Here is a 57,671-nt window from a genome sequence, read left to right on the forward strand (position 1 = left end):
CCTGTGGCCACCGCCACCGGAATGCGGGCGAAGGAAGGCGACACCAAGCACGACCGCCAGTGCCCCGCCCGCCAGATAAAGGATGCGCCGCCCGCGCCGGGAGCTTCCCCCGGGGGGCGTGCTGGAGGCTGAAGTGGGAGAGGGGGAGGAAGCCATGAAGTGGGTATCTGCCTGACTGGGGTGAGGTCTGGCGCCACGATAGGAATCTCCATCATTCCGGGATAGTGACGGGTGTCATTATCCGGACATGACAAATGTCATATGCATGGCCGTCGCAGCCTGTTTCAGGTAAAAAACATCCGGAATATCTGGACAAACCTGCCGCAAAGAAAATGTCGAATATTTTTATATAAATTATCATATGAAACGAAAAAAGTATTACATGTAATTACGATTTCTAATGCCTTCGTTTCGTTCGTGTTTGGTCTTATTAAATGTATTCCAGGTGCGTATCATAAAAAAACAGCACCCGGACATGACCCTGTTCGCCGATCTGTCCGGGGAGGAAATGACTGGATTGCATATTTATTATTCATAGAAATGATTATTTTTTGTGCAATTTATATTTTTAATTTCGCGGTTTCCAAGGGGTTCAATTTCCCCTTGCAGAAAAAGCAACATCGTGTTGTCTGCATTCCTGATTGGAAACCGCGTACATGCATGGCATATCATTGAACCATCACAACATTCTGGAAAACCGGATACCCGATGTCTCTGTTTTCGTCACGTGGCTCCCGATATCGCTTCTGCGGCATGCTTATGGCTCTGGCCTGTAGCGTGCCCGTCTGTTCCGGGCTTGCGGCCGAAAACCGCAAGGTCATTATTGATGACGACGACAGCCTGTCGTTAGCGGAGGCAACCCTGCTGAAGGCGCCGGGGGTCGATGTCCTGGGGATTACCGTGGCAAGCGGCAACCGCTGGCGCGATGATGAAATCAACCGCATGCTGCGCGGGCTGGAAATCCTGCACCGGACTGACGTGCCCGTGGTGCCGGGGGCGATTTACCCGCTGATCAATTCGGAAAAGCTTACGGAAAAGTGGGAAAGCCTGTACGGCCGTCTGATCTGGAAAGGGGCGTGGATGAAACAGTGGGTGGAACCCACGAACCAGCCCGACCCGAATTACCATGCGCCCGATTTCGTGCCCACACCGGCGGACGGCAATGCGACGACAAAGCCGACCAAGGAAATCGCGGCCAACTTCCTGATCCGCATGGTCCATGCCTATCCGGGGCAGGTCACGATCCTGGCGGCGGGCGCCATGACCAATCTGGCGCTGGCTGAACGGCTGGATCCGGAATTCGCGTCACTGGCCAAGGAACTGGTGTATATGGGGGGCAGCCTGAACCCGCACCAGCAGCTGTCCACCGTGGCTGCAGGCCAATACGCGCGCGAGTTTGTCAATTCCCCGCGGCGTGAATTCAACCTGCGCTTCGACCCGGAAGCCGCCAGCATTGTCATGCATGCCCCGTGGCGCAAGATTACCATGGTGCCATCCGATCCCGCCACGGCAACGGAGCTCAGCGCCGACTTCCTGCATCGCATTGCATCGCGCAATGCCGACATCAGCAAGCTTGTCGCACACTGGCAACCCGGTTCCCCCATGTGGGACGAAATCGCGGCAACTGTCTGGCTCAACCCGCAGATCGTGACGAAGTCCACCCAGCTTTACGTGGATATCAACACGCAGTTTGGCGCGGGATATGGGGATACGCTGTCCTGGTCGCCCGGCTATCAGCCGGATCTGGATGAGCAGAAGGAAACTGTTGTGGAAACCATAAACCCGACAGCACTACTGGCGACGATGGAACAGATCCTTGCCCGTCCATAAGCCATAGCCGGGACGGGAAGCGTGCCAAAAAGATCACAGCATGCCTCCCGTTTCCTGATTTTCATCATTTGATACAAATTCCATTCATAACCAGAATATATATACAAAATATATTGTTGTGGATGTGTAATTACAGAAACGGTTCATCTGTTCGTACAACGAATAGAATACAGACCGACGGCTTATTATTCTTTCGCATATCGAAATCTTTGTGGTTGGCGTTACAAATTTACAACAATAAAGATTTTGCTAAAGATTTCCGGTTTTATTGTAATTTTTTTCTTTATTTCAAGAAAATCTGCATTTAATGATCATAAAAGATGATGAGAATCATTTTTTACTTTTCGTTTGTGCTTAACTTGATGGTCTGGACATCAAGGGATGTTTGCACGAAAATGCAACACAAGGTTCACGCGAACGGGCTGGGGGCGTGAATATCCGAATGCTTATGAAACCAGGGGATCTGGTTGGTTTTCCGGGGGGGGGAAGTTACTTAAATGCGACGTTATACTCATCGAAACAAGGCGCTGTTTACCATGTCGTGCTTGGTCACGACATTCCTGACGACTGTCGGGCCTGTTTCCAAATCCATGGCGGCCACGGAAAGCACCACGCAGCCCGTGAAGGGGCATGTTGCCACCCGCCATGCCGCCAGCCATACGACGGGCAAGGCTGCTGCTTCCACGCCGGCAAAGCCCCAGGCCGTTGCCGCCCGTGCGACGCCGGAAGTGATCCATGTTGGCGCCAGCCGCAGCGCGCGTGACGGCGGCGGCGGCATGATGCGCCTGGAAACCGCGCCGCATACCGTGCAGAGCATTGGCAAGCAGTTCATTGACATGAAAAGCCCCACCAGCACGGCGCTTGACCTGATCAAGACCCTGCCCAGCGTCAGCGTTTCCACGCCCGACACGTCGGGCATGCAGGGCGGCAGCATCATCAGCCGAAGCCTGACCGACGCCGATATGGGCCTGCTGGTTGACGGCGCACCTGCCGCCAGCGCCAGCTATATGGCCGAAGACGTGGATTCCGAAGATCTGGAGGCCGTGAACGTCACGCCCGGCAGCTCTGCAATCGATATTCCCACCACATCCGCCGCTGCGGGCGTGATGGATGAACGCACCCATACGCCGGGCCACAAATTCGGCGGCCTGATGGATTTCTCATACGGCACGAACAACATGTCGCGTGAGTTCATCCGTCTGGAATCCGGTGACATTGGAAAGACCGGCATCCGTTCATATTTCTCGTTCTCCAACACGCATGCGCGTTCGTGGATGGGTGCCGGCATCAACAGCCGCAAGCACATCGACTTCGGGCTGCAGAAAGACTGGCAGAACGGGTCTTTCGCGAAGTTCTTCATCTCCTGGAACTATGAAGATTTCACGATCGACAATTATTCCAATGCTGCCGAATTCTATCAGTACAAGCACACGGGGCAGGGCTTTGGTCGTAGCGCTGATCCATCCAGCAACAACTACTGGGGCAATAATATTGACCACTGGAACCAGATCTTCCTGACGGCTCCGGTCCATATTGTCCTGCCTGCCAAGTTCAAGTTCGATATTACCCCGTACTTCAACTTCGGTCAGGGCTGGGATGGCGAACCCGGCGGGACGGCCACTGATGGCAAGTACACATATGCCAACGGAACAGCCGTTCCTGGCGGCACGAACCTGACCAGCTACTTTCTCGAAGATTACGCCATGCAGGTTGGTGTCACCACCAAGCTTGGCTACGATATCGACCGTCATAACCATGCTTACATCGGATACTGGTATCAGAACGAAGATTATCTGACGCACTTCCCTGTCAGCGCACAGATGGCAAACGGCTTTAATCCAAGCCCGAACAATGCTGCCTATCAGCTGTACGCCAATGGTTCACGCTCATTCTCCGGTAATGACGCCGGGTTTGAAGTGCATTCCATCTTTATCGGCGATAGTGCGAAGTACCTGCATGACAAGCTGACGATCGACGCTGGCTTCAAGTATGTCATGACCAATTACTGGTATAAGTCCTTCAGCTCCAACGGTTCACTCAGCGGTCGTTATGGTGAAAACAACACAACGCCGCTGCCGCACCTGTCCATTGGCTATACCTTTAACGATCATCACCAGATCTATGTAAACGCCGAAGGGGATTTCCGTCAGCCTTCACCCAGCGCCATTGCCAACAGTGGTGCGGCCGGCGGTCTGCCCAAGAACCAGTATTCCATCAAGGAAGAACTGGGTTACCGTTACCATGACAAGTATGTCATGGTTGACCTGTCACTGTTTAACTACAACATCACCAACCGCCTGCTGAGCACCTATATCGGTGGTGGCCAGTCCGGCGTGGTAAATGCAGGTAACCAGACGGCGCGCGGTTTTGATGCCATGATCTCAACCCGTCCGTTCCACGGCTTCAGCCCTTATGCATCGTTTGAATATCTGAATGCCCGCATGGACTCCAACATCCGCGCCGCAGACGTGTATGGCAATACGTCCTACTTCGCTACGGCGGGTCATCAGGCACCGCAGGCACCGCATGTCATGGCCAACTTTGGCCTGACCTATCAGAAGTATGGCTTCTTTGGTAACGCAACCCTGCATTATACCGGCCCGCAGTCCGTTACCCTGGCGGGTGATGAGCGGATCCCCGGGTATGTGACGGATACGCTGTCGCTGGGCTATCACTTCAAGCCGTTCATGTATGCGAAGACCCCGACCATCCGCCTGAACTTCACCAACCTTACAGGCGCCATTGTCCGGACGGGTGTCCGCGGTATCGGGACCAGCAATGGTTCGGTCCGTCTGATGAACGGGAACATGTCTGCAGCAGGTAGCGGCGCAAGCTTCTATGTCGAACCCCGCTTCAGCATGACGGGAACGGTTTCCACGTCGTTCTGATCAACAGAATATAGCATTGAATATGAATACGACCCTCTGTTCAGGAGGGTCGTATTTTTTTGTGAAATACAATCTGGCTTCTACTGTGCCAATATTCCTGATGGCTGGAGATTGAAAAACATGGCAAGATTATCAGTAGCATCCTCTTTTCTGGTGGCATCCTCACTATTTGTCGCATGCCATCCGGCTGTTGCGTCTTCTTCCGAGGACAGGACAGCGCGTATTTTTGCACAGTTGCAGCACAATCATTCCATGCTTGAAGTCTTCATGCATGACTTCCCGAAGGGGGCCGACCTTCATAATCATCTGGTCGGTGCGATCTACGCTGAAAATACCATGCGCTGGGCAGCACAGGATGGTCTGTGCGTGGATGTGGAGCATAAGGCCATAAAGCCCGACCACTGTGCGCAGGACAGGGGCAAGATGCGCAATGCCGCCACGGTAGAAGCAGACAGTTCTTCGGAAAACAGCATGGTTGACTCCCTGTCCATGCGCAATTTCCATCCGTCCCAGAACGTCACGTCGGGCCATGACCAGTTCTTCAGCACCTTTCCCCGGTTCATTGCGGGCATGGGGGTGACGCATGAGGGCGCGATGCTGGCTGAAGCGGTCACACGGGCCGCGGATGACCATACGACCTATCTGGAACTCATGATTGCACCCGACATTGAGGCGCTGATCCGCCGTGGCCTGAAACACCCCCTGCAGGGTGAGGACTTCGCGGCGGTGCAGGCGTCCTATTCGCCCGCGGAAACACAGGACTTCATCACGCTGGCCCGGCAGGACACCGACCGCATGGAGGCCGACATGCGCACCCTGCTGCGCTGCGATACGCCGCAGGCGGCACCGGGCTGCCGGGTGCGGGTGCGTTACCTGTACGCGACATTACGCACATTTACCCCGGCTGCCGTCTTCTCCCAGATTTCGGGTGCCTATGCACTGGTCAAGGCTGATCCGCGCTTTGTCGGGGTCAATATCGTCGCGCCGGAAGACGATCGGGTCGCCATGCGCGATTATGACCTGCATATGCGCATGTTCCATTACATGTCGGGGCTTGATCCGCAGGTCAACCTGAGCCTTCACGCGGGCGAACTGGCTGAGGGGCTGGTGCCGCCGGAAGGGCTGTGGAACCACATCACGAACGCGGTGACCGTTGCCGGCGCGCGCCGTATCGGTCACGGCGTGGACATGGCTTATGAACAGAACGCCAGTGCGACACTGGCCGAAATGGCACGGCGACATGTCATGGTCGAAATCAACCAGACCAGTAATGACCAGATCCTTGGCGTGCGGGGCAATGCTCACCCGTTCCAGCTTTATCGGGCAGCGGGCGTTCCTGTCGCATTTTCCACCGATGACGAAGGGGTGGAACGGATCAACCTGACGCATGAATACGTGCGCGCGGCGGAGACGTGGCCGCTGACCTATGGTGAATTCAAGGATCTTTCACGTACCGGTCTGGAATATTCCTTCCTGCCCGGTAACAGCCTGTGGGCGCAGACCGCGCCATTCCGTCCGGTTCACGCCTGTAGCCATACCGACATGAAGTCGGAGCAGCTCGCGGCATCCTGCGCGACCTTCCTGCAGAACAGTGAAAAGGCGCAGGCGCAGTGGGCGCTGGAAAAGAATTTTGTGACATTTGAAGAAAATGTAAATAAAAATACCCTGTTCAGAAAGAAATGATCCACCCATACTTTCTGAGTGGATACTGATCCATTCCCACATGGCACCCTGGCCCGTATGGACACGTATCGGGACGGGGTGTCCCCTTATTTCTACATCAATACGGGTGGCAGGGCAGGGTGGTCGTCACCTTGTTTGCCACTCAAAAGATTACTGTCAGGCAGGATGACATCATGACGGATCTGTTTTCGCGGCGTCATTTCCTGGCGGCGACAGGCGGGATGCTGGCGGCCGGCGCCGCCCGGTCAGCGCCCCTTCTGGCGGCGTCTGCGTCCGCCCCGCGCAAGGTCATTGTGGATGCAGATATTGGTGTGGATGACACCATGGCCCTGCTGCTGCTGCATTTTGCCCCGGAAGTGGACATTGTTGGCATCACGACGGTCAACGGGAATGGCACGCTGGACAATACAACGCGCAATGCCCTGTTCCTGTCGGAAAAGTTCGGGATACAGGCACCTGTCGCAAAGGGTGCTGGCGTTTCACTCGACAACCGCACCGATACGGCGCCGACCTTCATCCATGGCGATAACGCCATGGGCAACATCGTACTGCCCAGCCGCATCAACCGCACGGTGGATGCACGCCCTGCGTGGCAGATGATCGTGGACATGGTTCACGCCCATCCGCATGAAATCACGATCCTTGGACTGGGCAGGCTGACCAACCTTGCGCTGGCCCTGCGGCATGATCCGACCATCGCCACCCTGACCAGGGAGGTGATCGTGATGGGCGGTGGCTTTGGCCTGCATGGTGATCTGGGAAATGTCACGCCTGCGGCGGAAGCCAACTTCAAGGGCGATCCCATGGCTGCGGACATGGTGTGCGGCGCATCGTGGCCCATGACGATCGTGGGGGTAGATGTCACGTTTCAAACCACCATGACGGATGCCTATCTGCAGGATATCCGCGATCAGGGTGGTCCGGCCAGCAGGCTGATATGGGATGTCACGCGTTTCTACATGGCGTTCCACAGGCAGCGGCTTGGACTGGATGCCATGTATGTCAACGATGCCTCGGCCAGTGCCTATCTACTCAGGCCGGACCTGTTCAAAACCCGCAGGGGGGCGGTCCGCGTCGTATGTGGCGGGGTGGCGGATGGAGAGTCCATCCAGAAACCCGCAGGCAAGCGCTTCCCACCCGGCGCGTGGGACAACCGCCCGGAACAGGCCGTCTGCACCGATGTGGATCCAGATGGTGTACGCAACCTGTTTGCCCGGGTCATGCGCGGGCATTAGGACAAAGTTCCTGGGTGTCGCCTTTTTAGAAGGCGACGTTTCATCAAGCTTTTTGAAAAGGACTTCGCCAAAACCGCATTGTCTGCCGGTAATGATACTGCAATCGGAACAGAACAGACCTGAAACCTGTTTTTCTCCATATTGCATAATCGTTACGATATGCGATGCTGGTCATTCCGGCACCGTCCGGCCGGTAATGGCTGGCAAGCTGTCTGAACCCATAATTCCATGCATGGCGGGGGAATAGAACACACATGACCGGCATTGATGGCGAACGCCTGTCCAAGACTGTCATGGTTGCGGCCTTTGGCTGCTTTGGCCTGATCGTGATGTTCAACAACATCACCGATTATGATTCCAACTACCAGTTCGTGCGTCATGTCCTCAGCATGGACACGACATTTCCACACAATCGACTTATGTGGCGCGCCATTACCATACCTGTCATCTGGCACCTTGGTTATGACATTATCATTGCGTGCGAAGGGATAACAGGCATGCTGTTCATGCTGGCGGCCGCCAGCATGGCACGCGCGCTGCGCAGCGATCCAGCCACCTTCCGTGTTGCCACGCGCCTGGTACCGTGGGGGACGATGGTAGGCTTTCTGGTCTGGTTTTTCGGGTTTACCGTCGTAGGGGGGGAGTGGTTTGCCATGTGGCAATCCCATTCATGGAATGGACAGCAGCCCGCCTTCCAGTTCATCAGCATGATGGTTCTTATGTGCATCTACGTGCGCAAAAAAGAAGATGTGCCGAACTGACTGCCCTGATAACAATCCATGATACCGGGAAGATACCCTATCCCCAGACAGGCCGAATCAAGGAAGCCCCCCCTAAGAAACCATTTCAAAACAATCTGGTAAAAACTAAAAGTTTTTAGGTGTCGCCTTTTCCCAAAAAGGCGACGTCTTCCAAAACTGTCTGAATGATTGCTGGATATTTTCCAGATAGGCTTTTCAAATGGCCTCTAAAAAAAAGATCTCGACCTGACCCTGTTGCGTAAGACATCGCAGTCCAGCAGCGCCCAAGCAGATTCCGCTATTGAATACCCGATTACCGTCAGTCATCACGCCGCAATCAGCGTTGGTCAACCTGACGCCAAGGGTAACATGCTGATCACACAACACAGGCAGGTCCTGTGGAAGAGCAACAGTAACATCGCCCTACAAAAAAGATCGGCAGATCACTGAATGACCTGCCGATCCTGTATATCCGGCCCGCTTGCGAACCATATGACTGGTCCGCACGGGACGAGACAGCCGGTCAGAAACCGCTGCTCATCGAGAAAATGGCCGAGAAGGGGGATGCAATGGTGTAAGTCGGCGCATAGCCCTTGACGCTCTGCCCATTCATTGCGGTTGCATAATTTGCATTGCTTTCCACACCCGAGGCATAGTTCAGGTAATGGTTATTCGTAATATTTGACAGGTTGAGCTTGATGGTCGGGCTTTTGAACAGGCCCCAGCTTTTAAATCGGTAACCAACCCCGATATTCATACGGACGTAGGCCGGTATGTTCTGGTCATCCATGAATGTGGAGTACTGCTTGGCAACGTATTTCAGGCTGAAATTACCGAATATACCACCGTTGTCATAATCAAGGCCAAACCCGAACTGATAACGGGGGGTCTGGGGCGCGAACTTGCCCTTTGTCGGCAGAAGCGCATCGACACCACTGGCCGATGCGGCAAGGTTACTGTCGGTCCGTGCATCGATATATTCCGCCGAGAAATACGGACGGATGTTATAGATCGGTCGCGTTCCGATTTCGAAATCAACACCGTTGGTCGTCTCACCACCGCCGTTGATGCTGGTCGAATAATAGTCGCTCGGGTTATTGGGATCGGTAATGGTCTGTGAAAACAGTCTGTTGGTGAAGTTATAATGGAAATACGTCACCGACGTATTGATCAGCTTGCCCTGATAACGCCAGCCGAATTCTTCTGAAATGGATATTTCCGGATTAAGACCCGTCGCTGCATGGTTGCTGTAGCCGCTGCCAGCATAATACGCACCGGAATCATAAAGTGACGAGTTCATGGGCACACGGTAATTGGTCGCCACCGAGAAGAAAAGCTGGTTCTTGTTATCGACCTTATAACGGAATGCCATTGTGGGCAGTGCTTCACGATATGTCTGGTCAATAACCCGCCCAGTTGAGGTATCAGGCAGGTAGTTACGGCCATCACGTGTAATGATGGAATATTTCAATCCCGCATCAATGGTCAGGCGGTTATGGAACAGGGAAATACTGTCACCAATAAAGGGCGTATTGATAATCGTGCGTGTCAGCGTATCGCGGTACTGCGCGACCTGCCCGTTTGCAAGGATCAGGTTATCTCCTGTGCCCCATTCGCTTTCGGGCGAGCCATCGGCGGAAATCAGGCTGTATGGTGCTGTCTGGCGCTGATAGGAATATTCAAACCAGTAGCCGATCATCAGGCGGTTGATGCCCGATGTCCAGGTCCATTTCGTAACCGCGCCGGGACGGTATGTACGGGTAATGGAAGGGTTATACAGCAGCGTATTGCCATAATTCTTGCCGCCGATCGTGCCCGACATGGTCTGGGAACCATACGACATGGAGTTCATGTTTTCCCAGTATGCACCACCGCCATTGCCGAAACCGTACCAGAAATATGGGGTTTCGGTCAGTGTCATGTTATGCCCGAGATTGAACCGGGACGGAGCACTGATATAAATATTGGTAAAGGGATTGGGATGTAGTTTGTAATAGTTTGTATTGGCGCTTGTATTACCTGTATAAATTGAATTATACACCGTATTGGGAGGGCTACCGGAAACCGGCCCACCCATCACGCCGATACCGTATTTGTTCCATGATGCCATGGTGGTGGTTGGGGTGCCATAGTTGTCCAGCTGGTTGCCAACAACCACGAACGAAACACGGTTGTCCTTGCCCCATTCCTTGACGACCTTCATTTCGCCATGGATCTTGCTTTCATTCCCCGGGCCACGCCATTCGTCTTCATGCGTATCCGAGAACGAGAAATAGGCACGCGTTCCCGAATTCCCCATAAGTCCCGTGTCAAACCGCGCAAACCCGCGGACCGTATTGAATGACCCGTAGGTGAAATCCGCACGACCGCCCATTTTTTCTTTCGGGTCGATCATGTACATGTTGACCACGCCACCTGACGCGCTGACGGTCGGACTGTCGAGGTCAGCCGAACCCTGCGCCACCTGGATGGAAGACAGATTTTCGGAATCAACGATTTCCTGCGGATAGACGGCATAGCTGCCGATATCGTTCAGCGGGAACCCTTCGAGGGTGTATCCCATCGAACTTTCATTCATGCCGCGAACCGATGTATGGCCACCCGTCAGGCCCATCGGGTCAGAATCCGTGGCGTTGACACCCGGCAGCAGCGCGATCAGCTGCATGGGGTTGAGGCCCGGCGTCTGTTTTTCAATATAATCGCGCGTGACAGTCGATTTGGACTTGGGCGCATCTTCCTTGACCATCAGACCGCCGCCAATGGCCCTGCGGGTGACGCCATCCGTATAGTGATGTCCCAGCACCACCATTTTTTCGTCGGTTGGTGCGGTCTGTCCAATCATGGAGGGGCGATTGCCAACGTTCACATCAGCATTATTACTGCTGTCTGTGTTTACTGCTGTTTTCTGTGTACCATTTTTTTGGGAAACCTTGGATGAGGACACGACATCACTCTGGGCGAAGGCACTTGATATCCACAATGTGGAACAGACCAGTGCCAGCTTGATATTGCATTTCGCCAGAGATGGCCGATGCGTCCTGTTACGTAGAAAAAGTTTCGACATTATTCCACACCAGCATTTTGTGTTTACCGCAAAATTCAATCGCCAACGTTGTGTATTACGAAAGCCAGAAAAGTTTTGTGAATGTATCTTTAAGATTCGTTCCGAAATCGATACATTCAGCGCACAAAATCAGCAGGAACCGGCTTTCCTGAAGAATATCATGACAATGATTACGAACAGATCTGACAATCTGTACCCGTTCTCATGTTATGACATGGTATTGTAGTCCCGGTCCGATCTCAAGAAAAATGTGTCAGAATTTTAAGCTGGTCCGAAACATGCCTTAATGGGTATAGGAATTTTCAAAAGGATATACCGTAAAACACTCTATTCATTAACCTTAATCCAGTGCTTCACGACACATGAGATTAATGCAGCAACACGGAAAACGTTTATTTTCATTCTTTCTTTCCGTTTGACACAGAATTTTGACTATTATGATGAGCGTTTACTATTTCTGAACACCCCGTTTCCTAACCTGCACGACAGGTCTGAACTGGCTGTATTCATGACATGCCGGAACCGGAAAACCGACCGCCAGATCGTCCATCGCAATATGTTCTTTATAAGAAACAAATATGCATTAATTTGGTTATATCCTGATGGATATAATATTATGCTCCCATATTGCATGTAATAAACCGGACCGGCGCTACGGGCATCCGTTCGGAAATGACTGTCGATCATGTGCAGGAAGACATGGACATGTCCGGCGCGCCTGTGGCACGTAAGCGCCAGGTGCGGCAACAGTTCCCGCATCCTGCGCCACAGGATATCCGCCGGACCGGAACAGCATGCTACGGACACGGACATATCTGTCATGGAAGTGCAGGGGACAATCCCATCCTGCATTAGGTGCCCTACGTGCCTGGCCGGGCGCACGCCTGCCGTACTGCATGATCAGTCCGCAGGGCCTGATCGGGTCCGCTACATAATAATACGTACCGTCATGTCCGCCACGGCACGTCGTTTATCGCCGGACGGGCGTGGCCTGTTCAATGCTACCAGCTTTCCATATCCATGATGGCACAGGCATAAGCCCCGCGCAGGTCAGGCGGCCACCGGACAGGGCATGCGGCCCCCCGGTCACGGTCGGCGCGGACAGGGGAAGGCCGCGCAGGCTGCGCACGGCAAGGAAGGCGAAGCATTGTGCCTCCAGCGCATCCCCGTTCCAGCCAAGCTGGTCCACCGGTTCAACCGGCACACCCAGCGCCACCCGCAGCCCATGCATGAGAACAGGATTATGCCGCCCCCCACCGCAGACATACCAGCGCATTGGCCGGACGGGCAGGGGCGTGCGGCGGACGGCCTCAACGGTAAAGGCGGCCAGCGTGGCCGCCCCGTCCGCAGGCGTGCAGACGGATACGCGCTCAAGGGCCGTGGCGAATGTCTGGCGGTCGAGCGATTTCGGTGCAGGGCGCGCGAAGTAGGGATCAGCCAGCATCTGTTCCAGCAGCGCATGGTTGACCGTGCCCATGGCGGCCAGTTTTCCATCCACGTCGCACGCCGTACCCGTATGGCGCAGGGCCCAGTCATCGAGCAACGCATTGCCCGGCCCGGTATCGCAGGCATGGATCGTCCTGTCCGCATCAATCAGGGTGATATTCGCAACCCCCCCGATATTCAGCACCGCGACCGGCCCGGTTACATCATGCAGCAGGGCGGCGTGAAACCATGGCACCAGCGGCGCGCCCTCGCCACCGGCCGCTACGTCAGCGCTGCGGAAATCATGAATAACAGCCAGTCCGGTCGCACGCGACAGCAGGGCCGCATCGCCAATCTGCCACGTCCGGTGGCGGTCTGGCGCATGCAGGATCGTCTGGCCATGAAACCCGATCAGGTCAATATCTGGCGCAACCGCCTGCAACCGCCGCACCGCATCGACATGATGCAGGGTCAGTGCGTGTTCGACGGCCCCCAGTTCCAGATCATCCGGCGGCAGGTCAGGCGCACGGTCCAGTATCCGGCGCGCACGCTGGCGGAGCGGCGCAGGGTAGGGCAGGCTGATATCCGGCCCGAATGCGTCAATCCGTTCACCATCGGTGCGGATGACGGCGGCATCAACCCCATCAAGCGACGTGCCGCTCATCAGCCCGATGACATTCAGCATACGCGTCATTCCGGCCCGTTCACAGCCTGACGCGGCGCACCGGCCTGCCCAAGGATCGAACGCAGGTTGCCATCATGCGCGACAAGCAACGCTTCGATCTGATCCATGGGAATGCCCGAACGGATCATGACCGCGCGTTTGACATTGAACCCCGTGGCCTCCAGCGCATCGAACGCCTGCCGTTCGGTGCATCCGCTCAGGTTCTGGACCATCCGGCATGCGCGCTGCCGCAGCTTGGCATTAACCACGCGCATGTCCACCATCTGCCCACGATAGGCATGGCCCATGCGGATCATGAGGGTGGTGGATATCAGGTTCAGGGCGGCCTTCTGCGCCGTACCGGCCTTCAGCCGGGTGGACCCGGAAATGACCTCCGGCCCGGTCACCACCGCAATACCCTGTTCCGCCACATCCAGCAGCCTGCCATGACGGTTGCACGCAATGCCAATGGTCAGGCTGCCCGCAGCGCGCGCCGCGCCAACCGCCGCACAGGTATAGGGCGTGGACCCGCTGGCGGCGATGCCCAGCACCACGTCGTCCGGGCCGGGATCGTGGGCCATGATGTCGGACCGGGCCACGTCCTCGCGGTCCTCGGCCCCTTCTGCCGCCTGATGGACGGCATTCCGCCCGCCCGCCAGCAGCAGCACGAGCCGTTCAGGCGCCCAGCCGAAGGTGGGCAGCAGTTCCACCCCGTCCTGCATCCCGATCCGCCCCGACGTGCCCGCGCCGACATAGAACAGCCGCCCCCCCGCCAGAAGGCGTGGCAGGGCACTGTTCACCGCGCATTCCAGCGCCGGCGTTGCTGCGCGCACGGCGGCTATGGCGCCCATCTGTGATTCCACCAGCGCATCGAGCACGGAGGCGACAGGCCAGATATCCACATCCGCGTAACGGGGGTCCTGCCCTTCCGTCGCAACGGGCGGGGTGGGCGTGGTGCTGTTCTGGGTCATGGACCGTAACTTCCGGGCAGGTGAATGGAAAATGTCTCAGCCCCGCGAAGGGGTCAGGGCAAGGGCAGCGGCCGTCGCCACGTCATGGCGCAGGCGCACGACATTGCCGTGCCCCGCAGGGTGCAGGCGGCTGGTCAGGATCAGGACATAACTGTCACTGTCGGGATCAAGCCACAGCGACGTGCCGGTAAAGCCGGTATGGCCAAAGGAGCCGACGGGAAACCTGTCCCCCCGGGCCGAGGAATAATGTGTGGCAATATCCCAACCCAGCCCGCGCAGGTCGGATTTTCCGCCCGGCTGCTGCGCGGTCGTCATCAGCAGAATGGTCCGGGACTGGAGCGGAAAGGCCGACGGCCTGCCCGCGCGCCGGTCCAGCAGGGCCTGCGCGTAAAGACACATGTCGTCCGCGGTGGAAAACAGCCCCGCATGGCCCGCAACCCCGCCCATGCGGCGCGATGACGGGTCATGCACCTGTCCACGCAGCATGTGGCCGTTTTCATCAGGTTGGGTGGGGGCGATATGCATGGCCCACGTGGCGGGCGGCAGGAAGCATGACTGCCGCATGCCCAGCGGCGTCAGGATGAAGCGCGTGGCATAGGCATCCAGCGTCATGCCGGACAGCTTTTCAACCAGAAACCCCAGCGTGATGAAATTGATGTCGCTGTAGATGAACCCCTGGCCCGGTGGCTGCACCGGCGTGGTGTCCATGGCCAGGCGGAAGGCGGCATCGCGCCCCTGCCACGGCCGGGTCAGGTCCAGATCGGGGCGCAGGCCGGAATAGTGGGTCAGCAGGTGCCGGATGGTAATGCCGGATTTACCGGCAGCCGCGAACTGCGGCAGGTAGCGCGAGACGGGATCATCCAGACCGAACCGGCCCTGTTCCCACAACTGCATGACACAGGGCGCGGTAATGACCGGCTTCGTCAGGGATGCCATGTCGAACACCGTATCCCACGTCATGGCCTCCCGCGCGGGGGATATGGCTCGCAGGCCATATACGGCGCGGTGCACGATCTGCCGGTCATGGCCAATGGCGCAGACAGCACCGGGTGCTTCCCCCTGCGTTACGGCCTGCCGCAGCCTGCGGTCCACATCGCGCATGTCATGAACCGGGCGCTGCGTGCCCCGTGCATGCGGCGCGCATGCCGTGAGTGTCGCGGCACCTGCCAGCATCAGGACATGACGGCGCTTCAGCCGGGTTGCGGCCGGAAAAACATGCATGTTGCAGCGGACCCGTTAAAAGACGGCATGACAGATGCCCCATGCGCAGGCAATACCATTCCTGCCCCGCACTGACAACGACCCGTTCCCGTACCGTGCGGGATCGCGGCACATGGGGCCGGGACGGCAATCCGTTCCGGTTCCGGGCTGTTTTCGGGCTTCATATGGTCTTCATCCGGTCATATGGTCTGCCCTGCCTGACATGATGGAACCGGTATGTCCGCAACCGATATCGCGATTATCTGCATCTATTGCCTGACCCTGCCATTCATTGCGTTCGCCCTGTCGGGGCGGCAGGACAGCGTTGCCACCTATGTGGGGGGCGGGCACGACCTGCCATGGTGGGTGATCTGCCTTTCGCTGGTCGCAACGGAAACCTCCACCCTGACCATCATCAGCATACCCGGCATCGCCTATGGCAGCGGCATGGTGTTCGTGGGGCTGGCGGTGGGCTATGTGATCGGCCGCGCGCTTGTCGCCTGGCTGTTCCTGCCACATTATTTTTCGGGCCATGGCGGCAGCGTCTACCAGTACCTGGGCCAACGGTTCGGGCATACGATGGAACGCACCGTGTCCGCCACGTTCCTGATCATGCGCGTACTGGCCGAAGGGATCAGGCTGTTTGCGGGCATGCTGCCGGTCGCGGCCATCCTGGCGTCCCTGCATGTTCCCCTGCCGCAATGGGGGATCATGGTGGGAATTGTCGGGCTGACGCTGTGCTATACGATGGCTGGCGGCCTGCGGGCCGTGGTCTGGTCGGATGCGATACAGCTTGCCATCTATATAGGCGGGACGGCGGCCTGCGTGGGGCTGTTGTACCATCATGCAACGGACATGCAGATCCATCTGCTGCGCCATTCCAACAGGTTCCACCTGTTCCATAAATCGCGGCAGTATTTCCTTGATCCCTATACACCCTGTGCCGCCATGATCGGCGGGGCGATCATGGCCATGGCGTCACATGGAACGGACCAGTTGATGGTCCAGCGCGTCCTGGCGGCGCGGAACCTGCGTGATGCCAGAAAGGCGCTGGTGGGCAGCGGCATCATGGTCGGATGCCTGTTTGCCCTGCTGTCGCTGGTCGGCATGCTGCTATGGGCGCGCAATGATGAACGATCACTGGCCGCGATGGGCCTGCGGACCTCGGACGCGCTGTTTCCCGATTTTATCGTGCATGACATGCCCATGGGGCTGGCGGGGCTGCTGATTGCGGGACTGCTGAGTGCGACCATGGGTTCACTGTCCGCCACGCTCAGTGCCATGACCAGTGCGACCCTGCTGGATTTTTCCACGCCCTGCCGGGCGCTGGCGCGGCGGACCGGCCTATCCGGGCTGGCGTTTGCGCGGCTGGTGACCGTGGTGTGGGCTGCCGTCCTTGGACTGGCGGCGCTGGCATTCGCGCGCAGCCATGGGCCGGCCGTGGTGTTTGGCCTGTCGGTGGCGTCATGCGCCTATGGGGCCATGCTGGGGGCGTTCCTGTATGCCATGTTCAGCAGACGGGCATGCACGCGCGAAGTCCTTCTGTCCTTCATCGCCACACTCGTCACGGTCTGTTGTGTCATGGTGTTCAGGCCGCCGTACGGGGCGACAATCGCCTTTACGTGGCTGGTTCCGCTGGGTGTCATCATGATGTTCGCCTGCGGCCTGATGTTAAGGATTGTGCTGAACGTGCGGCAATGACCACCATGTCGCCACGCCGTTCTGCCAATAGGTGCCGGTGAAGAAAACGAGGAGGGGCCATTGCCCGGATCACACCCCCACGGCCCTGCGGGAGAATATGGCTGGCGGCCTGTCATTATTCTTGCATGCCTGTTCTTTGTCATCGGCTTTGTCACATGGCTGAATGGTCCGCTGATCACGTTCGTGCAGGTTGCCTTTGACCTGAGCGCCGTCGGCGCCTTTCTGGTGCCCATGTGCTTCTACCTGTCGTACCTGTTCTTTCCGCTGCCTGCGACGCTGCTGACACGGCTGACCGGACTGATGGGGGGACTGGTCGCCGCACTGGTGGTCCTTTCCATCGGCATCGCCATTTTTGGCGAATGTGTCAGCATCCGCGTCTATCCCGGCGCACTGGCGGGGCTGTTTGTGATCGGGGCGGGACTGTCGTTGCTGCAGATCACGGTCAATCCGTATGTAACGCTGCTGGGGCCTGCTGAAAAAGCGGCCCAGCGCATCGCCATCATGGGTGTGGCCAACAAGCTTGCCGGCATTGCCGCCCCCATTGTCCTTGCGCTGCTGGTCATGCGCAATCTTGGCGATATTGCCGGACGGGTAAGGGCGGCCCCGGATCAGGCCACACGCAACCGGATCCTTGACCAGTTCGCCCACGCCATACAGATCCCGTATTTCATCATGGCCGCCGTCCTGCTGGCGCTGGCCATTGGCCTGGCCCGGTCCACCCTGCCGCAGATCGATATATCCGCAGCCCCGACCAGGGATGCCCCTGCGTGCGGGACATCCCGGCGGACGGGATCATGGCGTCTGGGGATCGGGGTGGCATGCATGTTCGTCTATGTCGGAACAGAGGTCATGGCGGGCGACGCCATTGGTGTCTATGCAGGCAGCCTAGGCATTCCACTTGATCAGGCCAAATTCTTCACATCCCTGACCCTGACGGCCATGATGGGGGGATACGTGCTGGGCATGCTGCTTGTACCACGTGTCTTCTCACAGGCGCGCTACCTTGGCCTGTCGGCGGCATGCGGGTTGATGCTGTGTCTGTCGGGCTGGTTGGCGCATGGTTATGTATCGGTCCTGTGCGTGGCGCTGTGCGGTTTTGCAAACGCCATGATCATGCCCACGCTGTTTCCCATCGTCATGTCCGATATGCGCGAACGCGGCGCGCAGGCAACCGCCCTGTTGGTCATGGCATTTTCAGGGGGCGCGGTCCTGCCGCAGATTTTCGTCGCGATTGCGCCGGGGATGGGGGTACGGGGGGCCTTTGTAATACTGGCAGCTCCATCTTACCTTCTGATCATATTATATAATATCGGTATGCAGAGGCGCGGCCGGACGGATACTGCACCCGTCATGATGGCCGACCCGTGATATGCTGCCGGTGGCATGCCGTAACCGGCCCGCCCATATGGCATGTCACACGACGCAGGCATCACCCGATGAACGCCGGAGGGAGAGCATCATGAAAATTGTCATTCGGTCCACTGCCGGGCAGGCAATGTCACTGACCGCCCGGATCATGGAGCATGCCCTGCGCCGGGACCCGGCCATGACGCTTGGCCTTGCGACCGGCCGGACAATGGACGGGGTCTATGCGGACCTGGTTCAGGCGCACAGGCAGCGGGGGCTGGACTTTTCACGGTGCCAGACCTTCAACCTGGACGAATATGTGGGCGTGCCTCCTTCATCTGGCCGGTCCTACCGCGCGTATATGGACACCCACCTGTTCTCGCAGGTCAATATCGCCCGGTCCGCGACACATGTCCCTGATGGAATGGCACCGGATCTGGCCGCGCACTGTGGGGAATATGAACATAGCCTGCACGCCAGCGGCGGGGTTGACCTCCAGCTTCTGGGGCTGGGCAGGAATGGCCATATCGGTTTCAACGAACCGTTTTCCGCGTTCACGTCCCGCACCCGCGTCGTGACACTGGACCCCGCTACACGGGACCAGAACCGGGACATGTTCGGCGGCGATCCCGATCATGTACCGTATCATGCCATTACGATGGGGGTGGGCACCATTCTGGATGCGCACCGCATCGTGGTGCTTGTGACGGGGGCAGCGAAGGCTGCGGCCCTTGCCGACATGATCGAGGGACCGCTGACGGCCAGCATCAGCGCCACTGCCCTGCAGATGCACGCAAACTGCCTTGTCATCGCGGATGAAACCGCTGCCGCCGCACTGTCCCGCCGCCCCTTCATTGACCACATGATGCGCCACGATGCAGAACTGAAGGCCCTTATGTCGTGAACGGGGACATCTCCCTCCGGGCAGCCATTTTCTTCAGGATGACGTGCGGACATGAATGATGCGGTTCTGGCGGTGGATGGTGGGGGGACGTACACGCGCGCCATGATTGTGGGGCCGGACGGGCACGTAATCGAACATCGCCTTGCCGATGGCTGTAACGCCTATGACAAAGCCGACTGGGCGGACACGCTGACCGGCCTGCTGCGGGGCCTGGGCTCATACCGCCTGCGCGCCGCGACGATCGGCCTGGCTGGCTACTGTGCGCAACGCCCGTCATCCCGCATGCAGGAAGATGCCGTCCGCAATGCCCTTGGCCCCGATGTCATGATCAGCATGCGTCCGGACGTGGACATTGCCTGCGCTGGCGCCTTCGTCGGCGCACCGGGCATCCTTGCGCTGGCGGGAACGGGGTCCGTCATCTGGGCAGATGACTGCCGCCATGCGCCCCTGCGCATTGGCGGATGGGGATACATGCTGGGTGACGAAGGCAGCGGGTACTGGATTGGCCGCATGGCGCTGCACAGGGTGGCCCGCTACCTTGATGCCCGTCATGCTGACGATGCGGATTTCGCCACCCGGCTGCTGCGGGCCATGGACCTGCCGTCCGACCCGGACCGGGCGGGCGAGGCGCTGCTGGAATGGCAGCGGGTGCAGCCCCACGCACGTTCGGCCATCGCGACGCTGGCGCGTGTCCTGGACAGGCTGGCCCATGATGGCAGCGCGGATGCCCGGTCAATCCTGCTGGATGCCGCACGGTGTCTTGCTGCACAGGTCACGGTGGCACGGACACGGCTGGGTCAGGCCCTGCCATGGAGTTATGCAGGCAGCGTATTTCACAGCCGGATTGTCATGGACCGGATGACGCACCTGCTTGGCGAAGGCCCGCAGGTTCCACGCCTGCCCCCCATTGGCGGCGCACTCATGCAGGCCGCCATGTGCGCGGACTGGCCTGTGGACGCGGCATGGCTGGATCGGCTTGGTACCGAGATCGCGTCCACACGCTGACCGTACCATGCGCGGGCGGATACGACGCATGGCCGCATGGAAACGCAATTGTGATGTGCTGCGGCATCCCCGGACGGGTCGTGCGTCCGGCAGCCTGCCGTAACAATCCGGGGAAGGGGGCGTTTCGCCGCATGATCGCGCCCGTGCTGACATCGATTTGCAGCACATGGGCTGTATGATGCAGAGGGTACGGATACCGGAGAAACTGGTTCATGGACTATTTTACCGCCCTGCGCGTTTTCCTGCGTGCAAGTCAGGTCAGGAGCTTTTCCGGCGTTGCGGCTGAACTGGGCATGGAAGTCTCCACGGTGTCCCGCCATATCAGCCGCCTTGAAGCCGATCTGGCCGTTGCCCTGTTCAACCGGACGACACGCGGGCTGCATCTGACCGAGGCCGGTGGCCTGCTACAGGCACGGGCCAGCCGGATCATGGCTGACCTTGATCACGCCCGGGAGGAAGTGACGCTGCATAATGCCTCCCCCCAAGGGCTGCTGCGCATCAATGTTCCCGGCTGCTTCGGACGTCGCCATGTCATACCCCACATGGCAGCGTTTCTGGCGGATTTTCCGGATATTCGCGCCGATGTGATGCTGACGGACACAACGGTCGACCTGATCGAAAGCGGCACGGATGTCGCCATCCGTATTGGCGCGCTGCCTGATTCCACCGTTGTCGCACGGCGTCTGGCCACGCAGTCGCGCATGGTCGTGGGCACACCGGCATATATCGCACGCGCGGGCCGCCCGGAAACGCCGGATGACCTGCGCGCGCATAGCTGCCTGCTGTTTACCCTTCATTGCGGCAACGCGTGGTATTACCGCCCCGACGGCGCGACAGATACGCCATTTGAAAAACTGCCTGTCACGGGCCTGCTGAAGGCCAATGAATCCGAAGCCCTGCTTGACGCGACGCTGCAGGACATCGGCCTTGCCCTTCTTCCCGACTGGCTGACCGGGCCGTATCTGCGGCAGGGACGACTGGTGCGCGTGCTGGCCGATTTCGAATGGGTCCTTGCCCCGGGGGCGGAGCGGGCAATATGGGCGGTCTATCCTCCCAAGAAAGTCGTGGCCCCGAAAGTGCGAAGCTTCATCCACTTCATGAGCCGCCGTTTCAGGGACCCGCTGTATTGGGACCCGTCGTGACGGAGCGGAGCGCGCATGGCAATTGCCGCAAAAGTCCTTTGCCGCCGTGCACGTAGCCCGATCATCAGCAGCCGGGCTATGGAAACGTCACATCACCCTGTTCGACTTTTCCAAAGACATGGAGAGCAAGATGGACACGCTGGTTATTGACCGGACCGAAAAGACCGATGATGTGGCCTCGGGACATTTCTATGAATACAGCAAGGCTGCCAATCCCATCCGTCCCAGCCTGACGCCGCGCATCCCATATCATTTCTTTCCGCCGTCACTTTATGCACAGGGCAGTAGCCGGGTCGTGCCGCTCGACCTCAGCGGGGAACTGAAATGCCCCGGCCCGGCCACCGGCCCCGGGCTGTGCGCCAGTTTTGTCCGCATCAATGCCGGCGACCGGATCACGATGGACCCGAACGCGACGTCAATCGTGTTCTACGCCATACGCGGTCACGGCAGCGCACGCTGTGGTTCGGTGACGTTCGACTGGGCACAGGGCGACTTTTTCGCCATTCCCGCACTGGACGGCATTACGCTCGATGCCTCGGCCGATGCTGCACTTTACGCCGTGCATGACGCACCGCTGCTGACCTATCTCGGGGTGCGCGTCGATACGGCGCGCTTCCGCCCCGTCGTGTTCCGGGCCAGGGATGCGGACCGTGAACTGGGTCAGGTCAGGCGTTCACCCGCCGCCGCTGAACGGAGCCGTGTCAGCATCCTGCTGGCCGCGGATGAATTTCCGCTGACGCGCACCGTCACCCACACGCTGTGGGCAATGTACGGGACCATTGGCGCGGGCACCCAGCAGAAACCGCACCGCCATCAGTCCATCGCCCTGGACTATATCGTGGAGTGCGAACCGGGCTGCTACTCACTTCTGGGCACGGATCTTGACGCGGATGGCCGGATCATCGATCCGGTTCGGGTCGATTGGGAAACGGGCTGCGCATTCGTGACACCGCCGGGTTACTGGCATGCACATTTCAATGAATCACAGGCCGAAGCACGTCTGATCCCGATACAGGATGCGGGTCTGCAGACCTATCTGCGGACGCTGGACATCCGCTTCGCCTGAAGTCCGGACGGCTCGGTGGCATACCCTGCCACCGCGCCATTTTCGCCTCCACCGGGCCGGGCAGGGTTCCCCCGCGATACCAGTGACATATCGGGCAAGACGGGACCGAGTGCACCGGGCGCCGCAAGACGGCCTATCCGCGCGGCATCCCGGCATGCAGGGGGCGTGCCGGATTGCCCGCCACCGTTTCACCCGCCGCCACGTCATGCGTGACAACGCTGCCCGCCCCGATAATGGCATGATCCCCGACCGTGATACCGGGCAGGATAATGGCTCCCCCGCCGATCCAGACATGTCTGCCTACGGTCACAGGACGGCCTGATTCCAGCATTTCCCGGCGCAATGCAGGATCACGCGGATGGTCGGCGGCAAGGATCTGGACACCGGGTCCGACCTGCGTGCCGTCCCCGATCCTGACCTGAACCACATCAAGCACGATGCAGCCAAAGTTCAGGAACACATTGTCCCCCAGAAAGATGTTATAGCCATAATCGCAGTAGAAGGGCGCCCGTATGGTTGCGTTCGTTCCGACCTGTCCAAGCCGTTCATGCAGCGTCCCGTCATGACGGTTGTACCGGGCAAGCCATTCGGCACACTGCGCCATGTCCCGCTGCAATTCGGGGTCGCTGGCGACATACAGGTCACCGGACAGCATTTTCTGCTTCTCGCTCCGTCGGGATATCATGTCAGGTCATGCAGCGCCTTGCCCAACGGCGCGCCCAGCGTCCAGTCCGAAAAACGCACCTTCAGCCCCTGACGTTCCGGCGTGCAGCACACCGGCCCGACCAGATAGGACTCCGCCAGGGGAAAAGGGGCCAGCCGCACAAGCGGCCAGATCTTTCCATCGGCCGAGACCTGAAGCCGCAATACCCCGTCCATAACGGTCGCCCGCATCCAGAAATCCTTCGGATCGCCCCCGTACGGGGCTGTTGCCCAGTCCGAACGGCCATCCGTCAGCACGCTGCTGAGCATGGGCCGCCCGTCGGACAGTTCAATACCGGCCTTGACCCAGCGGCTTTCGTCAATGCGGACCATGATGCCGGCCTGATCATACAGCTTTTCATAATCGGCACGGATGCGAAGCTGCGCGGTAAAGCGCGAGGGGGCATGCATGCCGTAAAAATGGCCGCTGTCGCGTGTGAAGCCGTAAAAGGTTTCACGCCAGAAATCCGATCCCCTGTCGGTGGTCATGTCCAGCATACCGGCGGCAATGGCGCTGTGGTGCGGCCTGTTCAGCCAGACGCCGCCATGCCACGGGCTGCTGGCGCGCGCACGGGCCTGCGCGCCAAACGCCATGCCGCCCGCCACCGCACCTGCGGCAAGAACGGTCCGCCTTGTCATGCCCGGATGCGTGTTTCTTTCGCCTGTATTGCTCACTGCCAGACTTTCCATATCCATTAGACTCCACTACTTATGTACATATGTACACATAGCGCAAGGCTAAACCCGTCCCCACATGGCCAGTGACCAGACTTCCTCCCGCCGTTTCGATCCTGATCGCAAGCAGCGCATCATTGACGCCGCACTGGATGTCATTGTGGCGCATGGCGTGCAGGGCACCACACACCGGCGCGTGGCCATGGCGGCGGGCGTGCCGCTCGGGTCGATGAGCTATCATTTCGCGGGCATGGATGACCTGCTGCACATGGCCTTCAGGCAGGTTGCGCAGGCAGCATCGGCCGCCTTCGTCGCGCGACTGTCCAAAGCCCGGAACCGGCGGGACGCCATTGAGGCCATCATCGACATCATCGCCGGAAACATATGGTCGACACCACGGACACTGCTGCTGAGCTATGAGTTATATGCCTTCGCCGCCCGCAAGCCGGAACTGGCCGCCGTCATGCGCGACTGGATGCAGGCCAGCAGGGACGCACTTGGCCGTTTTTTCGATCCCCTGACCTGTCGCGCACTGGATGCGCTGGTAGAAGGCATGGGGATCCATGATTCAGTGGATCACTCACCGCTGGGTCGCGGGGACATTGCCGATATCGTTCACCGGATATGCCGGCAGGACTGACGGTTGCGGCAGGAACGGCCATGACCCCTGACCACTGGATGCCGTCTTTCAGATATCGTGTCCGGACAGGACGTCGATCAGTTCAAATGCATTCCGCGTGGCGGCGCCATAAACGGTATTGTCGTAAACTGTCCAGACATCGATGCCATGCCTGGCAAGTGCGGCGACAACGCCCGCATGGGCGGCTATGGCGTCCTGCCCATAAGCTGATTCATACATACGGGGAGATCCGTGTAGCCGGAAATAGGCACACCCATGCCAGCCACCCGGCTGCGCCACAGGCGGCGGCCGCGCCGGATCGGCCGCAACACGGGCAACTTTCTGCCGTTCCAGCATATGATCGACGTCAGGCATGAACCAGCTGGCATGCCGTGGCTCCAGCACGATATTGTCCGTAACCGTGGTTTTCAGATCACTGAGGAACCGTTCGGCGCTGTCACCGGGATAGACGAAGCTGGGAGGAAGCTGGACCAGAACAGGTCCGCGTTTATTGCCCAGACCGTCCGTTTCCTCCGCAAAGCGGTCGAGCAGCGCCTGACAGTCCACAAAACGACGTTCATGCGTAATCGTCCTTGGCAGCTTGACGGAAAAGCGGAAACCCGGCGGCACACTGGCGGCCCAGCGTTCATAGGTCGTGCGCCGATGGGGCCGGTAGAAGCTGCTGTTGAGCTCGACAGCGGAGAAACGTGCGCCATAGCGTTCCAGATGCGTGCCGGATGCAGGAAACCGGTCAGCAAGCGCAGAAGGAATTGACCAGCCCGCGACGCCGATATGGATGGACATTACCTGTTTCTCCTCCATTCGGGACGGCTGGCGGTAAACCGCTCCCGGGACCAGCGGCATCATACTCCCGGAAGATACCGCTGCAGGGGATAAAAACGGATAATTCACCGTATACGCAGGATTGCCCGCATCAGGCATGGGTATCCAGCCAGTTGCAGATCGCATTGATCACCTGATCTTCAATGCCGAAATAGCCATGCGGGGTGAGGGAACCGCACTCTCTTTTCGACCGGGTGATGCCCCCCGCCACCATCAGCACCTGCACATCTCTGCTGGCCGTCATGGCGGCTGCGATCTGCCGGGCCGCCGTGGGTGGCGCCACGTTGCATCGATCATCGCGATTGGCGACCACAAGGACAGGCACGCCTATGTCCTGCGGGCTGGCACTGAAGACCGTCTCCCGGCTACCGCCCATGACAGACACGGATTCCGTCAGCACGACACCGGCAATGCTGCCAGCTGGCGCATGCGCCGCACCATTTACGGCAGCGATTGTTCCCTGACTTGTACCCAGCAGGAAAACAGGTCCTGATCCCTGCTGGCGCGCAAGGGCGACAAGTCCCCCCACAACGCGCGCATAGGCCGATGACGCGCGATGTCCCCTGAGGTTGGCATGATCGGACGTATCGGGAATGAGAACGGCATAACCCCGCCTGTTCCACAGTTCCCGCGTCCGTACGACAAAATTGTCACCGTGGCGGATGCGTCCATCGTGCCCAAGGCCGATATCACCCGCCCCACCGGGTAACATGACGATGGTCCCCCGAGGGCTGGCCGGGGTGGCAAAAAGCACACTCAGCCGTTCACCCTCATTCAGGGACAGGTTGAAAACCCGCTTGTCCCGGCCATGGTCCGTGGCAATGGCTGGCGTGCCCCGCCCATCATGGTCCTGCGCGAAAGCCACTGCGGGCTGGGCTGCAAGGCAGAACAGGATCGCAACCATGGTGCGCAGGCATGTCCGCATCGGGGCTCTCAGCAGTTCGGGGCAGGGGAATGACGGTCGTCGTGGAACAGTCCGGCACGCCAGTCGCGCACGACGCACCCATGACGACATCCGCGGGTTCACGGGGGAAACGGAGAGGGGTGCAAAAATCATACCGGGCGTCCCGCCTGCGTTCCCGTCCTGATACTGCACGTTACATGGTAGAGAGGTACCCGGGCAATGCCCAGCCCCGTCGGGAACACTCGAACCATGGTGCTGCGTCACGGCGGGAGTTGTGCAAAGACAGTCCGGTTGGTTTTATGGCTTGTGCTGAAAACGGACTGATCGGGGACTTGTCCGATATCGCAATAGCCGCCAGGTCTGTATGTGCCCCGTCCGGCAATCTTCCTGTGGCATTGTCTTTCCGCGAACAGCAGTGCACCGGTATGGAAATTGAGCCGCGTGCCTGTTGGATCATGGTTCGAGTGCCACAGCAGATCCTGCGCGTTGACCGCTACCCGTGCCCTGGCACCGACCAGAACATATGGACCGGCTGCCTGTCACGGCCTGCACGCTGCGGCCCGCGCATGCCCTTTCCTGCGCCAGCCGGGACCGCTCCGGCATTGGGTTGCGAACCTGCCCGGCCTCCACTCCCGACCGGCAGGGCGGGCGGCATGGGGCCTGAACGGCATATGACCGTTACATACCCGGCCAGATGGACGACATGGCAAAATGTTTTGACATCGCATTGTTCCGCATGCCAATAAAGGCGACAGGACAGCTTTCCCATCGGTTCGTTCATCAATGGCGGTGAGCGGCAGGAAAACTGCAGAATCGGTCACGACAATACCCGGACGGCCAACGATGGTCTCCGTGCCTGAAAAAGGCGTCTCCATCCATATCGCATGATGGGGACAGGATGCGATGACGTGGACAAAGGATTTCTAAAGGCCGGAAACCCGCGCACCCTGCTCGCGGCATTCCTTTATTTCGATGTCTCCTTCATGGTGTGGGTCCTGCTTGGCCCGCTGGGCATTTCCATCGCCCATGACCTGCATCTGAACGCAGGCCAGAAGGGACTGCTGGTGGCCACGCCCGTTCTGGCGGGTGCGCTGCTGCGTGTACTCGCGGGCGCGCTGGTCGATCACTTCGGGCCACGTCGGGTTGCGATTGGCGCCCAGATTCTTGTTATCGCCGGGCTGTTCCTGACATGGCTGATCGCGCCACACAGCTATGGCGCACTGTTCGGGGTTGCACTTGTGCTGGGCGTCGCCGGGGCGTCGTTCGCGATTGCGCTGCCGCTGGCCTCGGCATGGTATCCGCCACAATATCAGGGCACGGCGCTGGGTATTGCCGGGGCCGGCAATTCCGGCACGGCGCTTGCCTCGCTGTTTGCGCCTGGCCTGGCCGTGCTTTACGGCTGGGTCAATGTGCTGGGGCTGGCAACGCTGCCACTGACCGCCGTGCTGGTCGCCTTTATATTTCTGGCCAGTGAACCGCCGCAGCGTCGCTCCAGTGGCGGTCTGGTGACGTGGCTGCCCGTCCTGCGCAGCGGCGACTGCTGGCTGCTGATGTTCTTTTATGGCGTGACATTCGGCGGTTTTGTGGGGCTTGCCTCGTTCCTGACCATCTATTTCAACGACCAGTACGGCCTGCCGCCTGCCATTGCCGGAAGCTGTACGGCGCTGGTCGTGTTTGTCGGGTCCTTCGTGCGTCCGCTGGGGGGCGCCATGGCCGACCGGATCGGGGGCGAACGCGCCCTGAGCATCCTGTTCGCGCTTGCTGTCGCCATCTTTGCCGTGATCGGGTTCGGCCTGCCCACGATCTGGCTGGCTTTCCCGGCTTTTTTCCTGGGCATGCTCGTGCTGGGTCTGGGCAATGGCGCGGTCTTCCAGCTTGTGCCCACGCGTTTCCCCAGTCGTGTCGGTATCCTGACCGGGCTGGTGGGCATGAGCGGCGGGGTAGGCGGGTTCTATCTGGCCTCATCACTCGGGGCCGCGCGACAGGCCACGGGGTCCTACGGTCCCGGCTTCCTGGGCTTTGCCGCGGTTGCGCTGGTGGCGTTTGCCTGTGTTGGCGTGTGCCGTCGCCGCTGGGCGGCTGAACGGCCCCGGATGTCGGCTGAAGCCGATGCGACCGCCTCCTCATAATATCAGATCAGGAACGTATCCCGTGACCTGTATTTCCGACGTGCTCCGGCCCGCTTCGCTTACGGTCGGCTTCACCACCGTTCTTGCCAGCCTGTGTACCGGCCATGCAGCCCTTGCCGACACGGCACCCGCCGCGGGTGTCACGGCAACCAGTATCCGCCCGACCTCGTCCCGTCCACCTGAGAAGGCGGCCATCCACCACGTGACACTGCCACACAGCCCCGACTGGGGGGTATTCAATGCCGGAAAGGGGGCCGCAGCCGGTTTCGGGACCGTTGGTGGTTTCGGACAGGCGCGCTGGGCCGAGGACTGGAGCGACATTGTCAATACGCCACCCGAACAGCGCCGGAACGACTGGTTCAACCGCCTGAAATATATTCCCCTGACGGACAAGGGCGATATCTGGCTGTCCATCAATGGGGAGGAACGGCTGCGCTACGCCTTTGAAAACCAGCCGCAGATGGGAACCGCGGGCAAGACCAACGCCAGCCGCGTACTACTGCGCAGCCAGTATGGTGCCGACCTGCACCTGGGTGAACATGTCCGCGCCTATGCCGAGTTCCTGTGGGGCGAAGCCGGGGGATCGAACTATTATGGCTACCAGACCGGGGTGCAGCGCGAGCGGCTGGATCTCCAGCAGGGCATTCTGGAGGTAAAAGGCAGGATGCTGGGCGCACGGATGGGCGTGATCGGCGGTCGCCAGATCTTTCTCGATGCCCCTGTCACCATGCAGTCCGCACGCGACCTGACCAACGCACAGCAGTCATGGGATGGCTTCCGTGGCTATGCGGTGTGGAAATCCTTCCGGCTGGACCTGTTTGACTTCATGCAGACCAACAAGCTGCCGCGCAATGTTTTTGCCGACGGGACAAACTACAACGCCCGGATGTATGGGATCTATACATCCACGGCGCTGCCCAGGTTTTCGGTCATGGGGCAGAAAAGCCAGATTTTTACCGATGTGTTCTTCATTGGTTACCTGTTCAACGGCGCATCGGCGGCGCTGGCCACCACAACGGGCACGCAGGCCGGGTCGACCCGACGCGACAATATCGGCGCACGCGTGTGGGGGAATGTCGGTCCCTTCGATATCAGCCTGACCGGCGTGTTCCAGGGCGGCGAATTCCGTCCCGCCGGTGGCGGGGCGACACGCCCGGTACGGGCCTATGCCGTCAACGGGACGCTGGGTTGGACGGCGAAGGGCCTGAAGACAAAACCGTCCATCGCACTGCAGGGCGACCTGTTTTCAGGCGGGTCGTATCACAGCAGTGATGGCGCGGTCGGCACGTTTGCCACTCCCTATTTCCCGCTGCCGTATTATAATGACGTCACACTGGCCCTGACATCGCAGAACCTGGTCGGCATCGGGCCGGTCATTACGGCAGCGCCACTGGCGAACCTGCATCTCAAACTGCATGTCCCCGTTTTCTGGCGCGAAAGCACGCAGGATGCGGTGTATGGCACCGGCAAGATCTATGGCTGGCGCAACGGCCTGTCGGGCGGGTTCATCGGCACCACGCCCCAGACGCAGCTGGCATGGAATTTTGCGCCCCACTGGACATGGACGCACGATATCGCAGGCTTCGTCGCATCGCAGGGGATGCACCGCGCGGGGGCGAAGGACGGAGCCTTCTACATGCAGACCATGGAATTCAAATTCTGACAGCCGATCGTATGACAGGAGAAACGAGCATGACCGGAACGGGAAACATCGTCATCATCGGCAACGGCATGGTTGGCCATTACTGTGCCGAGCAGCTTGTGGCGCATGGCCTGCATGAAGACTGTGCCATTCACATTTTTGGCGACGAACCGCACCACGCCTATGACCGCGTGCACCTGACCGATTACATGAGCGGACGCGATGCGCTGGCGCTGCGCCTGCATGTGGATGATTTCCATACCCATCACGACCTGACCCTGCACCGTGGCGTCAGGGTGACACGCATCGACCGCGCAGCCCGGATGGTGGAAAGTGCCGAAGGGCTGCTGCCTTATGACACGCTGATCCTTGCCACCGGTTCCACGCCGTTCGTGCCGCCGGTTCCGGGCAACACCGGCACGGCGGGGCTGGTCTACCGCACGCTGGATGACCTTGACCTGATCCGGGCCGCAGCAGATGGCGCGTCGCACGGCGTGGTCATTGGCGGCGGACTGCTGGGGCTGGAAGCCGCCAACGCGCTGTCGGGGCTGGGGCTGTCCACGGCCGTTGTCGAATTCGCGCCGCGCCTCATGCCGGTGCAGCTTGATGACGATGGTGGCCTGGCCCTGAAGCAGCGGATCGAGGCACTGGGGATCGAGGTGCTGACATCCCATGCCACGCAACGGATCATCGCGGGAGAGACACACCGCCACCGCCTTGTCTTTGCCGATGGCACGTTCCTTGAAACCGATCTGGTGGTCTTTTCCGCCGGCATCCGCGCGCAGGACAGGCTGGCGCGTGACTGCGGGCTGGCCATCGGGCCACGCGGCGGCGTCGTGATCGACGGGCAGTGCCGCACGTCCGATGCGGCGATCTACGCAATCGGGGAATGCGCCTGCTGGAACGGGCAGGTGTTCGGGCTGGTGGCACCGGGCTACACCATGGCGCGCACGGTCGCATCCACCCTGGCGGGAGAAGAAGCTGCGTTTACCGGGGCGGACATGTCCACCAAGCTCAAGCTGCTGGGGGTGGACGTCGGCTCGATTGGCGATGCGCATGGCGCGACACCCGGCAGCCGGAGCTACCGCTTCATCGGGGAAGTGGACGGGTCGTACCGCCGCCTCGTTCTGTCGGGGGATGGCAGCCGTGTGCTCGGGGCCGTGCTGGTGGGGGACAACGCGTATTACGACACGATCGTGCAATATGTGCAAAACGGCATCAGCCCCCCGCCGGACCCGGCGGCCCTGATCCTGCCGCGCGGAGAAGGGGCGGACCTGCTGGGCGCTGACGCGCTGCCCGATACGGCCATGATCTGTTCGTGCCACAACGTGACGAAAGGTGCGATCTGCGCCTCTATCGAGGGGGGCTGCACGGATATTGCCGGCCTGAAGCAGTCCACGAAGGCCAGCACGGGCTGTGGCGGCTGTTCGACCCTGCTCAGGAACGTGTTCGAGACCGAACTCGAAGCGCGCGGCATTACGGTCGATCACAGCCTGTGCGAACATTTTTCCTATACGCGGCAGGAACTGTATTCGCTTGTCCGCGTGCATGGCATCCAGACGTTTGAAGACCTGATGGCGCGGTACGGCAATGGCGGCCTGGGCTGTGACACCTGCAAGCCCGCTGTCGGGTCGATCCTGGCATCGGCCTGGAACAAACCAATTACGGACCCGCTCTATATCCCGCTGCAGGACACGAACGACACGTTCATGGCCAACATGCAGAAAAACGGCACCTATTCGGTTGTGCCCCGCATCGCGGGCGGCGAGATCACGCCGGAGAAGCTGATCGTCCTCGGTCAGGTGGCGAAGAAATACGACCTGTATACCAAGATCACCGGCGGCCAGCGCATCGACCTGTTCGGCGCGCGGCTGGAACAGTTGCCCGATATCTGGGGTGAACTGCTGGAAGCAGGATTCGAGACCGGACAAGCATATGGAAAATCCACCCGGACCGTAAAATCCTGCGTGGGCAGCACATGGTGCCGCTATGGCGTGCAGGACAGCGTGGGCAAGGCGCTGGATCTGGAAAACCGCTACAAGGGCCTGCGTTCGCCGCACAAGCTTAAATTCGCCGTATCCGGCTGCACCCGCGAATGCGCCGAGGCACAGGGCAAGGATGTCGGCGTGATCGCCACCGAAAACGGCTGGAACCTGTATGTCTGCGGTAATGGCGGCATGCGCCCGCGCCATGCGGAACTGTTCGCGACCGACCTGGATGCCGAAACGCTGGTGAAATATATCGACCGTTTCCTGATGTTCTATATCCGGACGGCGGACAAGCTGCAGCGCACCTCTGTCTGGCGTGAGAATCTTGAAGGCGGTCTGGATTACCTCAAGGACGTCATCATCAACGACAGTCTTGGCATCTGTGCGGAACTGGAACGGCAGATGCAGATGGTGGTGGACCGTTACCACTGCGAATGGCGCGATGCACTGACGGACCGTGAAAAACTCAAGCGGTTCCGTACCTTCGTCAATGACAGCCGTCCCGATCCAAACATCCGTACCATACCCGAGCGCGATCAGGTCCGTCCGGCGGACAACCTGCCGGAAACCACGCAGTCGGCCGGCCCCGTGGAGTGGACCGAGCTGTGCGGACACGATGACCTGGTGGCCATGTCCGGGGTCGTGGCATGGCATGACGGTAACCAGATCGCCCTGTTCTACCTGCCCGCGACGGAGGGCGCGCCCGCCCGGGTCTATGCAATCGACAACCACGACCCGTTTTCGAACGCCAACGTGCTCGGACGCGGCATCATGGGCGACCTGAAGGGACAGGTGGTGGTGGCCTCGCCGCTGTACAAGCAGCATTTCCGCCTGGAGGACGGGCAGTGTCTGGAGGATCCCACCGTCCGGCTGCGGACATGGGAAGCCCGCCTGGAAAACGGCAGGGTTGCAATCCGGGCCAAAACGGTTGCAGCCCCGCCGGAACCCGTATCGGCCTGATCCCATGGCGCGGAAGGACATCCGCACGGTCTGCCCCTATTGTGGGGTGGGCTGTGGGGTCATACTGGAGGTGGAAAACGGCCGCATTGCAAAGGTGCGGGGTGACGGCGCGCACCCCGCGAATGGCGGCCGCCTGTGCACCAAGGGCAGTTCGTGCGACCGGCCGCTCCTGTCCGACCAGCGCCTGCGCCATGCCGCCATCCGCCCCCGGCGCGGGGAACAGGCCGCACCTGCGGGCGTGCAGCAGGCCATCGACGCCACGGCGGCACGGCTGCGCGCCATCCTTGACGAACATGGACCCGACGCCATCGCCTTTTACGTATCGGGGCAGATGTCACTGGAAGCACAGTACCTGATCAACAAGCTGGCCAAGGGGTTTGTCCGCACCCAGCATATTGAATCCAATTCCCGCCTTTGCATGGCGGCCGCAGGCACCGGCTACAAGCTGTCCCTTGGCGCCGACGCCCCGCCGGGCAGTTATGAGGATTTCGACTGCACCAGCCTGTTTTTCGTCATTGGCGCCAACATGGCCGACTGTCACCCGATCCTGTTCCTGCGGCTGATGGACCGCAGGCGGGCAGGTGCGCGGCTGATCGTGGTCGACCCGCGCCGGACGGCCACGGCGGAAAAGGCCGATCTGTACCTGCCGATCCGCCCCGGCACGGATCTGGCGCTGCTTAACGGCCTGCTCCATCTTCTGGTCAAAAACGACGCGATCGACAGGGACTTCATCGCCCGGACCACGACGGGGTGGGAGGCGATGGAACCCTTTCTGGATGAATACGCCCCCCGGACCGTGGCCGAAATCACCGGCCTGCCGGTTGAGGACATCCTGACCGCCGCGCGCTGGATCGCGGAGGCCGGGGAGTGGATGAGCCTGTGGACCATGGGCCTGAACCAGAGCGTCACCGGCACATGGAATACCAACGCGCTATGCAATCTGCACCTTGCCACCGGCGCGATCTGCCGCCCCGGCAGCGGGCCGTTTTCACTGACCGGGCAACCCAATGCCATGGGCGGGCGCGAAATGGGCTACATGGGGCCGGGCCTGCCGGGACAGCGCAGCGCACTGGTGGCAGCGGACCGCGCCTTTACGGAAGAACAGTGGTCGCTGCCCCCCGGCACCCTGCGCGACACCGGGGGCAATGGCGTAATTGCCATGTTCGAGGCGATGGAGCGCGGTGCCATCCGGGCATGCTGGGTCATCTGCACCAATCCCGTCGCCACGGTTGCCAATCGCCGCCATGTGGTCCGGGCACTGGAGGCAGCAGACTGCGTGATCGTGCAGGACGCGTTCGCGGATGGCGAGACGACGCGCTTTGCCGATATCGTGCTGCCCGCCGCCCTGTGGGCCGAGGGGGACGGCGTGCAGGTCAATTCCGACCGTACCATGACCCTTGCACGCAGGGCAGTACCGCCACCGGGCGAAGCGCTGCCGGACTGGGACATCATTGCCCGCGTGGCGCGGGCAATGGGGTTTGCGCAGGATTTCGCCTTCACCTCCGCCGCCGAAGTGTTTGCCGAGGCCAGCCGGTTCAGCAACCCGAAAACCGGCTATGACATTGCAGGCGTCAGCCATGCGCGCCTGCGCAACGGGCCGGTGCAGTGGCCTGCGCCCGCAGGCGACACGCAGGCCCGGCACCCGATCCGTTACCTGTCCCCCGACGGGACCGGACCCGTCTTCGCCACGCCGGACGGGAAGGGGGTCTTTTTCGCCCGGCCGTGGATGCGACCGGATGAATGGCCGGATGAGGAATTTCCCTTCGTGCTGAACAGTGGCCGACTGCAGCACCAGTGGCATACGCTGACCAAGACCGGGCGCGTGGACAGCCTGAACCGCCTGAACCCCGGCCCCTTTGTGGAAATCGCCCCGCCTGATGCCCATGCGCTTGGCCTGACGCAGGATGATCGCGTAAGGATCACGTCACGGCGGGGGCAGATCGCCCTGCCGGTCCGGATCTCCGCGCGGGTACGGCCCGGCACCTGCTTTGCCCCGTTCCACTGGAATGACCGTTTCGGCCCGGACCTGACGGTCAATTCCGTCACGCCGGACGGCGTTGACCCGATTTCGCTGCAACCCGGCTTCAAGCTCTGCGCGGTGGCGCTGGAACGTGTGCAACAGGCCGCGGGCCCGGCCACCGACGATGTGGAACCAGTCAGGAAAGGAGAGTCCGCCATGACGCTGCGCGCCCTTACCAGCCATCTCGGTCTGGAGCGGCCGGACCAGTCCGTTGCCGCAATCCTGACCGAGGAGGGACGGGCATGGCTGTCCGGGTTCCTCGACGGGCTGGAGATGGCCCCGCCGGGCACAGGGGAGGTACCCGTTCTGCCCGCATCGGCGCCCCTGCCGGCACAGGCGCGCACGCGGATCAGCGGTATCCTTGCGGGTCTGTACAGCCGCATGCAGCCAGGTGACGGGACCGTACAGGCACCTGCGGCCACCCCGCCGGGTATCAGCGTATGGTGGGCATCCCAGACCGGGCGCGCGGAAGGTCTGGCCGCCACGATCGTTGGCTGGCTGCGCGAGGCCGGCCACACGGCAGAGGGAAAATGCCTTGATGCATTCGATGCGGACACCACGCCTGCAGGTCCGGCGCTGTTCGTTGTGTCCACCTTCGGGGACGGGGACCCACCAGACTGCGCCGCTCCGTTCTGGGACATGTTGCGCGAACGCCACGCCCCCATGCCCGATCTGACATTCGCCGTGCTGGCGCTGGGGGATTCCTCATATGCCAGCTTCTGCGGCTTCGGACGGGCGCTGGACGGACGCCTGCGGGAACTGGGGGCGACGCCATTCGTGGACCGCGTGGACTGCGAACCTGATTTCGAGGAAACGGTCGAGGCATGGCGGGCAACCATGCTCACGGCCCTTGCGCGGGCAGGAACCGGTGGGCAGGCTACCGTGCCCGCCACACCCGCGCTGGCAGACGCGCCATCCCCCCCGGTTTCCGGCACGCGGGAAGCCCCCGTCATGGCCCGTCTGTCCATCAACGAACGCCTGTGCGCCGCAGGCTGCGACAGGGACACGCGGCGCATCGGCCTGGATGTCAGCGGAACGGAACTGAACTGGGTTCCGGGGGACGCACTGGGCATATGGCCCAGCAACCCGGCGGCCCATGTGGAAGCCGCCCTGCGCGCGCTGCGCCTGCCGGACGATACGCCCGTCGTACTGCGCGGCTGCGGAACGGTGGGACTGCACGAAGCCCTCACGCGCCATTTTGACCTGAGCCGCCCCAACGCGGCCATGCTGGCAACACTGGGTGGCCGTGCGCCGGGTTTCCTGCCCCACCTGCTGAAAGACGCGTCCCTTCCGGTCACGGCGCAGGACGTACCAAGCCTGTTCCGGCGCATGCAGCCGCGGCTGTACTCGATTGCGTCCTCGCCACAGGCATCCGGGCGGGTGGTGGAACTGACGATGGGGGTCAGCCATACGCCATGGCCGGGCGTATGCTCGAACTGGCTGACGGGGCTGGATGACGGGGCGGACGTGCCGGTTTTCATCCAGCCCACCACACATTTCCGGCTGCCGGCGGATGATGCCGCCGCCATGATCATGATCGGCCCCGGCACCGGCATCGCGCCATTCCGGGGGTTCCTGCAGGAACGTGCGGCACGGCAGTCTCCGGGCCGAAACTGGCTGTTCTTCGGGGAACGCCACGCGGCGGAAGGCTTCTACTATCGTGACGAACTGGACGCCTTCCTGTCGTGCGGGGTGCTGACGCGCCTCGATACCGCCTTTTCACGCGATCAGCCCGAGCGCGTGTACGTGCAGGACCGGATGGAGGCCGCAGGCGACGCACTATGGGACTGGCTGCGGGACGGGGCCTATATCTATGTCTGCGGTGACGCGACCCGCATGGCGCGGGATGTTGATGCGGCGCTGCGCCGGATCGTGGCCCGTCACGGCGACCTGTCATCCGGCGATGCGGATGCATTCATAAGCAGCCTGACACGCGAAGGCCGCTATCTGCGTGATGTGTACTGATGCGTGAGGACATGTCACCCGGTACGCGCCTGCGGGTACTGGTCGCGGATGAAAATCCCCGCCGGGGCCATGCCCTGTCGGAGACGCTGCACGCCGATACGTCGCTGGATGTCCTGACCGTTCCCCCCGGTACGGCGCTGGTCGATGCGGTGCGGGCCTGTCGGCCCGATGTCGTGCTGGTCGACATGAACAGGGCCGACCGTGACGCGCTGGACAGCATTCGCGCCCTGTCCTGTTCAGCGCTGGAACGGCCGGTCGCCCTGTTCGTGGATGAGGACGATGTGGAACTGATGGAGACAGCCTTCGACACCGGCATATGTTCATACAACGTGCTGGAGGCGCTGCCCCGTGACGTGAAGCCGCTGCTGCGTGCCGCCATCGCGCTGTATGCCCGCTTCCGCCGCACGCGCGACGAACTGACCGAAGCGCAGCGTGTCCTTGCCGAACGCAGGATCATCGAACAGGCAAAGAGATGTTTCATGAAAAACGAAAAAACCAGCGAAGCGCAGGCCTATCGATGGCTCCAGCGCCGGGCCATGCAGACATCGCGTCGCATTGCGGCCGTCGCAGGGGAGTATCTGGCATCGCACAAAAGGGATGAGGCATCATGAACACACCGTTACGGATCGGCGTGCTGAAGCTGGCTGACAGCGCACCGGTGATCATGGGGCGACAGCAGGGCATTTTTGCCCGCCATGGTCTGGAGACCGAGATCGTCGTCTCCCCATCGTGGGCCAACATTGCCGATGGTCTGGCATGGAACAGGCTGGATGCCGCCGTCATTTTCGCGCCGCTGGCCATGATGACCGCTCTCGGGCGGCGCGGGCATGATACGGGGCTGCGCCCGCTGGGCCTGATCAGCCGGGGCGGCAACACGATCATGCTGCGCGGCGCGAACCCGGTGGAAGGGGCATGGAATGCCGGCCGTCAGGGGCGGCAGGCCTTTGACCGGTGGTCCACGGCCATCGGGCGGAAGCCGCGTATTGCCGTCGTGCATATGTATTCCACCCATCTCCTCATCCTCCGGCGTTTTCTGAAGATGATCGATGTCAGCATGGAGGATGAAATCGATCTGTCGGTCATGCCCCCGACCGACATGATCCATGCGCTTGCTGAAAACGCGATTGATGGCGGCTGTGTCGGTCCGCCATGGGGTACCGAGGCGGAACAGCTCGGGCTTGCCTTTCGCGTGGGCGGGTCAGCCACCGTCCTGCCCGGCCATGTTGAAAAGATCATTGTCGCATCGGGAAAGCTGCTGTCATGCAACGCGACGGCGCGGCGCATGTCGCATGCCCTGCGGGACGCGATTGCGTTCTGCCAGCAGCCGGCCCACCGCGCGGACATCGCGCGCGCGCTGGCGGCCCCCGTCGCGGATGGCGGGCTGACACTGCCGCTGGCGGCGACGGACGCCGTCCTGCCCGGTGGGGATGCCCGCGAATGCGTGACCTTCGCCGGGGGCAGCCTGCTTCCGTCCGACCTTGACTGGATCATAAGCGATATGACGGCGCTGGGATGGGTGGACAATGCCGAGCAGCAGATACTCATGCGCTGGATCGGTCCCATGCCCGCGGATCCCCCCCACGCCTGTGCGCGGTCACTGTGAACCGCGCGGGGAGAGGGAGGCCATGCTGTTCAAGTTCGAAATGGATTTTGCCCTGTCGTTACGCTGCGTTCCCATGATCGTGCGCATGAAGCTGGACCTGTGCGGGGTAAAACTCAGCCTGCGTCAGTGGAGCCGTTTCACGCCGCACGACAGGCAGGCACTGGTGGACCGTCCCGCCACCACGCCGCCGGAACAGGTGGCGTACCGGTCCTTCCTCCTGCACCTGATCAGGGCCCGGTCAGGGGAAGAACCAAAACTGCTTCCACCTGCCCGGACCGAAGCATGGCAACTGGCTGCTGGCGTGCCCGATGCGATCAGGCTGAAAGCACAATCCAGCGGGTTGCGGCCCCCCACACCCGAACAGTGGAAGCACCTGTCCTGCCTGCAGCGCTTTGCGCTGGTCAAACTGACACGGCCGGGCCATGAAAACCGGAATTTCGGACCCGCCTTACGGGAATTTCTTGATACGGATGCATGACGAATGCCGCCCGTTTCAAACAGGCGGCATTTTCCAGAAAACCGTCTGAAAAGTCGGCTTATGAAACATCCCGTAAATCTGCTGGATGTTTCTGGTGGAGCCTGCTTCAGGAAAACCCGAAAAACGTCGCCTTTCTGAAAAATGGCGACACCCGGAAACGTTCCATTTTCCTGAAAACCAGCCCGTCACGCCAGAAGCTGGTCATGCCTGTTCATCAAAACCATCGGCAAGCATGTTCGTCAGCGTATCCGCCATGGAATGAAACTGCTCCGTGCGCATGATCGCGGCATCGCGCGGGCGGGGGAAGGGGACGTCAACCTCATGGGCGATGCGACCGGGGCGGGGCCTGAGCACAATGATGCGATCCGCAAGGAACAGGGCCTCGGCGACATCGTGCGTGATCAGCAGGGTGGTGATCTGCTGCGCACTCCACAGCCGCATGAGTTCAAGGTTCATGCTGCGGCGCGTGACCGCATCCAGCGCACCAAAGGGTTCATCCAGCAACAGGACCTCTGGCGAAAGCACAAGCGCACGCGCAATGGCCGCACGCTGGCGCATGCCACCGGAAAGCTGGCTGGGTCGCGCATGGGCGAAATCCGCCAGCCCGACCCGCCGGATCAGGTCGTCCACCCGCGCCTGATCGACCGGATACCCGGCCAGGCGGAAGGGCAGGCTGATATTCGCCGCGATCGACAGCCATGGCAGCAGCGCCGCATCCTGAAAGGCGACACCAAGACGATGGGCGCGCGACAGTTCGGCGGGTGCCACACCTTCAACCCGGATCTGGCCCGCGCTGGGCGTGGCCAGTGCCGCGATCAGGCGCAGGATCGTGCTTTTCCCGCAACCGCTCGGCCCCAGCAGCGCGACGAATTCACCCTCCCTGATGGCAAGGGAAATATCGTCCAGCGCCAGAATGTTCCGACCGTCATTCAGCTGGAACGTCTTGGAAACGTGGCTCAGCTCGATTGCCGGGACCCGCTGCATCAGCTCTGGACCATCGCGTCAAACCTTTCCATGATCCTTGCCCTGCGTTCATTCACCCTTGCGCGCAGGGCCTCGATATCGATGTTGAGCAGCATGCGGTCACGCATCACCACGGCGCCTTCGATAATCACATCGCGCACATCCCGCCCGACCACGCAATGCGCTGCAAGGAAAAGCGGGTCCATCGACCCCATGTGATCAAGGTCGGATGTATCCACCAGGATCAGGTCCGCGCGGCGCCCGGCTTCCAGACAGCCCAGTTCGTCCCCCATTCCCACGGCGCGCGCGCCGCCACGTGTCGCAATCTTGAGCAGTTCCTCCCCGGACATGGGAACACGCTGGTGATAGGCATGGCCAATGGCCGCGGCCTGACCGACCCGCGCGGCATGGGCGACCTGAAAGAGGTCGAGCGTAAAGGACGAGGCCGCGCCATCGGTCCCCATCCCGATATCTACCCCGCGCCGCCACATTTCCTGCAGGCGGGGCACGCCGATCCCGTAATTGCCAAAGGCACAGTGGCAGGCGGACATCCGGTGCGTGGCGTACAGATCGACTTCCTCGGCGGACAGGATGACCGAATGGGCGCAGTGCAGGTGTGGCCCAAGTGCGCCAAGGTCGTTCAGGTATTCGGTGGGCCGCTTGCCGTGCTGTTCCAGCGCGTAATCCACTTCATACGTGCCTTCGGCCAGATGGGTGTGGATCTTCACGCCGTGGGCACGCGCCGCGTCCGCCATGCCCGCAATCAGCGTGGGACTGCACACGATGATCTGGCGCAGCGACATCCAGGCCCTGACGCGGGGGTGATCGCGCCACAGTTCAACCAGGGCGATGTTCCTGGCCAGCGCCTCGTCCGTCGTCATCATCATCGACGGCGGCATGTCCCTTCCTGCGAAACTGGTATTCAGGTCCGATGTCGTCAGGGCGACAAAACCGCGAATGCCGGTTTCAACCGCCGCCCGGGCCATTTCATCTGGGTGGGGGCCACCAGCTTCGGCAAAGCAGGTCGTGCCGCACATGATCATGTTGGCATAGGCCAGCAGGCCGCTCAGATAGATGTCTTCGGGATCGAGAAGGGCCTCGAACGGGACATAATAGTTTTTCCATGGCGGGTTGCGCAGCGGGCCGAGACGGCTCATTTCAGCCAGTTTGCCGCGCAACAGCTGCTGCGCGGTATGGACATGCGCGTCGATCATGCCGGGCATGGCGATCCGGCCCCGTCCGTCGATTACAGTCGTGGCGGCAATGTCGCCAATATCGGCACGAGGGCCCACATGCACCAGCCGGCCGTCGCTTATGACAATCACGCCATCGCGGATGACGTCCCCGGCATCGTTCATTGTTACGATATCGCATCCATGAATGACGATATCCGCCTGAGAGGGAAGCGCCATGTCAAATTCCTTTAAAAGCTTCGGGAACAACCGTGAAATCGGCAATCCGGTCGATATCGGGCAGGGCGGTGCGCCCCGCCGCGCGGGCAGCGGCATACATCGGCCCGGCCATCATGTCCCGGTCGAGAGAGAGTAGCGGGCGCGACGGCATCCCGCGGTAATGGGTGAAGGGGATCTGGCTTCTGTTCTGCAGGATCTGCTGGTCAAGGTCGAAACCGTAATCCTCACCATATTTTTCAACCACCAGACGGGCGGCGACCGCGGGATCGGTTTCGTTGAAGGTCCACCCCTGTATCAGCCCGCGCAGGAAGGCCACGACCCGGGGCCGGTTCTGCGCAAGGTAGGCGCGGGTCGTCACCAGAAGGGCGGCAGGGGTGACAAATCCCAGATCGGCGAAATTCGTGAAAATGAAGTCCCGGTCCTGTTTCAGGCCCATCATTTCAAGCGTAAGCTTCTGGTTGGTATCGAACCCCACGAACGCGTCACCCTGCCCATCAAGCAGGGGATCGGGGGAAAAACCGGCGGGGACGAAGGTCCATTTCTGGGGCAGGCCCGCAATGGCGAGTACGGCATTGATTGACGTCGTCTCGTTAATACCCTGCGCAAGGATGCGCAGGCCAAGCAGGTCGCGCGGCACGCGCACAGGATGGGCGGGCAGTGAAATGACCCCGAGCGGATTACGGGGCATTTCGGTGCCGAGGATCACAAGGTCGTTGCCACGTGCGACCGCATCCAGAAACGGCAGCCATGACATGTAGGACAGGTCGGCCCGTCCCGCCGCCAGCATGACGGCCGGGTCCGGCGCGTTGGGACCGCCGGCCGTCCATGTGACGTCCAGCCCCTGGTTACGGAAAAACCCGTGATCAAGGGCGATCCATTCGCCTGCGTACTGGACATTGGCGATCCAGCCGAGCTTCAGCCTGACAACCGGCAGGGATGGGGTTTCGGCCGCCCGTATGGAACCGGGCGCCACAGCACGGCACAGGACAAGGCTGGCGAGGAACGATCTTCGATGCCACTTCATGCCATGATCCCCGCCTGCTGTTCCGGCCTGCGCCGAAACCTGTCACGCAATTTTTGCCTGATGAAAAAATGTTACTTTATTTTCGAAATAACCGTCAACGTGTAAATTATATTACTGACATGACGGGGGCAGGCCGCTATCATCGTTTCTGTAAAGTTACGATTCCAATGCAGGCCACGCCATGCATTGCCACGTTTTCCCGCCGACTGTTCATATCCTGAGGGGGAGGGTGCGACATGCCCGTCCGGTATTCACGGAAGCGTAGCACGGCAACACAACACAGGGGTGATGGCACAGGCCACACGATCCTGCGATCCCGACACGGGCACGCCCCGATACATCGCCACGGTGCGACAGCATGAAATACGTCACCCGCTTCCGTGCAGCCATCACTGCGACCGTGGGGTTCGCCATTGTTCTGGTCCTGTGGCAGGTCATCGGGAGCACAAAGCTGCTTGGCCCGACCTTCCCGCCACTGAGCAGTGTCATCGCCAGCCTTACGGTGCCATACCGGCGGCATCTTTATATCCGTGCAAGTCTGGCAACGCTTTCAACAGCGGCATGGGGATATGGCATCGGGCAGGCTGGGGGGCTTGCAACTGCGCTGCTCGGGCATCTCCTGCCTTTTTGTCGGGCCGGGCTGGACCGGCTGGCAAGCGTTATCCATGCGATACCCATGATCGCACTGGGGCCGCTGTTCATGGCCGTGCTGTCCCCTGCGTGGGCCGGGACGGCCATCGCCGCAATCGGGGTCTTTTTCGTCTCCTACATCGCCGGCTGTACTGCAATTGAGTCGGCCGCGCCAACGCATAGGGATCTGTTCCAGATATTCGGCGCATCCCCCCTGCGCAGGCTGTGGCTGCTTGATGTCCCGTCCGCCCTGCCGGCACTGGTGACCGGATTGCGGCAGGCGGTGCCGGTGGCTTTTCTGGGTACCATACTGGGCGAATGGTTCGGCTCCGCCCATGGTCTTGGGCTGCTGATCCTCAGCGCAATGGAAAACTTCCAGATCGCCCTGCTGTGGAGCACGGTCATCCTGTGCTGCGGGCTGTCGCTCGTCATTTTTGTCCTGCTTGGCTATGTCGAGCGTATCGTGGGGCGGCATTACCGATGAAACGTTTCCTTGCGTGCTGGTGGGGCCCCTGCCTGCTACTGCTGGCCTGGCAGGTCGGGGTGCAGGCCAGCGGGGTCAACCAGATCGTCATGCCGCACCCCATGGCCGTCATCATGGATATAGCATCCAACCCGCTGGTTTATGGCCGCGCCGCAGCAAGGACGCTGCTGGTCGCCGTTCCGGGCCTTACGGCGGGACTGGCGATGGGGGGCATGCTGGCGCTGCTGTGCCAGTTTTCCGCGGTAATGGAATATCTGCTGACGCCGCTTGCAATGATGCTGTCCTCCATCCCGGTTGTCGCGATCATTCCCGTTCTGTCGCGCCTGTTCGGTTACCACATGACAACGCTGGTCGTTATCGTGGCCATCATCTGTTTTCTGCCAGCCTTCGTATATATGCACGCGGGGTTACGGTCGGTCCCGGCGGGCAGCCTGGATGTCTTCAGCGTGTTCGGGGCCAGCGCACGGATGCGGCTGCTGCTGCTTCGGCTGCCAGCATCCGTGCCATCCTGTATGACAGCCCTGCGCATTGCCGCACCGACCGCGATCCTGGCAAGCCTGACTGCCGAATACCTCATGCAGACAGGGGGGCTGGGCGCGCTGTTCCGCATTACAACGGCCGAATTCCGGTCCGAACGCGCCTTCGGGTGCAGTCTTGTGGCAATGGTGCTGTCGGTCTGCTGTTTCTTTGTGGCCCTGCATGCCGAACGGGCCGTAACCCGGCGCTGGCAATAGGTAAGGGGGGACGTGATGCACATCGCGGTTGTGGCTGACCTGAAAACAACGCTGGGCGAAAATCCGTTATGGGATGCCGGGACACAGCGCATCTTCTGGGTGGACAGCCTGGGCAGGCGCCTGTTCCGCGCGACGGCCGATGGACATGAAATCCGGGCATGGGATTTTCCCGCCAGCATCGGTTCAATGGCGTTACGCCATGGGGGCGGAGCGGTTGTCGCATTGCGCACGGGGATCTTCATGCTGGATTTCCACACCGGCGCCCTGACCCGTGTGGTGGACCCCGGACATGATCGGGCGCACCTGACGCTGAATGACGGCAAGGTTGACCGGCAGGGCCGGTTTATCTTCGGCTCCATGGTTGTCGATGCGGCGGAAAACCGTTTTGCCGAACTGTACCGCCTTGATGCCGACCTGTCATTACACCGGCTGCGCGGTAGGATTGGTGTCAGTAATGGACCATGCTGGAGCCCGGATGGACGCCGTTTCTATTTCTCCGACAGTCATTCAAACGAAATGATGGTTTACGATTACGACACGACCGAAGGCACCCTGTCGCGCGGGCGGCCCTTCGCCTCCCTGCCGCATGACGGAACAGGCAGGCTTGATGGCGCCTGCGTCGATGCCGAAGGCTGTGTCTGGAGCGCGCATTGTGGTGCGGGACAGATCGTGCGCTACCGGCCCGACGGCAACATTGACCGGGTCATCCAGATACCGGTGAGACGTGTGACCAGCGTTGCCTTTGGCGGGGCCGGACTGGACATCCTGTTCGTCACATCCATGGCGCATGGCCTGCAACCCGCCACGGTGGCCGATCACCCCCTGCGGGGCGCCCTGTTTGCCGTGCACGGCCTTGGCGTGACAGGCATGGTCGAACCACGCTTTGCCGGTTAAGCCTGTTTTCCTACGGTCCTGCACGTCGCGCGGAAAACGAAAAAAAGCGACTGCAACGCGAAAACCGGGTTTTGTAAGGAGGGAGAGTTGCCACGACGCACAATGCGCTGCAGAAAACATCCCCCAGGCGCGTATTCACCGTCCTTATGCGTCCGCCCTGCCTGCCATGTCCCATCCGCTGCGAAAGGGGATGGGGCCGGATGAAATGATGATCAGGCCAAGTCAGGATACTGCCGAATGCAGCCACCCACATCCCTGCCACCACACAGCCCCATGGCGGAACGGATTGCCCGCGTCTATCCGGATCTTACGCAGGCGCTCAGGGATCTTGCCGATTTCGTGGTGGATGAGCCCATCAACGCCGCACGGCTGAGCATTCATGACATTGCAGCCCATGTCGGTGTTTCGACCGCAACCGCCAACCGGCTGGCGCGTGCGCTGGGATTTTCCGGCTATGCGGCATTCCGGGCGGAACTGATCCGCAGTTTTGAATCCGCTTTCGTGCCGGTTGACCGCCTGATCAGGAACCTGGACGGACGGTCGAACGCGCTGGAAGTCATGGCCGCCTCCCTGCAGGAGGACGTGCGCAATATTGAGGCAACAATGCGCGGACTATCCGCAGAGGGCTGCAGCAATGCCGTCCAGGCCATCCTCACGGCACGGCGCATTTATGTGGTTGGCATGGAAAATGGCAGTCATCTTGCAGCCATGCTGTCCAACGGCCTTGATATCTACCGTGACAATATTGATTCCGTTGGCATTACAGGCGGTGGGGTCAGCGCCGCACGCAGGGTGCGCCGATATGGCAGCAAGGACCTGGTCATTGCGGTGGCCTTCCCGCGTTATATGGCTGACACGATCACGGTGGCACGGGATGCCCGGGCACAGGGCGCGCGTGTCATGGCGATTACCGACAGCCCGGCTTCACCACTGGCGGCCCTGACCGATCTTGTCCTGTATGTCACGGCAGAGCGTCAGTTTGCCGCCAATTCGGATGCAAGCGTTCTGGCGATGATGGAAGCACTTTGCGCGGCGGTTGCCCACAGCACGCGCGGCGCGGCAGATTCCGCCAACAAGTATACACGCACGATCCTGCGTTGGCTCGATATGGAATCACGCCCCGGCAACCCCGGCGGGCCCAAGCGGGCGACCGCACCACGGAAATAAGTAAAAGATTAATTCAGAATACAATATTCATATTTCATGGATACTGCTTTTTGAAAAAGCAGCCTGTCTGAAGCTTTCTGAAAACAGCTTCACCAAAAACTTTCCATATGGTTTTCAGGACATGTCACAGGCAGAGGGTCGGGAAGAGGCTACCTGTGAATCTGGTGAAGTCAAAAATGTAAACGACTGCCCATTTCCTGTTGTCGTTTCTGCATGTCCTGTGCCTGGAAACCACATCTTCCTGATCCAGGCACATAAATATCAAACGCGCCAACCATATTCTTTTGTCGAAAGGAAAGCCTGATCCCGTTCAGGCTTTCCGTCCACTGGCTTCAGAAACCTGTCGAGACCGTTACCATCGCGGCAAATGTACTGGCGACGTAATAGGCTGGCGAGTTCTGCGCGACTGTCTGACCATTGGCGGCCGTCGTCTGATAGGCGTTGGTAGTTACGGCTTCCACGCCTGACAGATAATGGAAGTCACCAAGGTTGTAGATGTTCAGCTGGATCTGGGGATGCTTGAGATACCAGACGTTTTTCAGACGATACCCAAGGGTCAGGTCAAGCTGGCCATGGGCGGGCAAGGCCTCGGTATTCATTTCGTCGGCCCACTGTTTTCCAGTCCAGTGGTAACGCAGGCTGCCGAAGATATGGCCATCATCATAGTTCAGTGCCGCGTTGACCATCCATTCGGGGGCCAGAACCGATGTTTTACCCTTCGTATGAATTGTCGATATGGCGCCGTTTTCGGTTACCGCCGTCACATCATTATCTTCTGACGCATGCAGGTAGGATGCTGAAACGTAAGGCGAGAAGTGATGCCATGGGCGCGTGCTGAATTCCATGTCCGCGCCGCGCAGCGTATTGCCGCCACCGTTCAGGGTGGTCTGGTAGGCAACGGTATTCGAACCGCTACCCATATTGATCACCGAGTTGAGGTTACGGTTCGTGATATTGATATTATACAGCGATACGGCAAAATTCAGCAGAGACCCGTAGTGGCGGAAGCCCAGTTCTTCCGTAATGGCGTATTCGTTCTTGGTGTTATACCCGCCCGGATAACCCGTGCCATCCCACGGGTTGTTATAGAACCCCGTGAAGTAGGTGGACGCCGACGGCATCTTGAAGTTTGTCGTGCCGGAAATATAGACCTGATCATGCTGGTTGATCTTGTAGCTGGCCGATACGCGCGGTTCCGGAACAGCGGTATTCATGCCGACGCGATAGGGGAAGTCGGAGCTTGATCCCGCGCCGGGCAGGTTGTTGGTGCCGCCACGGTTGACAATGACTTCACGGAAACCGGCACTCAGTTTCAGCCTGTCATGAAGATACGATGCCGAATCACCGAAGTAGATGCCGTTTGTCTGCGTGATCAGGTGGTAGTTCACCCCATACAGGATGTTCCCGCCCGATGTGCGCAGCTTGCCGCTGCCCCACACGCTGTTGGGCGATCCGTCCGTTCCGTACTGGGAATAGGTCTCGCTTTCATAGTCATCGTTATAATCATACCACCAGCCAAGGGTCAGCTTGTTGTGGCGATCGGCCTTGAAATCCACCGATGCATTGATGCCGGGGTGGAATTCGATTTCCGTATAATAAGCCTGTCCATTGAAATAGCCGTCAGACGTCTGGCCCGGATAGGGAAGGGCGATGGACTGCCCGGGATAGGCCTGCGACACGGTTTCCGACCCGGTATAGAAGGTGGATGCCGTCCCGGGGAAGGACGAACCATAGCCGCCGCCACCCGCACCATAATAGAAGTACGGCGATACATGCAGCTTCCAGCGATCCGACAGCTTGAAATGCATGGGCATGACAAGGATCAGGTTGCTCCATCCACCTTCCGAGCTTTTCCAGTAGGAAGATGGGTCGGATTTGTCACCTGTATACTCGCTCAGGCCCTTGATGCCCCCCTGTTGCCAATCTGCCATGCTGGGGTTGGTATAGCCGGGCGTGTTGTTTTCGTTATATGCCTCGACAAAACTGACCGAGTTTCCGTCACCCCATTCCTTGACGAATTTGGAATCGATATGACGGCGCTGGCCCGACCCGTAACCACGCCACACATCCCATGTCGCGTTGGAATAGGAAATATAGCCACGCAGGCCGGTATTGCCGATGTCACCTGTTTCCAGGCGGATGAATTCACGGTTCGTGCGATGCGATCCATATGAATAATCAACCAGGCCACCATAATGGTGGGAGGGGTTGATTGTCTTCACGTTCATCGTGCCGGCCGTGGCGTTTGCCAGCGGCGCATTGATGTCCGACTGCCCCTGCGACAGCTGCACTTCCTGATAGTTTTCGGTATCGCCCCATTCCGTTGTATACGGGGTATAGGTGTCAACGTCCGCGATCGGCGCGCCTTCATACAGGTACCCGATTTCAGACTGCTGCATGCCACGGACATTGATCGATGTGGCATCGGACAGCCCGAACGGATCGGACGATGCGATATTGGCACCCGGTGCAAACTGCAGCATCTGTGCCGCGGATGTGGCGGGCGCCAGCTTCGAAATGAAATCACGGCTGACCGTGGTCTGGGACTTGGCCTCGGTCTCACGGTGCATCAGGCCGCCGCCCATCGCCCGGCCGGTCACGCCGTCGGCGCTGACGCCGCTGCTGGTGACACGGATATGTTCCGCAGCAGGCGCAGCCTGAACGCCGTTGACGGGTGTCGCGTCAGTGGCCGGGTTTGCTTTCGCGGCAGGCGTTGACGCATGCGCACGACCAGTTGCGCGCGCATGCGAGGCCACGGTTGCCGTCTGGGCGCTGGAGGTTGCGCTCTCCGCTATTCCGACCGTGGACAGGGCGGTACTGGCCGCCAGAATTTTTGTAATACGCCAGCTGATCAATGGTTTTACCCTTCGCTGATAACGGCCACTTGATTATGATTTCGTAACATATCAGTCAGGTTCGGTTTGCCTAAGGTAAAAGTTGACCATCCGTACGACATTTTTGGGTATGATGCATTTATACAACATGTTTTGTATACAACACGGCCCGGGCGCGGTCTGTTTGCGCCCCGGGATCCATGCTAAATGCATCATGCGATACGAACCCGACAGAAAAGTAGAGCAAGTGCCATGTCCGTAAACCCATCCATCCTGGTAGGGGACCCCGCCCCATGGTTTGTGCAGCAGGGGTCCGACGCACATGGCGACTATCATTTCGACAAGGCCGCCGGACGTTACAGCGCCCTTTTCTTCTTTCACTCCAGTCTGGAATCGGATGTCACCGCCAGCCTTGAACGGCTGGCCGCCCACGGTTCGCGCATTGACGGCATCCATACTCTTTTCTTCGGCGTTACGAACGACCCGCAGGACAGGGAGCGACTGCAGGCGCTGTCATCCAACCCTGCCATAAGGTTTTTCTGGGATACGGACTGCAAGGTCAGCACCCTGTACGGCTTTGCCGCCGATACGCGCCCGTTCTGGCTGCTGGTTGATCCCATGCTGCGAGTTCGCGCGGTCTTCCCCCACGGCCCGCATGTCATTGATGAGATCCTGCCCATCCTCGCCGCCATTCCATCCATGATGATGCGTGAGACATCCGGACCTGTTCCCGCGCTGATCCTGTCTGATGTATTCGAACCCGAATTCTGTGACCGGCTGATACGTCATTATAAGGAAAAAGGTGCGCGACCATCGGGCATATTCATGGAAAATACGCCCGGCCGTTCGGTGCCCGTGCTGGATTCCATGTTCAAGCGCCGCCGTGACTGCCCCATTGAGGACGCGCACCTGGTCAATCAGGTGCAGTTACGCATCACACGGCGAATCGTTCCCGAAATACGCAAGGTTTTCCAGTTCAACGCAACACGGCTGGAACGCCTGATCATTGCCTGTTACGCGGCCCGTGAACGCGGGCGGTTTGGTCCCCACCGTGATGATACCCTCACAGCCGCCGCCCACCGGCGTTTCGCGGTGTCCATCAACCTCAATGACGCCTTTGCCGGCGGGCAGGTCACATTTCCTGAATTCAGTCCGCGTGGCCTGGCGCCCCCGGCTGGCGGCGCACTCGTATTCTCCTGCGGCCTCATGCACAAGGTCGAGCCCATTACACAGGGGGAACGTTTTGCATGCCTGACCTTCCTTTATGATGAGGAAGCCGCACGCATACGCGAAGCCAACTGGCAGGCCGCGCGCGCGTCACGGCGCAACACGGCGGGCTGACCGATGCGCATGGCGCGGGCCATATCGACGGGCGACGTGTCACGGTGCCCTGCGTACCCGTCCAATTGCCATGCGCGGCTTCCATTCATACGGTGGTGAAACGATGATCATGACACAAGCGAATCGAAACCCGTGGCAAAGATAGAAGGTGCCGGTCCGGAAACCGTCGAACGCCCCGTGCCGCCAGAATTGCAGACCATGTCTGCCGACCGGATATTCTGGAGTCATTTCTCCCCCAACCTCGCGCCGGCGGCATGGGTCATTGGCGTGCTGGTGGTCAGCCTGGGGCTGGGCGGCTGGTCCGCCTTTGTGGTCCTGCTGATCGGCAACGTGCTGGGGGCCCTGCCGGTCGCCGCCTGCGCGGTCATGGGGCCGGATACCGGATTGCCGCAGATGGAAGCATCGCGGTTTTCCTTCGGCAGCAGGGGCAAACGCCTTCCCGCCCTGATCAACTGGGTGAACTGCATTGGCTGGGATGCCGTCAATAACGTCCCGTCTGCCATAGCACTCATCCTGCTGGTGCAGACATGGGGCATGACCCTGCCATTCTGGCTTGCGATGGCGATTCTGGCGTTGGCGCAGCTTCTGGCCAGTGCCGCCGGGCACGACACCGTGCAGACCATTGAGAAATATCTTGGGTGGATTCTTCTGGCGGCCTTTGCATTTAGCGGGTGGATGGCCGTCACGCATCGACCCGATGGCACACCGATGGTCGCCGCCCGTCCCGCACCGGACGGTGCGCATATCCTGCTGGCACTGGGCGCGGTCAGCAGTTTCACGCTGGCCTGGACGGCCTATGCATCGGATTACACGCGCTATGTTTCGCGCCGGACCGGGCGGGGCAAGGTGTTTGCGCTGACTTTTGGCGGCATATTCAGTTCCGCCATGCTCATGGAACTGTTCGGGCTGCTGACGGGCGCCATGATCAGCAGCCCTTCGCCGGAATCCGTCATTCTTGCCCTGCAGTCCTGGATGGGGCCGCTGGCACCCGTTGCCCTTGCGGCCATCGCGCTGTCATCCATCGCCATCAACGCGGCCAATGACAATACGGCCGCTTATGCCCTGATCTCCGCCGGGTCACGGCTGCCCCGTCCGCTCAGCGCCGTGCTGACGGCTGGACTGGCCTATGTGCTGGCCGTCATGGGGGAAGGGCGTTTTACGACCCTGTATGAAAACGCCCTGCTGATGGCGCTGTACTGGATTGCCCCATGGTGCGGGATCGTCCTGACGGACTGGTACGCCCGACCTCCTGCCCTGAAAGCGCGCCGCATGGTGACCCCGCCGGGCTGGAGTCCGTCCGCCATCCTGTTTGTTGCCGTGACGGTGGCCACGATCATCCTGTTCTCATCCACGCCGCTATATATCAGCCCTGTCGCCCGCCTGCTGCAGGGGGCTGACATTGGCTATTTCGTTGGTTTTGCAATGGCCGCGACCGGCCAGTATCTTCTTCTACGCCAGCAGGCGCGAAAGTACCGCCTGACCGGCATCAAGGTGACCCAGGCATGATGGATCTCGTTCTTACCAATGCAACGCTACCCGACGGCACGCGCGCCGATATCGCAATCCGCAATGGGCTGATTGCCGACATCGCGCCCCGGTTCACCGGTGAGGCCGGGCGGAAGATAGACGTGGGCGGCCACCTTGTTTCCCCCCCGTTCGTGGATTCGCACTTCCATCTGGATTCCACGCTTACGGCCGGGGTCATACGGCACAACACCAGCGGTACGCTGGCGGAAGGCATTGCAATCTGGAAGGAACTGAAACCGACCCTGACCGAGGAAGACATCTATAACCGGGCAAAACGCCTGTGTGAAATGGCGATTGCCAAGGGAAACCTGGCCATTCGCAGCCATGTCGATACCAGCCCGGAGGAGCCGCGCGCCGTGCGCGCGCTGCTGGCACTGCAGAAAGACATGAAGCCGTGGATCGACATCCAGCTGGTCGCGTTCCCGCAGGATGGATTTTTCCGCATGCCGGGGGCGGCGGCACGTCTGGAGCACGCGCTGGACATGGGGGTGAATCTGGTCGGGGGCATACCGCATTTCGAACGGACCACCAACGAAGGCACGCAGTCGATTGAAGCCCTGTTCCGCATTGCGGCGGATCGGGGGCTGAGTGTCGACATGCATTGCGATGAGACAGATGACGCATCTTCCCGTCATGCCGAAACCATGGCGGCCTGCACGATCCGCTACGGCCTGCAGGGCAGGGTAGCCGGGTCCCATCTTGCATCGATGCATTCGATCGACAATGCCTATGCTGGCAAGCTAATCGGGATGCTGGCGGACTCCGGAATGGGCGTTATCGCGAATCCGCTGATCAACATCACGTTGCAGGGGCGCTATGATACCTATCCCAAGCGGCGGGGCCTTGCACGGATTCGCGAACTGGTGCAGGCGGCCGTGCCGGTCGGTTTCGGTCATGACTGCGTCATGGACCCGTGGTACCGCCTTGGCAGCCATGACATGCTGGAAGTGGCCTCAATGGGCGCGCATGTCGGACATATGACCGGTGAGGAAGAACTGCTGGACTGCTACCGCGCCGTGACGGAGAATGCAGCACGTATCATGGAACTTGACGGATACGGCCTGGCGGTGGGCAAGCGGGCGGATATGGTGGTGCTGCAGGCATCTTCCCCGATCGAGGCACTGCGCCTGCGTCCCACCCGCCTGTATGTAATCCGGGCGGGAAAGGTCATTGCGCAAAGCCCCGCGCAGGCGACCATCCTGCATCTCGATACCCCGTTTGAGGAACAGCCAATCCGGGATTCCGGGCAGAACTGACCGGCCCGTACCGTCGGACGGCCGTACAGAAATCATGACCGTTTCCGGATGTCGTCTTTTTGGCAAAAAAGGCGATATGTCCCGACATCTGTCCAGAAAACCTCGACAGAAACATCCGTGGAATTTTCAGGATGTTTCACTGATCTCTTATTAAAGCAACCGGCCATCATTTTTCCCTGATTCCCATCAGGTTTCAGTAACGCGGCAGCCCGATCGGGCTGTCGCGACGGAACGCCACGACCTGATCCGGGCAGCATGCCGCGCGTGACGTAATGGCATGGGCAGACAGGTACGTTCAGTCCCAGACCGCCCCGCACGAAACAAAGAATAGATTATGGTAATTAATAGATATTACGTAACATAATATGTAATATTACATTTAAAAATACCTGTAATACAATATATACGTTGCCGACATGAAATGATTAAGGTATGTATACATATGTTGATTTATCCTTGTTCATGATCATTTAGAAAATGGGAGAATTGTCCATGTCTGAAACCGATACCATGCGCGTTGTCCGCTTTATGGAACCCAGGCGCCCGTTTGCCCTGCGCGCGGTATCCGTGCCGTCCCCCGGCCCGGATCAGGTGCGCGTGCGCGTTGCCGCATGCGGCGTCTGCCGGACCGACCTGCACCTGCGTGACGGGCTGCTTGACCTGGGAAAAAGGGATTTCACCGTAGGCCACGAAATCTCCGGCACCATCGAATCCTGTGGCGACAACGTACCCGCGCAATGGCAGGGCAAGCGCGTGGTGATCTATTACTATATCGGCTGCGGCCTGTGCCGGTACTGCCGCAGTGGCGAGGAATATCTGTGCCCCACGCCCAAGGCGCAGCCCGGCTTTTCCAGCGACGGGGGATACGCCGAAAATATCGTGGTACCGCTGCGCAACTGCGTGCCGCTGCCGGACAATGTGGACATGGCGGAAGCCGCCCCCATGGGCTGTGCCGGTTCCACTGCGGTACATGCGGGCAAGATGGCTGAAATCTGCCCTGGGGAATGGGTGGTGATCAATGGCGCGGGCGGCGTTGGCATGGCCGTGGTGCAATATGCACGTTATGCCGGCGGCCGGGTCATTGCGGTGGGCATGGGGGCCGAACGGATGGCGCTGGCCCGGCAACTTGGCGCGGAATACACGATCGACGCAGCGGAGGTGCCCGATGTCGCGGCCCGTGTGGCGGAAATCACGGGCGAGGGGGCGGACGTCGTTTTCGAACTGGTCGGCACCAGTGCCACGATGAAGGCCGCCATCACCATGCTGCGTCGACGCGGGCGGATGGTCATGATCGGGTATACCGCCGAGGACTTCCATGTTCATCCCGTTGAGCTGATCGTGCGTGAAATTACCGTGCGCGGGTCAGTCGGTTCATCGCTTGAGGATCTGTATGAAGCCATCGACCTGCTGGCGCGCGGGGTCATCCAGTCGCCCGTGGCACGTCGTCACAGTCTTGAAGAATTCGAAACCGCATTGTCCGAAGTGCAGGACGGCGAACTACCCGGTCGTGTCGTACTGCTTCCGTAATCATGGCAGGCAGGGAAGGTCGCTTCCCTGCCTGTAACACCTTACGCCGCGCTGACTACAAGGCGCTGCAGAAGGGGCACGACAACCGCATCGAATGCTTCGGGCTGTTCCAGGTAAGGCACGTGGTTTGACTTATCGATAAACACCAGCTCCGGGTTCCCCAGCGCGGTACGGCACGCTTCACCGACCTCGGGCGGGACAGCCTTGTCCTGCCTGCCCCATACCAGCAGCATTTTCTCTGGCGGATAGAGCGCGGACAGCCGCTCCGCCACATAGTCGGCAGAAATGCCGTTAACCAGATAATCCCCCAGTCGACCGAACGCAGCCCCGGCACCAGGGAATGTATTGATCCGCCATTCTTCCTCGATCATGGCCGGGGTAATGCCCGACGTATCGTACAGGACAAATTTCAGCTTGTTTCCAAACAGGTTTTTATCCTGCACCCGAACATTCCGGCTGATGGTCTCGGCCACGTCCTGGCTGATCGGCACGACACCCAGTGCGCCGACCAGAACAAGTCCCGGCACGCGCCCGGGGGCAGTACATGCCGCATAGGCCGCGATATGCGCCCCAAGCGATGTCCCGACCAGCGGGGCGGACTGGATATCCAGCGTATCCATGACCTGCAGGATGAAATCGGCAATGGCGGGAACGGTCGAGGGCGCCGTTTCTTCCTTGCTGGCAAACCCGTGTCCGGGCAGGTCGCACGCAATTGCGCGAAAACCCAGCGCGCCAATGCGTTCAACGGTCGTACGCCAGCGGTCGGCGCGCGCGCCCAGACCATGGATGAACAGGACGGCGGGACCGGTCCCGGCCTCGATAATACGGGTAAAGCCGTTGCCAACAGTCAGCGGATAGCAGATGGAGGGAGTGGTCATGAAACTGGGCTTTCAGCTAGGGTTGCGATGGCTTCGATTTCCATCAGGGTGCCATCACCAATCAGTCCGGCAACCTGCACCAGCGTGCTGGCGGGACGCCATTCGCCAAAGATTTCGGACCGCACCTGATTCAGCGCGAAACGGTCCTGCAGGTCCGTCAGGAAAAAGGTGAGTTTCACCACATGGCGCAGGTCAGACCCGACACCTTCCAGAATGCGCGACAGAAGGGCGAAAATATGCCGGGCCTGTGCCTCGGCATCATTCGCACCCACCAGGCTGCCATCCTCGGCCAGTGCAAGCAGGCCGGATACATGGATCTGTTCCCCCGCCAGCACGGCATGCGAATATGGCCCCACCGGCGCGGACAGGCCGGGGGGGCAGAGGGCGCGCGGCATCATATCGGCGTGGCCAGCAGGGTCAGGATCGCACCGGTATCAACCAGAACCCGCATTTTTGCGATCCGCAGCACGCCGTCGACACGCTTCAGTTCGGCATGGTAGCGCCCGACGCTGAACAGCCGCGTCTCACCTGCCTGAATGGACTGGAACAGGGAATACGCGGCCGTGGCGGTCCACATACCGTCCTGCGCCGTGACGCGCACCGGGCCGATGATATGGCAGTCGTAATGAATGTTGAAGACGTTCGCTTCACGCAGGGAATAGACGCGGTCGTCAAGCATGTCGCGGCTGTCACACAGCATGAGCGATAGTGGCAGGTTCTGTTCCACGTTTTCCCGGCTGATGATTTCATAGAGGCAGTCGGGCAGGAACAGGGTTGTCCAGTCTTCCAGCCTGTCCGCGTCCAGAAGACGGCCGTATTCCTCGAACAACATCGTGACTTCCAGATGCATCTCGGGTGAGATGCCACATATGGCGTTCATTATGCCGTCTCTCCCGCCCTGATACCCATAAGCTTGCAGTAATAGATCCAGAACCCGCGCATCGGCACGTCACTGATCAGGTTTTCCTGATCCGTTACCGGGCCACGGCCACCGAATTCGACAATGGAATGCTTGTCCATGTCCCGCACGATGGCACGGTGCACCAGTTCAACCGCTTCGCCATCCTCCATCGAGACCAGACCCGCAGGCCCCGCCAGATTCGCCTTGCGCAGGCGGTGACGCGTCATGGCCTCATCATCATCTTCGTAGCCGAAAAAGGTCGAGACGATTTCAAACTCATCGGCTGAACGCGGGCGCAACTGGCGTACGGCCAACGTATTGCCGATCTGCTGCAACGCCGCATTGGCAAACAGCGATGTCACCGCCAGCGTCAGATTGTCGGGAAATTCCTTGTAGTAACGCAGAAGGGAGGGATCCTTCAGCTTGATGTTCATGTCCCCACGGTCGGTCCCGGCATAGCCGCCATCGCTGGCGCCGTCCTGATCCGTGCGTCCCCCCTGTGCGGCCCAGGACAGGTTATGCTTGCCATCGGCGTCCACTCGCGCGCCGCCGGTACCGCTCAGGCGCGCGATGCCGAAGGTGATCTGGAACATATGCAGCAGACCGCCATGGTTGGGGTCGCGCAGGTTGTCCGTATAAAGCTTCCAGTTGCCGAAAATCCTCTGGCGCTGGTAGCCCAGGACCTTGACGGGCTTATGGAACAGCC

43 protein-coding genes (1 of these 43 running past the window's edge) are annotated in these 57,671 nt (G+C 60.4%); 27 read left to right on the top strand and 16 right to left on the bottom strand.

Annotated elements, in window-relative coordinates; translation table 11 throughout:
- Positions 1 to 708 precede the first annotated feature (708 nt).
- The 5 genes from HNO79_RS11120 (at position 709) to HNO79_RS11140 (ending at position 8,397) form a co-directional block, all read left to right on the top strand.
- Entirely contained in the window at positions 709 to 1,830 is a 1,122-nt protein-coding gene (locus tag HNO79_RS11120; RefSeq protein WP_214165299.1) for a nucleoside hydrolase, read from the top strand.
- Positions 1,831 to 2,327: 497 nt separating this feature from the next.
- Complete coding sequence (locus HNO79_RS11125; protein ID WP_029329745.1) at positions 2,328 to 4,718, top strand: TonB-dependent receptor; 2,391 nt, start codon at positions 2,328 to 2,330, stop codon at positions 4,716 to 4,718.
- A 252-nt stretch (positions 4,719 to 4,970) separates the two neighbouring features.
- Positions 4,971 to 6,401 (top strand): adenosine deaminase family protein, encoded by a 1,431-nt coding sequence (locus tag HNO79_RS11130; RefSeq protein ID WP_214165298.1) that lies wholly within the window; start codon positions 4,971 to 4,973, stop codon positions 6,399 to 6,401.
- 173 nt (positions 6,402 to 6,574) lie between these two features.
- Entirely contained in the window at positions 6,575 to 7,636 is a 1,062-nt protein-coding gene (locus tag HNO79_RS11135; RefSeq protein ID WP_214165297.1) for a nucleoside hydrolase, read from the top strand.
- Positions 7,637 to 7,890: 254 nt separating this feature from the next.
- Positions 7,891 to 8,397 carry a DUF2165 family protein gene (locus HNO79_RS11140; protein ID WP_112209756.1) on the top strand — a complete coding sequence of 169 codons (507 nt, stop codon included), beginning with the start codon at positions 7,891 to 7,893 and terminating at the stop codon, positions 8,395 to 8,397.
- Between the two features lie 502 nt (positions 8,398 to 8,899).
- Here the strand turns inward: HNO79_RS11140 and HNO79_RS11145 are convergent.
- From HNO79_RS11145 to HNO79_RS11160, 4 genes are all read right to left on the bottom strand, one after another.
- Positions 8,900 to 11,218 carry a TonB-dependent receptor gene (locus tag HNO79_RS11145; protein WP_244987520.1) on the bottom strand — a complete coding sequence of 773 codons (2,319 nt, stop codon included), beginning with the start codon at positions 11,216 to 11,218 and terminating at the stop codon, positions 8,900 to 8,902.
- Positions 11,219 to 12,410: 1,192 nt separating this feature from the next.
- Positions 12,411 to 13,559 (bottom strand): anhydro-N-acetylmuramic acid kinase, encoded by a 1,149-nt coding sequence (locus tag HNO79_RS11150; RefSeq protein WP_214165295.1) that lies wholly within the window; start codon positions 13,557 to 13,559, stop codon positions 12,411 to 12,413.
- Complete coding sequence (locus HNO79_RS11155; protein WP_214165294.1) at positions 13,556 to 14,500, bottom strand: N-acetylmuramic acid 6-phosphate etherase; 945 nt, start codon at positions 14,498 to 14,500, stop codon at positions 13,556 to 13,558. Before HNO79_RS11155 ends, HNO79_RS11150 begins: the two co-directional genes overlap by 4 nt.
- Positions 14,501 to 14,536: 36 nt before the next feature.
- The gene (locus tag HNO79_RS11160) at positions 14,537 to 15,721 is read right to left on the bottom strand and encodes a serine hydrolase domain-containing protein (RefSeq protein ID WP_214165293.1); all 1,185 of its coding nucleotides are present in this window, start codon (positions 15,719 to 15,721) and stop codon (positions 14,537 to 14,539) included.
- A 216-nt stretch (positions 15,722 to 15,937) separates the two neighbouring features.
- On the opposite strand from HNO79_RS11160, the gene HNO79_RS11165 reads away from it, so the two are divergent.
- The 6 genes from HNO79_RS11165 (at position 15,938) to HNO79_RS11190 (ending at position 22,865) form a co-directional block, all read left to right on the top strand.
- The gene (locus HNO79_RS11165) at positions 15,938 to 17,401 is read left to right on the top strand and encodes a sodium:solute symporter (RefSeq protein WP_214165292.1); all 1,464 of its coding nucleotides are present in this window, start codon (positions 15,938 to 15,940) and stop codon (positions 17,399 to 17,401) included.
- Between the two features lie 60 nt (positions 17,402 to 17,461).
- Entirely contained in the window at positions 17,462 to 18,769 is a 1,308-nt protein-coding gene (gene gluP / locus HNO79_RS11170; protein ID WP_214165291.1) for a glucose/galactose MFS transporter, read from the top strand.
- A 91-nt stretch (positions 18,770 to 18,860) separates the two neighbouring features.
- Complete coding sequence (nagB, locus tag HNO79_RS11175) at positions 18,861 to 19,652, top strand: glucosamine-6-phosphate deaminase (protein WP_244987521.1); 792 nt, start codon at positions 18,861 to 18,863, stop codon at positions 19,650 to 19,652.
- Positions 19,653 to 19,703: 51 nt separating this feature from the next.
- Positions 19,704 to 20,657, top strand: a complete 954-nt coding sequence (locus HNO79_RS11180) for an N-acetylglucosamine kinase (protein ID WP_214165289.1) — start codon at positions 19,704 to 19,706, stop codon at positions 20,655 to 20,657.
- A 212-nt stretch (positions 20,658 to 20,869) separates the two neighbouring features.
- Positions 20,870 to 21,799 (top strand): LysR family transcriptional regulator, encoded by a 930-nt coding sequence (locus tag HNO79_RS11185; protein WP_214165288.1) that lies wholly within the window; start codon positions 20,870 to 20,872, stop codon positions 21,797 to 21,799.
- A gap of 130 nt (positions 21,800 to 21,929) precedes the next feature.
- Entirely contained in the window at positions 21,930 to 22,865 is a 936-nt protein-coding gene (locus HNO79_RS11190) for a cupin domain-containing protein (RefSeq protein ID WP_214165287.1), read from the top strand.
- 133 nt (positions 22,866 to 22,998) lie between these two features.
- Here the strand turns inward: HNO79_RS11190 and HNO79_RS11195 are convergent, their stop codons facing one another.
- Positions 22,999 to 23,550 (bottom strand): sugar O-acetyltransferase, encoded by a 552-nt coding sequence (locus tag HNO79_RS11195; protein WP_214165286.1) that lies wholly within the window; start codon positions 23,548 to 23,550, stop codon positions 22,999 to 23,001.
- On the bottom strand, positions 23,547 to 24,206 hold the full coding sequence (locus HNO79_RS11200) for a DUF1349 domain-containing protein (protein ID WP_244987522.1): 660 nt from the start codon (positions 24,204 to 24,206) through the stop codon (positions 23,547 to 23,549). Before HNO79_RS11200 ends, HNO79_RS11195 begins: the two co-directional genes overlap by 4 nt.
- Positions 24,207 to 24,321: 115 nt before the next feature.
- Here HNO79_RS11200 and HNO79_RS11205 point away from each other — a divergent pair, with 115 nt between their 5' ends.
- Positions 24,322 to 24,882, top strand: coding sequence for a TetR/AcrR family transcriptional regulator (locus HNO79_RS11205; RefSeq protein ID WP_214165284.1), 561 nt, complete (start codon positions 24,322 to 24,324; stop codon positions 24,880 to 24,882).
- A gap of 48 nt (positions 24,883 to 24,930) precedes the next feature.
- Here HNO79_RS11205 and HNO79_RS11210 read toward each other — a convergent pair whose 3' ends face one another.
- Entirely contained in the window at positions 24,931 to 25,665 is a 735-nt protein-coding gene (locus tag HNO79_RS11210; protein WP_214165283.1) for a DUF72 domain-containing protein, read from the bottom strand.
- A gap of 130 nt (positions 25,666 to 25,795) precedes the next feature.
- Entirely contained in the window at positions 25,796 to 26,629 is an 834-nt protein-coding gene (locus tag HNO79_RS11215) for an alpha/beta hydrolase (RefSeq protein WP_244987523.1), read from the bottom strand.
- A gap of 887 nt (positions 26,630 to 27,516) precedes the next feature.
- Here HNO79_RS11215 and HNO79_RS11220 point away from each other — a divergent pair.
- The 7 genes from HNO79_RS11220 to HNO79_RS11250 are packed head-to-tail and all read left to right on the top strand — an operon-like array spanning position 27,517 to position 39,393.
- The gene (locus HNO79_RS11220; protein WP_234448230.1) at positions 27,517 to 28,737 is read left to right on the top strand and encodes a nitrate/nitrite transporter; all 1,221 of its coding nucleotides are present in this window, start codon (positions 27,517 to 27,519) and stop codon (positions 28,735 to 28,737) included.
- A 22-nt stretch (positions 28,738 to 28,759) separates the two neighbouring features.
- Positions 28,760 to 30,400, top strand: a complete 1,641-nt coding sequence (locus HNO79_RS11225; protein WP_214165282.1) for an alginate export family protein — start codon at positions 28,760 to 28,762, stop codon at positions 30,398 to 30,400.
- A 29-nt stretch (positions 30,401 to 30,429) separates the two neighbouring features.
- On the top strand, positions 30,430 to 33,327 hold the full coding sequence (gene nirB, locus HNO79_RS11230; RefSeq protein WP_214165281.1) for a nitrite reductase large subunit NirB: 2,898 nt from the start codon (positions 30,430 to 30,432) through the stop codon (positions 33,325 to 33,327).
- A 4-nt stretch (positions 33,328 to 33,331) separates the two neighbouring features.
- Positions 33,332 to 37,312 (top strand): bifunctional nitrate reductase/sulfite reductase flavoprotein subunit alpha, encoded by a 3,981-nt coding sequence (locus HNO79_RS11235; protein WP_214165280.1) that lies wholly within the window; start codon positions 33,332 to 33,334, stop codon positions 37,310 to 37,312.
- Positions 37,312 to 37,923 (top strand): ANTAR domain-containing response regulator, encoded by a 612-nt coding sequence (locus tag HNO79_RS11240; RefSeq protein ID WP_048856609.1) that lies wholly within the window; start codon positions 37,312 to 37,314, stop codon positions 37,921 to 37,923. The genes HNO79_RS11235 and HNO79_RS11240 overlap by 1 nt, the downstream gene beginning before the upstream one ends.
- Entirely contained in the window at positions 37,920 to 38,915 is a 996-nt protein-coding gene (locus HNO79_RS11245) for an ABC transporter substrate-binding protein (RefSeq protein WP_214165279.1), read from the top strand. The genes HNO79_RS11240 and HNO79_RS11245 overlap by 4 nt, the downstream gene beginning before the upstream one ends.
- Positions 38,916 to 38,937: 22 nt before the next feature.
- Positions 38,938 to 39,393 (top strand): nitrate reductase associated protein, encoded by a 456-nt coding sequence (locus HNO79_RS11250; RefSeq protein WP_214165278.1) that lies wholly within the window; start codon positions 38,938 to 38,940, stop codon positions 39,391 to 39,393.
- Positions 39,394 to 39,594: 201 nt separating this feature from the next.
- Here the strand turns inward: HNO79_RS11250 and HNO79_RS11255 are convergent, their stop codons facing one another.
- The 3 genes from HNO79_RS11255 to HNO79_RS11265 are packed head-to-tail and all read right to left on the bottom strand — an operon-like array spanning position 39,595 to position 42,792.
- Positions 39,595 to 40,377, bottom strand: coding sequence for an ABC transporter ATP-binding protein (locus HNO79_RS11255; RefSeq protein ID WP_214165277.1), 783 nt, complete (start codon positions 40,375 to 40,377; stop codon positions 39,595 to 39,597).
- Positions 40,377 to 41,768 carry an amidohydrolase family protein gene (locus HNO79_RS11260; RefSeq protein WP_214165276.1) on the bottom strand — a complete coding sequence of 464 codons (1,392 nt, stop codon included), beginning with the start codon at positions 41,766 to 41,768 and terminating at the stop codon, positions 40,377 to 40,379. The genes HNO79_RS11255 and HNO79_RS11260 overlap by 1 nt, the downstream gene beginning before the upstream one ends.
- A gap of 1 nt (position 41,769) precedes the next feature.
- Complete coding sequence (locus HNO79_RS11265) at positions 41,770 to 42,792, bottom strand: ABC transporter substrate-binding protein (protein ID WP_214165275.1); 1,023 nt, start codon at positions 42,790 to 42,792, stop codon at positions 41,770 to 41,772.
- 358 nt (positions 42,793 to 43,150) lie between these two features.
- On the opposite strand from HNO79_RS11265, the gene HNO79_RS11270 reads away from it, so the two are divergent.
- The 4 genes from HNO79_RS11270 (at position 43,151) to HNO79_RS11285 (ending at position 46,701) form a co-directional block, all read left to right on the top strand.
- Positions 43,151 to 43,906, top strand: a complete 756-nt coding sequence (locus tag HNO79_RS11270) for an ABC transporter permease (RefSeq protein ID WP_214165274.1) — start codon at positions 43,151 to 43,153, stop codon at positions 43,904 to 43,906.
- Positions 43,903 to 44,640 (top strand): ABC transporter permease, encoded by a 738-nt coding sequence (locus HNO79_RS11275; RefSeq protein ID WP_214165273.1) that lies wholly within the window; start codon positions 43,903 to 43,905, stop codon positions 44,638 to 44,640. The genes HNO79_RS11270 and HNO79_RS11275 overlap by 4 nt, the downstream gene beginning before the upstream one ends.
- A gap of 15 nt (positions 44,641 to 44,655) precedes the next feature.
- Entirely contained in the window at positions 44,656 to 45,534 is an 879-nt protein-coding gene (locus tag HNO79_RS11280; protein WP_214165302.1) for an SMP-30/gluconolactonase/LRE family protein, read from the top strand.
- Between the two features lie 237 nt (positions 45,535 to 45,771).
- Positions 45,772 to 46,701 carry a MurR/RpiR family transcriptional regulator gene (locus HNO79_RS11285; protein WP_010515330.1) on the top strand — a complete coding sequence of 310 codons (930 nt, stop codon included), beginning with the start codon at positions 45,772 to 45,774 and terminating at the stop codon, positions 46,699 to 46,701.
- A 332-nt stretch (positions 46,702 to 47,033) separates the two neighbouring features.
- On the opposite strand, the gene HNO79_RS11290 is transcribed toward HNO79_RS11285, so the two are convergent.
- A complete protein-coding gene (locus tag HNO79_RS11290; RefSeq protein ID WP_048856600.1) occupies positions 47,034 to 49,556 on the bottom strand; it encodes a TonB-dependent receptor in 2,523 nt (840 codons plus the stop codon).
- A gap of 231 nt (positions 49,557 to 49,787) precedes the next feature.
- On the opposite strand from HNO79_RS11290, the gene HNO79_RS11295 reads away from it, so the two are divergent.
- From HNO79_RS11295 to HNO79_RS11310, 4 genes are all read left to right on the top strand, one after another.
- Positions 49,788 to 50,876 carry a 2OG-Fe(II) oxygenase gene (locus HNO79_RS11295; RefSeq protein ID WP_214165272.1) on the top strand — a complete coding sequence of 363 codons (1,089 nt, stop codon included), beginning with the start codon at positions 49,788 to 49,790 and terminating at the stop codon, positions 50,874 to 50,876.
- 132 nt (positions 50,877 to 51,008) lie between these two features.
- Positions 51,009 to 52,382 carry a purine-cytosine permease family protein gene (locus HNO79_RS11300; protein WP_214165271.1) on the top strand — a complete coding sequence of 458 codons (1,374 nt, stop codon included), beginning with the start codon at positions 51,009 to 51,011 and terminating at the stop codon, positions 52,380 to 52,382.
- On the top strand, positions 52,379 to 53,659 hold the full coding sequence (locus tag HNO79_RS11305) for a cytosine deaminase (RefSeq protein ID WP_214165270.1): 1,281 nt from the start codon (positions 52,379 to 52,381) through the stop codon (positions 53,657 to 53,659). The genes HNO79_RS11300 and HNO79_RS11305 overlap by 4 nt, the downstream gene beginning before the upstream one ends.
- A gap of 492 nt (positions 53,660 to 54,151) precedes the next feature.
- Positions 54,152 to 55,186, top strand: a complete 1,035-nt coding sequence (locus HNO79_RS11310) for an alcohol dehydrogenase catalytic domain-containing protein (RefSeq protein WP_214165269.1) — start codon at positions 54,152 to 54,154, stop codon at positions 55,184 to 55,186.
- Between the two features lie 41 nt (positions 55,187 to 55,227).
- Here the strand turns inward: HNO79_RS11310 and HNO79_RS11315 are convergent, their stop codons facing one another.
- The 4 genes in view from HNO79_RS11315 to HNO79_RS11330 are tightly spaced (each overlapping or abutting the next) and all read right to left on the bottom strand, a layout consistent with a single transcriptional unit that may run on beyond the window.
- Positions 55,228 to 56,064, bottom strand: coding sequence for an alpha/beta fold hydrolase (locus HNO79_RS11315; RefSeq protein ID WP_214165268.1), 837 nt, complete (start codon positions 56,062 to 56,064; stop codon positions 55,228 to 55,230).
- Positions 56,061 to 56,462, bottom strand: coding sequence for a RidA family protein (locus tag HNO79_RS11320; protein WP_200409078.1), 402 nt, complete (start codon positions 56,460 to 56,462; stop codon positions 56,061 to 56,063). Before HNO79_RS11320 ends, HNO79_RS11315 begins: the two co-directional genes overlap by 4 nt.
- On the bottom strand, positions 56,459 to 56,944 hold the full coding sequence (locus HNO79_RS11325; RefSeq protein ID WP_010515319.1) for an aromatic-ring-hydroxylating dioxygenase subunit beta: 486 nt from the start codon (positions 56,942 to 56,944) through the stop codon (positions 56,459 to 56,461). Before HNO79_RS11325 ends, HNO79_RS11320 begins: the two co-directional genes overlap by 4 nt.
- A protein-coding gene (locus HNO79_RS11330) for a Rieske 2Fe-2S domain-containing protein (protein WP_029329598.1) crosses the window boundary here: on the bottom strand, positions 56,944 to 57,671 show its 3' portion. Its footprint extends 553 nt past the window's final position; 728 of the gene's 1,281 nt are visible here — the last part of the coding sequence; its start codon lies beyond the right edge, outside the window — the gene reads right to left on this strand; it ends in the stop codon at positions 56,944 to 56,946. Before HNO79_RS11330 ends, HNO79_RS11325 begins: the two co-directional genes overlap by 1 nt.

This window comes from Komagataeibacter oboediens (assembly GCF_018491655.1).
GTDB classification, from domain to species: Bacteria; Pseudomonadota; Alphaproteobacteria; order Acetobacterales; family Acetobacteraceae; genus Komagataeibacter; species Komagataeibacter oboediens.

Coding starts and splice junctions, on each gene's coding strand:
- HNO79_RS11215 (WP_244987523.1), bottom strand. CDS start 26,629: ATGCGGACATGCCTGCGCACCATGGTTGCGATCCTGTTCTGCCTTGCA.
- HNO79_RS11185 (WP_214165288.1), top strand. CDS start 20,870: ATGGACTATTTTACCGCCCTGCGCGTTTTCCTGCGTGCAAGTCAGGTC.
- HNO79_RS11165 (WP_214165292.1), top strand. CDS start 15,938: ATGTCCGCAACCGATATCGCGATTATCTGCATCTATTGCCTGACCCTG.
- HNO79_RS11210 (WP_214165283.1), bottom strand. CDS start 25,665: ATGTCCATCCATATCGGCGTCGCGGGCTGGTCAATTCCTTCTGCGCTT.
- HNO79_RS11250 (WP_214165278.1), top strand. CDS start 38,938: ATGCTGTTCAAGTTCGAAATGGATTTTGCCCTGTCGTTACGCTGCGTT.
- HNO79_RS11285 (WP_010515330.1), top strand. CDS start 45,772: ATGCAGCCACCCACATCCCTGCCACCACACAGCCCCATGGCGGAACGG.
- HNO79_RS11155 (WP_214165294.1), bottom strand. CDS start 14,500: ATGACCCAGAACAGCACCACGCCCACCCCGCCCGTTGCGACGGAAGGG.
- HNO79_RS11295 (WP_214165272.1), top strand. CDS start 49,788: ATGTCCGTAAACCCATCCATCCTGGTAGGGGACCCCGCCCCATGGTTT.
- HNO79_RS11140 (WP_112209756.1), top strand. CDS start 7,891: ATGACCGGCATTGATGGCGAACGCCTGTCCAAGACTGTCATGGTTGCG.
- HNO79_RS11255 (WP_214165277.1), bottom strand. CDS start 40,377: ATGCAGCGGGTCCCGGCAATCGAGCTGAGCCACGTTTCCAAGACGTTC.
- HNO79_RS11265 (WP_214165275.1), bottom strand. CDS start 42,792: ATGAAGTGGCATCGAAGATCGTTCCTCGCCAGCCTTGTCCTGTGCCGT.
- HNO79_RS11125 (WP_029329745.1), top strand. CDS start 2,328: ATGCGACGTTATACTCATCGAAACAAGGCGCTGTTTACCATGTCGTGC.
- HNO79_RS11280 (WP_214165302.1), top strand. CDS start 44,656: ATGCACATCGCGGTTGTGGCTGACCTGAAAACAACGCTGGGCGAAAAT.
- HNO79_RS11260 (WP_214165276.1), bottom strand. CDS start 41,768: ATGGCGCTTCCCTCTCAGGCGGATATCGTCATTCATGGATGCGATATC.
- HNO79_RS11130 (WP_214165298.1), top strand. CDS start 4,971: ATGCTTGAAGTCTTCATGCATGACTTCCCGAAGGGGGCCGACCTTCAT.
- HNO79_RS11325 (WP_010515319.1), bottom strand. CDS start 56,944: ATGAACGCCATATGTGGCATCTCACCCGAGATGCATCTGGAAGTCACG.
- HNO79_RS11240 (WP_048856609.1), top strand. CDS start 37,312: ATGCGTGAGGACATGTCACCCGGTACGCGCCTGCGGGTACTGGTCGCG.
- nirB (WP_214165281.1), top strand. CDS start 30,430: ATGACCGGAACGGGAAACATCGTCATCATCGGCAACGGCATGGTTGGC.
- HNO79_RS11200 (WP_244987522.1), bottom strand. CDS start 24,206: ATGACAAGGCGGACCGTTCTTGCCGCAGGTGCGGTGGCGGGCGGCATG.
- HNO79_RS11145 (WP_244987520.1), bottom strand. CDS start 11,218: ATGATTGGACAGACCGCACCAACCGACGAAAAAATGGTGGTGCTGGGA.
- HNO79_RS11310 (WP_214165269.1), top strand. CDS start 54,152: ATGTCTGAAACCGATACCATGCGCGTTGTCCGCTTTATGGAACCCAGG.
- HNO79_RS11150 (WP_214165295.1), bottom strand. CDS start 13,559: ATGACGCGTATGCTGAATGTCATCGGGCTGATGAGCGGCACGTCGCTT.
- HNO79_RS11320 (WP_200409078.1), bottom strand. CDS start 56,462: ATGATGCCGCGCGCCCTCTGCCCCCCCGGCCTGTCCGCGCCGGTGGGG.
- HNO79_RS11180 (WP_214165289.1), top strand. CDS start 19,704: ATGAATGATGCGGTTCTGGCGGTGGATGGTGGGGGGACGTACACGCGC.
- HNO79_RS11315 (WP_214165268.1), bottom strand. CDS start 56,064: ATGACCACTCCCTCCATCTGCTATCCGCTGACTGTTGGCAACGGCTTT.
- HNO79_RS11270 (WP_214165274.1), top strand. CDS start 43,151: ATGAAATACGTCACCCGCTTCCGTGCAGCCATCACTGCGACCGTGGGG.
- HNO79_RS11235 (WP_214165280.1), top strand. CDS start 33,332: ATGGCGCGGAAGGACATCCGCACGGTCTGCCCCTATTGTGGGGTGGGC.
- nagB (WP_244987521.1), top strand. CDS start 18,861: ATGAAAATTGTCATTCGGTCCACTGCCGGGCAGGCAATGTCACTGACC.
- HNO79_RS11195 (WP_214165286.1), bottom strand. CDS start 23,550: ATGATATCCCGACGGAGCGAGAAGCAGAAAATGCTGTCCGGTGACCTG.
- HNO79_RS11245 (WP_214165279.1), top strand. CDS start 37,920: ATGAACACACCGTTACGGATCGGCGTGCTGAAGCTGGCTGACAGCGCA.
- HNO79_RS11160 (WP_214165293.1), bottom strand. CDS start 15,721: ATGCATGTTTTTCCGGCCGCAACCCGGCTGAAGCGCCGTCATGTCCTG.
- HNO79_RS11205 (WP_214165284.1), top strand. CDS start 24,322: ATGGCCAGTGACCAGACTTCCTCCCGCCGTTTCGATCCTGATCGCAAG.
- HNO79_RS11305 (WP_214165270.1), top strand. CDS start 52,379: ATGATGGATCTCGTTCTTACCAATGCAACGCTACCCGACGGCACGCGC.
- HNO79_RS11120 (WP_214165299.1), top strand. CDS start 709: ATGTCTCTGTTTTCGTCACGTGGCTCCCGATATCGCTTCTGCGGCATG.
- HNO79_RS11275 (WP_214165273.1), top strand. CDS start 43,903: ATGAAACGTTTCCTTGCGTGCTGGTGGGGCCCCTGCCTGCTACTGCTG.
- HNO79_RS11190 (WP_214165287.1), top strand. CDS start 21,930: ATGGACACGCTGGTTATTGACCGGACCGAAAAGACCGATGATGTGGCC.
- HNO79_RS11135 (WP_214165297.1), top strand. CDS start 6,575: ATGACGGATCTGTTTTCGCGGCGTCATTTCCTGGCGGCGACAGGCGGG.